The sequence below is a fragment of the Chromohalobacter sp. 48-RD10 genome, assembly GCF_029889785.1.
Taxonomy (GTDB): domain Bacteria; phylum Pseudomonadota; class Gammaproteobacteria; order Pseudomonadales; family Halomonadaceae; genus Chromohalobacter.
Genome location: NZ_JARANX010000012.1, coordinates 1 through 57,499, shown reverse-complemented (window position 1 = coordinate 57,499; position 57,499 = coordinate 1). Strand labels below are relative to the sequence as shown.

Genomic DNA, 57,499 nt, shown 5'->3' with positions numbered 1-57,499 from the left:
AGCTCGCGGCGCTGCGATTCCAGCGTCTCGAGGTGCGCCGTGTCGAGAGTAAAGCCGCGACGGGCCAGTCGTTCGGCGACCAATGCCGGGTCGCTGCGCAACAATTTAGGATCGAGCATGGATCTTATCCGTCGAAAAGAAATAATGAAGCCACGTGAATAGGCCCACATTGTAGGGAAAAGCCACGCCATTCACCACGCTCCCCACCTTCTCGAGCGAACTGGCGGGATGCGTCACGCGGCAGGCTGCAGTAAAGTATCCTCAATATCCCCAGACTGTATCGTCCCGACGACGCCGCACGGCCAGACGGTCGCAGAAACCGTCGCCCGGCGCTGACCGATAGCTTGAGACTTCATGATCGCACCCTTGGATACCCCGAAACGCGCCGCCACGCCCTACCTACGCTTCCTCGATGCGCTCGACCAGGCCGGTTTCAGTGGCGAAATCGCCCCGGACTACGCCAATCGCACGGTGATGGCCACCGACAATTCCATCTATCAGCGCCTGCCGCAGGCCGTGTTGTATCCGCGCGATGCCGAGGATCTCGCCTGTCTGGCACGCCTCGCCGGGCGCGAGGAGTTTCAGGCCATCGTGCTCGCCCCACGCGGCGGCGGCACCGGCACCAACGGTCAGTCGCTTACCGATGGTCTGGTGGTCGACGTATCACGGCACATGAACCAGATCCTCGAGATCGACGTGGAAAACCGCCGCGTGCGCGTCCAGGCCGGCGTGGTCAAGGATCAGCTCAACGCTGCCCTCAAGCCGCATGGCCTGTTCTTCGCCCCGGATCTGTCGACCTCCAACCGCGCGACCATTGGCGGTATGATTGCCACCGATGCCAGCGGCCAGGGCAGCTGCGAATACGGCAAGACCCGCGATCATGTGCTGGCGCTGGACATGCTGCTGCTGGGTGGCGAACGCCTGCATAGCCAGCCGCTGAACGACGAGTCGCTAACGCAGACCTGCGCGCGCGACGACCGCATCGGCGAGGCGCATCGCACCGCCCACGAGATCGCCGACACGCAAGGTGCGTTGATCGCGGCCACGTTTCCGCCGCTCAACCGCTGCCTGACGGGTTACGACCTGGCGCACCTGTATCGTGACAACGGCGACTTCGACCTCAACAGCGTGCTGTGCGGCGCGGAAGGCACACTGGGATTCCTCGCCGAGGCGACACTCAACGTGCTGCCCATCCCGGCGCACTCGACACTAGTCAACGTCCGCTACCGGGGCTTCATGGACGCCCTGCGCGACGCCAAGGCGCTGATGAGCGGCGCCTCTTCATCGACCCAGACGCAGGCGCGTCCAACCTCCATCGAGACGGTCGACGACAAGGTGCTGGCGCTGGCCATGGAGGACTTTGTCTGGAACGGCGTGGCCGAGTTCTTCCCCGCCGAAGGCGAGGATATCCACGGCATTAACCTGATCGAGTTCAACGACGACGACCCCGAACGCCTGGCAGCACGTGTCGAGGCCTTCTGTACGCACCTCGGCACCGATACCCAGGTCGAGCGTCTGGGCTATACCCTGGCCGAGGGCCGCGAGGCGATCGGTCGTGTCTACGCCATGCGCAAGCGCGCGGTGGGCCTGCTCGGTAACGCCAAGGGCGAAAAGCGCCCGATTCCCTTCGTCGAGGATACCGCCGTACCACCCGAGCATCTGGCCGATTACATCGCCGAGTTCCGCGCCCTGCTCGACGCTCACGGACTGGAATACGGCATGTTCGGCCATGTCGATGCAGGCGTGCTGCACGTACGCCCGGCCATCGACATGAAAGACCCGGCGCAGGAAGCCCTGATCCGCGAGATTTCCGACCAGGTCGCCGCTCTGACCCAGCGCTATCACGGCCTGCTGTGGGGCGAGCACGGCAAGGGCGTGCGTTCGGAATACGCGCCCCAGTTCTTCGGTGAGCTGTATCCCAGCCTGCAGCGTCTCAAAGCAGCGTTCGACCCACATAATCAGCTCAATCCGGGAAAGATCGCTACGCCGCTTTTCATCCGATCCGAAGACGCCGGTACAGCTATCCCTCCCGACGACAGCGACCCCATCGTGGCCGATGACAATGCGTCGGAAGCGGGACGTAGCGAAGGTCATTTGCCAGGGAAGGCAAATGTAGCGCCCACGGAAGGGTCCACAGCGCCTTCGCAAGGGGCCGCTTCCGATGAAGCCGTTGCTCCCGAGGCAGAGCCGGTCAAGTGGGTCGATCCCGGTCTGCTGACCATCGACGGCGTGCCGACTCGAGGGCAAAGCGACCGCCAGATCGACGAGCGGGTCTGGCAGCACTATGCCAGTGCAGTCTATTGCAACGGCAACGGCGCCTGCTACAACTACGATCCCGATGACGCCATGTGCCCCTCGTGGAAGGCTACCCGCGAACGCGTGCACTCACCCAAGGGGCGCGCCAGTTTGATGCGCGAATGGCTGCGCTTGCAGGATCAGGCCGGCATCGATGTCATCGAGGAATCACGCCAGAAGCAAGCCGAAGGCCTCTGGGGCGCCACCAAGGCCTTTCCGCGTCGCCTGCGCAATACTCTTCGCAAGCGACGCGGGAAAGAAGATATCTCCCATGAGGTGTATGACGCCATGGCCGGTTGCCTGGCGTGCAAGTCCTGCGCCGGCCAGTGCCCGATCAAGGTCAATGTCCCCGAGTTTCGCTCGCAGTTCCTCGAGCTCTATCACAATCGCTACCTGCGTCCGCCACGCGACTATCTGATCGGCTCGCTGGAATTCTTCGTACCCTATCTCAAGCCAGTGGCACCTGCGTATAACGCGCTGCTGAACACACGCCTGGCAGAGCGCCTGCTCGCCGGGCCGCTGGGCATGGTCGATACCCCGCGTCTGTCTCGGGCGAGTCTCGCCAAGCAACTCAAGGCCTGGGGCATCGCCGAGGCCACGCCCACCGCGCTGGGCCTGTTGACCGAACGCCAGAAGGCGCGCAGCGTAGTCATCGTTCAGGATGCGTTCACCAGCCACTTCGAGGCCAAGCTGGTGATGGATATCGTCGAGCTGCTCTCGCGGCTGGACATTCGCGTTTTCGTGGCGCCCTTTCGCGCCAACGGCAAGCCGCTTCACGTGCAAGGCTTCCTGGGCGCGTTCGAAAAGACCGCCACGGCCCAGGCGAGACGGCTCAAGACGCTCGCCGACTTCGGCGTACCATTGGTGGGCATCGACCCGGCCATGACGCTCGCCTACCGTCAGGAATACGTCAAGGCGCTGGGGCCCGAGGCCGTGCCCGACGTACTGCTGCTGCAGGAGTGGCTGCTGTCCCTGGGACGTACTCTGCCGCCCACGAGCCTGCCGACGATCGAGGATCCTGGCTACAAGTTGCTGACGCACTGCACCGAAAAGACCAACGCGCCGGGCGCTACCCAGGCCTGGCAACAAGTGTTCGCGACGTTCGGACTGAACCTGGAAAGCGTCGCTACCGGGTGTTGCGGCATGTCCGGCACCTACGGACACGAAGCCCGTAACCGCGCAACCTCCGAGGCGATTTACGACCTCTCGTGGCGAGCGCCGGTCGAGGACGACGCCAATGCCGGGCGCCTGTTGGCCACCGGCTACTCATGCCGCAGCCAGGCCAAGCGTCTCTCCGATGCCGACCTGCCGCATCCATTACAGGGCTTGCTGACGGCACTCAAACGCACCCGATCTTGAGGCGTCGACGATGTCCCGATCGCTTATTTTCATCGGCCTGGCCATCGTGGTCATCGGCTTGCTGTGGCCCTGGCTTTCCAAGCTGCCGCTCGGGCATCTACCCGGCGATATCGCCATCAAACGCGAGGGCTTTGCGTTCTATTTTCCGATCACCACCATGATTCTGGTCAGCGTGTTCGTATCGGCCCTGTTGTGGCTATTCAATCGCTGAACCCACGTACACCAATACGGTGCAACGAGATACGCCATAACGGGGCATCCAGTCGCGATGTCGACACATTCATCATTAACGCTTGCCGTGCATTGCAACTAGCGTGAGGCGACGCTAGGCTTCGCGCTTTCGTACACTCCAAGGAGCGCGACCATGGAGCACGCTGCCGTCGACCTGACCTTGATCGGCCTGCTCGCGCTGATCTGCCAATGGCTGGCCTGGCGTCTCAAATTGCCGGCGATCCTGCCGCTTTTGATCGTAGGCATCATCATGGGCCCCATGACCGGTCTGCTCCAGCCCGACGCGCTGCTCGGCGACCTGCTATTTCCGCTCGTCTCACTGGCAGTGGCGGTAATCCTGTTCGAAGGCAGCCTGACGCTCGACTTCGGCGACCTGCGCGGCCATGGCCACATCGTGCGCCGGCTGGTCACCTGGGGCGCACTGGTCACCGGCATCATCGGCATCGTCGCGGCCCGCTATACGCTGGGACTGTCGTGGGAAATGGCCAGCGTCCTGGGGGCCGTGCTGGTCGTGACGGGGCCGACAGTGGTGTTGCCCATGTTGCAGACGCTGCGCGCCCGCGAGCACCTTTCGCAGATCCTGCGCTGGGAAGGCATACTGATCGACCCGGTAGGGGCCATCGGCGCGGTGCTGGTGTACGAATTCGTCGCCTTGGGCGCATCCAACGGGGCCGCCACTTATACCCTTGTATTATTCGCCAAGACGGCACTGATCGGTTTCGGTCTCGGCGGCCTGGGAGGCTATCTGTGGGGCCGCGTACTGCGCCACCACTGGTTACCGCAGCGCCTGCACAGCTTCGGCACGCTGATGGCCATGCTGTCGTTGTTCACGCTTTCCAACATGCTCTTTCACGAATCGGGGCTGTTGACCGTGACGGTGATGGGCGTATGGCTGGCCAATATGCGCGGCGTGCCCACGCAGCAGATCATCGAGTTCAAGGAAACGCTCTCGTTGCTGTTGATCTCGGGGCTTTTCATCCTGCTCGCCGCACGCTTGACCGTCGATCAGTTGGCGCAGCTTTCTTGGCCCGCCTGGGCGTTCCTGCTCATCCTGGTGGGCGTGGCCCGCCCTCTGGCGGTATGGGTCTGCACTCTGGGCACTCGCCTCAATTGGCGAGAAAAAGCGCTGCTGGCATGGCTCTCGCCGCGTGGCATCGTCGCCGCCGCCGTGGCCTCGCTGTTCGCCCTCAAGCTCGAGAACCTGAACATGCCGGGCGCAGAAATGCTGGTGCCGGTGACCTTTCTGGTCATCATCAGCACCGTCGTGGTGCAAAGCCTCCTATCACGCCCCATTGCACTGGCACTGAAGGTCAGCGAGCCGCCGCCCACCGGCTTTTTGATCATCGGTGCCAATCCGGTGGCTCGCACCATCGCCAAGGCGTTGGAAGAGTCAGGTTTCACCGTACGCCTGACCGACAATAGCTGGGACGCCGTGCAGGAAGCGCGCATGGCCGGCTTGCCCGTCTACTACGGCAACCCGCTCTCCGAGCATGCCACGCAGCATCTCGAACTGACCGGTATCGGCCACCTGCTGCCACTGTCGCCCTATCGCGAACTCAACAACCTGGCGATCCTGCATTTCGAGCATGTGCTGGGGCACGGCAAGGTCTTCCGTCTCGCGGCAGGCACCAGCAAGCACGCCCATCGCCATCAAGAACAGGCGCTGGATCACCTCCCCATGGTCTTCGGCGAAGACGTGACCTATGCCCAGCTCTCGAGCGTCATCTACCGTGGCGGTGAGATCCGCAAGGCCAAGCTGAGCGCCCATTTCAGCATCGACAATTATCGCCAGGTGCACCAGAATCGCTTGTTGATCCTATTCTGCATCGGCCCCAACGGCCGCATTCGGATCGCCAACGACAGGACGCCGCTCACCCCTCGTGCCGGGGATACCCTGATCAGTCTGGTCTACCCCGACTCGCCCGAATTCTGAGTGCCCCGCAACGCATCAAAGTCGCAACGCCATCGGGCCGCACGTGGCGGCCCGATGGCAGACGTAGTAAGAAGCTGACGAATGAGCGTCTAGAAGAAAAGGCGGCGCAACGCACTCCCGAAATCCCTCTCGCGCATGAAGGCTTCGCCGACCAGGAAGGCATTCACGTCATGCTCGCGCATGTGCTCGACATCGTCGCGCGTGTGAATGCCCGACTCGGTAACGACCGTGACATGCGGCGGAATTCGCGGCAGCAGCTCGAAGGTCGTCGCAAGCGATGTCTCGAAGGTACGCAGATCCCGATTGTTGATCCCTACCAATGTCAAATCCAGCGCCAGGGCACGCTCCAGTTCATGGACATCATGGACCTCTACCAGCACGTCCATCCCCAGTTCATGGGCTTGTTGGTGCAATGCTTGCAGGCGAGCGTCGTCGAGTGCCGCGACGATCAGCAGGATGCAATCCGCGCCGATGGCCCGCGCTTCGCTGACCTGATAAGAGTCGACGATGAAGTCCTTGCGGATCGCCGGCAATGCACAGGCCTCGCGCACCGCCTGCAAGTCACGCTCGTGGCCCTGAAAGAAGTCGGCATCGGTCAATACCGATAGACAACTGGCACCGGCCTCGGCATACGCCTTGGCGACCTGGTCCGGCTGGAAGTCCTCGCGGATGACGCCCTTGGAGGGTGAAGCCTTCTTGATCTCGGCGATCACCGCCGGGTCACCCGCCGCAATGCAACGCTCGAGCGCGGCGACGAAGCCACGCGGGGCGGCTTGTTGACGTGCCCGTTCAAGAAGCTGTGCCTCGCTGACGCGCGCGCGACGCTCTCGAATCTCGTCGTCCTTGCGTGCCAGAATCCTGGCCAGAATCGTCGGCAGGCCGGTGTCGTGTTCGTGGCTCATCAGCGATCGTCCTTATGGGCCAGAATGCGCGTGAAATCCGCGAGTTCTTTCATCTTTTCCAACGGCAGCTTGGACCCTTGGGCATCCTGCGCCAGGAGCACGCCCTCTTTCAACGTGTCCGCCACCCCGGCAGCATAAAGCGCCGCCCCCGCATTCAGCGCCACGATATCCGCCGCCGGACCTTCGCCCACCAGCGCGGCCCGGACCAGCTTGAGACTATCTTCGGCGGTCACCACTTTCAGCGGCGCCAGCGACTGGCGTTCGATGCCGAAATCCTCCGGCGCGATGGTGTATTCGCGAATCTCGCCATCCTGCAACTCGGCCACGTGCGTCGGCGCGGCCAAGGAAATCTCGTCCAGACCGTCCTCGGCATTGACGACCAGCACATGGTCGCTGCCAAGCCGCTTCAAGGCTTCCGCCATGATCGTCAGTAACGCAGGATCGTAGACGCCCAATAGCTGATTCGGCGTATTGGCGGGATTGGTCAGCGGCCCGAGGATATTGAACACGGTGCGCACGCCCATCTCGCGACGCGGGCCGATGGCATGGCGCATCGCCTGGTGATGCATGGGCGCGAACATGAAACCGACCCCGACTTCCTGGATGCAGCGCGCCACCTCGTTGGAGGGCAAGTCCAGCGAAATACCTGCCACATCGAACAAGTCGGCGCTTCCGGAAGACGACGACACGCTACGATTGCCGTGCTTGGCGACACGCCCGCCCGCTGCGGCGACCACGAAGCTGGAGGCGGTCGAGACGTTGAACAGGTTGGCGCCATCGCCCCCCGTGCCGACGATATCCACCAGGTGGGTGCGGTCGATCTCCACCGGCAGCATCAATTCACGCATCACCTGCGCGGCGGCCGTGATCTCGTCGGCCGTCTCGCCCTTCATCGAAAGGCCGATCAGAAAACCGCCAATCTGGGCGTCGCTGGCCTCACCGGTCATGATCGCTTTCATCACCGTGTGGGTGTCGTCGAAACTCAGGTGGCGATGACGCATCACCGCGCCGATGGCTTCTCGCATCTGCATCTTTCGCTCCTCGTTACGCGCGGCGTTTCAGGAAGTTGGCCAGAAGCTCGTGGCCCTGACGGGTCATGATCGATTCGGGATGGAACTGCACGCCCTCGATATCCAGCGTCTTGTGGCGCATGCCCATGATCAGGCCAGGCGTGACGTCATCGGCCACGACGCGCGCCGAGATCTCGAGGCACTCCGGCAGTCCCTGCTCGGCCACCACCAGCGAGTGATAGCGCGTCACCTCGAGCGGATTGATCAAGCCATCGAACACGCCACGGCCATCGTGCTCGACCCGCGAGGTCTTGCCGTGCATGACCTGCGGTGCCCGCACCACCTCGCCGCCAAAGACTTGGCCAATGGCCTGATGTCCCAGACAGATGCCGAGAATCGGCAGCTTGCCTGCGAAATGGCGCACGGCCTCGAGCGAAATGCCCGCCTCATTGGGGGTGCACGGTCCCGGCGAGATCACCAGATGACTCGGCGCCAGGCGCTCGATCTCCTCGAGAGTGATAGCGTCGTTGCGGTAGGTGACGACCTCTGCCCCCAGCTCCGCCAGATACTGCACGACGTTGTAGGTAAAGCTGTCGTAATTATCGATCATCAGCACGGACATGGCGATAAAATCCTAATTTCTATGGAATTCATTCTTTGTGGGTCAGATCGTTACCCAGAATATTATCCAGGGCGGCTCATAAGGATATGCCAGCCGTGCAGGGAACAGTAGACACAAAAATGCCGCCCTGACGGCGGCATTTTATTCAGTCGCAAGCGTGCCGCCCCTCGCTCAGGAGCACCACCACTTCATGGGACCGAATGTCGGATCTAGTATATTCATGGTTCAATAATGCTCGCGCGCCACGGGCCATGTCAAGCGCGCGCAGCCGTCCTTGGCGTCTGGAAATGCCAGATCGAAGCCACGTCCTACCCACCACATGAACCTCTAACTGTCACGTATGCTTACCGATAGCGCGGAGATGACCGTGCGCGAATGATCTTCCAGCAGGAACATCGCTATAGACCGCTGGTCACAAGGATGCCTCCTACGTGCTACATATGTAGGAGACCGCTCTTTATCTTTACTGACATGGATACGATTGCATGGATACACGTTTTAAAAGCTTCGCTCTCGCCGGCTTTCTCGGCCTCATATCTATTGGGCAGGCACAGGCTTTTTCTCTCGACAGCATGAAAGATGAAGCAACGGACATGATGTCCGGCAGTGGCGGTGGAGGCAATGGAAGCACCAGCCTGTTAAGCACGCTATCCAGCGGTTCCTTCAATCCCGGGAGCCTTACCAATCTCACGGGCGTGATCAGCTATTGCCAAGATAACGGCTACCTCGGCAGTACCGCCGATATCGCGAAGGACCAAGTCATGGATAAGCTGGGCGTAAATTCTGAACCCACCAATGACGATGATTACCAACAAGGCCTGAGCGGCATCCTTCAAGGCGACGATCAAAAATTCAACCTGGCGTCTCTGGGCGACAAGGTCGGCGAGAAAGCCTGTGGGATGGTGAGCGACCAGGCCATGTCACTGGTGGGAGGCTAACGCCTCAAACGGCCTCCCTGTTGGAGCCACTGCGCACAAGGTGTGCCGTGCCGAGCATTGACGGCACGGCCACGACTGGCACTTGATCTCGCCACCGAAAGACGCCATGTCTATACTTAGAGACATGGCTTAGAGACATTCCTCATTCGCAGGGGGCAACGATGAAACGCATGATAGGCGCCGCCATTGCCAACTGGCTCCGGAAGCCCGAGAACCGCGAGAAGGCAAAGCGAACGGCCAAGCAAATGGCCGACAAGTATCAGGACTACCGCAAGAAGTCGTCCAACAACTCGTCTTCTCGCTGAACGTGTCCTACACGGCGCTACGTCATCACGCAGCGCTGTCTTCGTCCTTATTCAACATTCAACCACCTCAACCGAGATTGTCGAGACCACGCTCGGCCATCGACACCGCGCGGAAAAGCGCGCGGCCCTTGTTGAGGGTTTCCTGCCACTCTTGCTCAGGCACCGAGTCGGCGACGATTCCCGCGCCGGCCTGCACGTGTAGTTGACCATCCTTGATGACCGCCGTGCGAATGGCGATGGCGGTATCCATGTTGCCGTGCCAGGAAAGATAGCCGACCGCGCCGCCGTATACCCCGCGCTTGACCGGCTCCAGCTCGTCGAGAATCTGCAAGGCGCGGAATTTTGGAGCCCCGGAAAGCGTGCCCGCCGGGAAGGTGGCGCGCAGCACGTCGAGTGCCGACATACCGGGCTTCAGCTTGCCGGTCACGTGGGAGACGATATGCATGACGTGCGAGTAGCGCTCGATGGCCATGTTGTCGGTGACCTCGATCGAGCCGGTTTCGCTGATGCGTCCTACGTCGTTGCGGCCCAGGTCGATCAGCATCAAATGCTCGGCGATCTCCTTGGGATCGGCAAGCAGCTCGGCCTCCAGCGCCTTGTCTTCCGCCTCGCTTTGCCCCCGCACCCGCGTGCCGGCGATGGGACGCACCGTGACTTCGCCATCTTCCAGACGCGTGAGGATTTCCGGCGACGACCCGACCACGTGATGATCGTCGAGGTTGAAGAAGAACATGTAGGGCGACGGATTGAGACTGCGTAGCGCGCGATACAGATCCAGCGGCGCCGCGCGATACGGGATCGTCATGCGTTGCGAGGGCACGCATTGCATGACATCGCCGGCCAGCACGTATTCCTTGATCTGCTCGACCGCATCCTTGAAGCCCGCCTCGGTAAACCCTGAGGTAAAGTGCCCCTCCTCTACCGCGGGTCCACCAGTGCCGGGATTGACAGTGTTGAGCGTGGCACTGCGCCGCTTCATTTCCAGCGCCTCGAGACGCTCCAGGGCCTGCGGATAGGCGTCCGTCGCATCGGGATCGGCGTGCGTCCACAACGTCAGACGTCCGGAAAGGTTATCGAAAACCACCAGTTCATCGCAGACCATCAGCAGGATATCCGGCACCCCGATGGGATCGGGCTTTTCCACGCCGCGCAGGCGCGGTTCGATATAGCGAATGGTATCGTGGCCGAAGTAACCCACCAGGCCGCCATCGAAACGCGGCTGATCGTCGACCTGCGGCACCTTGAAGCGCGCCTGGAACTGCTCGATCCACGCCAGCGGATCATCGACTTCGGTCACACCGAGCACTTCGCCGTCGGCGATATGACGTACCATCTGGCCGCGCACTTCGATGCGTTCGCGACTCGGCAAGCCGATGATCGAATAACGCCCCCATTTCTCGCCGCCCTGCACGGACTCGAGCAGGAAGGTCCAGGGCGCATCGGCCAACTTGAGATAGGTAGAGAGCGGCGTGTCGAGATCCGCGAGCACCTCGCGGGTCACGGGGATACGGTTATAGCCGGCCTGGGCCAGCTCGGTGAAGCGTTCGGGGGTCATCATGCCCTGCATTCCTTTGGTGAGAGTCTACGTCGTGACGAATTCGCACTTCCGCATGAGGCCGACACTCGGACGCGTCGGCGAGCATCACCATCGCCAGCGTTTGACTGTGCGCATCAACGCATGAGCTCTACGAAATGAGGTAGCATCCAGATCCATGAAACGCTATCCGTTATAGCAGACGATTATCAAAGGCTTAGCGTAATAGACGCCAGCATCGGAAAACACTAGACGAGTTCCCCCAGCGATTCAACCATGACGTCCGGCTGGCTCGCGGCCACCGGCTCGCCGTGATTATACCCATATGGCACCGCCAATGTACGAAAACCCGCCCGCCGACCGGCTTCCACGTCGTGGCGTGAATCCCCCACCATCAGGCAGGCACTCGGCGCGATCTCGAGCCGGTCCGCCAGATGCAACAGCGGCGCCGGGTCGGGTTTCCTGGTCGACAATGCATCGCCGCCCAGGGTCAGCGCAAAGTAACGCTCAAGATCCAGGCATTTTAGAATAGGGGCGATGAACGCCGTTGGCTTGTTGGTGATCAGCCCCAGTGTCACACCGCGTGCGGCAAGCGCTTCGAGTGCCTCGCGAACACCGGGATAGACGTGCGTCAATCGGCATGGCGCCTGCCGATAGTACCGTAAGAAAATCTCATGCGCGGCCTCGAGCTCCATGTCTTGCGCACCGACGGCATACAGCGCTCGCTCGACGAGCCTGCGAGAGCCGTTGCCGACCCAGCCTCTCACCGCCGCTTCACCGACTTCGGGTAATCCCTGCTCGCGGAGCGCGCCGTCGACCGCTGCCGCCAGATCCGGCACGGAGTCGATCAGCGTTCCGTCGAGATCGAAGACCACGAGCCGAATGCCCTCGAGAGCGGAATGTATCTCGCTGGACGGCATGATTGTCTCCTTGAACCAGAAAGCGCCTATCATTATGCATGTAATATTACGCAAAAACCCGGCGTCGCGTATGTTCCACGGTGTTCTTGGTACGCGAACAGCGTTATTCTATATGCAGACGTCGCCGACACCAGGCGCCAGCGCCCACTCGTCACGACGCACAGCTCACCATCGTGCGTTTCGTGCCCTTGCCGTTCCGCTGCGATGCCCGACCCTGGCGACCCATGTTTCAAACCTTTTCAATGTTTTTCTCCAGGAGTCAGTATGTCCACACCCCGCATCGTGGTGGTCGGTGGCGGCGCCGGCGGTCTCGAACTGGTTACTCGCCTGGGGCGCAAGCTCGGCAAGCGCCAACGTGCCGAGATCGTGCTCGTCGACCGTAACTCCACCCATATCTGGAAACCCCTGCTACACGAAGTAGCCACGGGCGCGCTCGACTCCAGCCTCGACGAAGTCTCCTATCAAGGTCATTCCAAAGCGCACGGTTATCGCTTCCAGCGCGGCACGCTGAGCAACCTCGATCGTGACAACCGCACCATTACGCTGGCACCGATCATCGACGACGACGGCGTCGTGATCCTCCCCGCCCGCACCATCGACTACGATTATCTGGTCATGGCGCTGGGCAGTGTTTCCAACGACTTCGGCACCCCCGGCGTTGCCAAGCATAGCCACTTCATCGATAGCCCCGGGCAGGCCGAAAACTTCCGCCAGAACATGCTCAACACCTTTCTGCGTTACAGCGACCCCGAACGCCGTACCCATCCCAAGTTGAGCGTGGGACTGGTCGGCGCCGGCGCCACCGGGGTCGAGCTCGCCGCAGAGTTGATCGGTGCCTCGAAGATGCTGCACAGCTACGGCTTCACCGCCATGGACAGCGGCAAGCTGGAGATCCATCTGATCGAGGCGGCACCACGCATTCTACCGGCGCTCCCCGAACGCATCAGCCAAGCCGTGCACAAGGAACTGGAAAAGCTCGGCGTGCAGATCCACGTCGACACCCGCGTGACCTGCGCCGATGAACACGGTTTCATTACCGCCGACGAAACGCGCATCGCCACCGACCTGAACGTCTGGGCGGCAGGTATTCGCGCACCGGCGTTTCTCTCCGAACTGGGCCTTGCCACCGAGCGCAATCATCAGCTCAAGGTCAACCAGACGCTGCAGAGTCTCGACGACGAACGCATCTTCGCCTTCGGTGATTGCGCCGCCTGCCCCCAGCCAGACGACACGCGCGTACCACCGCGCGCGCAAGCGGCCCATCAGCAAGCTACCCTGCTGTATCGCAACCTACGTGCGGCCATGGATGACAAGCCTCTCAAACCCTTCGTGTTTCGCGACCGTGGCTCGTTAATCTCGCTGGCCCACTTCGAGGCCGTGGGTAGCCTGATGCGAGGCGCCTCGGCACGCAGCCTGTTCATCGAAGGGCGCCTGGCCAAGCTGTTCTACGCCTCGCTCTATCGTATGCACCAGATGGCCATCCATGGCGTGGTCAAAACCGGCATGACCGTCGTCGTCGACGGCCTCAATCGCTACCTGCGTCCACGCATGAAGTTGCACTGATCTAGCCGGGCCACCATGATCGAGACACCGCCCAGCTCGATCATGGAGCCCGCTCATGCAACATTTTTTCAATGACGCCTCACGCGTCGTCGTCGACGTCCTCTATGCCGCCGGCCACCTCGCCCCCTTGCGTATTGCCGAACCTCAAAGCGGCGTACGCATCCTGATTCGTCGCGACTGGGATCGCGATACGCTCGGCCAGCGACAAGTCGCGGTGCTCTCCGGTGGCGGCGCAGGACACGAGCCTGCACATGCCGGCTTCATCGGCGACGGCATGCTGACCGGGGTGATTTCCGGCAGCCTGTTCGCCTCGCCCAGCATGGATGCCGTGCTCGCCGCCATTCGCGAGGTCTGCGGACCGGCCGGCTGCCTGCTGGTCGTCAAGAACTATACCGGAGACCGGCTCAACTTCGGGCTGGCCGCCGAGCATGCACGTCGCGAGGGCCTCAAGGTCGCCATGGTCATCGTCGCCGACGATATTTCTCTGCCCGATACACCGCAACCGCGCGGCCTTGCCGGTACGCTGCTGATTCACAAGATCGCCGGCTATCACGCGCAGCAGCAAGACGCGCTGGAGAATATTCAAGCGCTCGCTCAACATGCATGCGAGCGCATGGCCTCAATGGGCATGGCACTCACGCCAGCCACCCTGCCAGACCAAGCGCGTCCCGATCGAAGCCCGGAACTGGGGCTCGGCATCCACAACGAACCGGGCGCCCGGCATATCGTGCCGGATAGTGCACGCGACGCCATGAGCCACGTCGTCACGCCCCTCGCGACAACCCTCGAGGAGCGCGGTCACACCGACGGCTGGATCGCCCTGCTCAACAACCTCGGGAGTTGTTCGACACAGGAGATGGGGGTGCTGGCCGCCAGCTTGATCGATGAACTCAGCCCGGCACGACTGACCCAGCTCATCGGCCCCGCGCCCTTGATGACCTCGCTGGATATGCACGGCTTCTCGGTGACGCTGATGGCCATCGACGACACCCTGCGCACGGCCTTGCAAGCGCCTACCGATGCGCCCGCCTGGCCCGGCATCCAGAACGTGTGTCAGCCGGACACCTTCACGCCCAACCTCACCGCCCGCAATGGCGCACTGCAAGACGATGCGCCCCAGGCGGAGCACGTCACGGCGGCGCTTACTCAGGTGCTTAGTGTCTTGCGCGATGCACGTGACGATCTCGACGGGCTCGATGCCCAAAGCGGCGATGGCGATGCCGGCAGTAGCCTGGTGGAGGGCGCCGATGCCATCGAGCAGGCGTTGACGGCAGGCCGGTTGAATACCGCACACCCCGAGCGACTCTTCGCAGGCCTTGGACAATGCCTGGCTACCGGCATGGGCGGCTCAAGCGGGGTACTGCTGTCGATCCTGATGACCGCCACGGCAACCGCGCTCGAACAGCGCAACCTGGTCGACAGCCTGTGGCAAGGGGTCGAGCGCATGCAGACCTATGGCGGCGCCCAGCCCGGCGATCGTACCCTGCTGGACGCCTTGATCCCCGCGCTCCAGGCACTCCAGAACGATGGCACACTCGCCGACGCGGCCCAGGCAGCGCGCCAGGGCGCCGCGCATACGGCAACGCTCTCCCGCGCCGGAGCGGGACGTGCCGCCTATGTGCCCGACAGTGCACTGGAAGGTGTCGTCGATCCTGGCGCTGAAGCCGTTGCGCGGGTCTTCGAAACGCTGGCCCGCTGCCTATAACGACGACCTATGACGACGCTCAATGACAGCGACCTATGACGACGATGCCCCATCCCCGCGTGCCGCCAGCCAGGCACGTTTGGCGGCGGGGCTGAGTTTCTTGAGCGCTGCTTCACGACGCAGCGCCTCGCCATGGCTGCCCACGTATTCCGAATGACGCAAGGTCAACGGCCCCTTGCCGCGCAAGGCACGTGCGCCGCGTTTACCATCGCGATGCTCGCGGAAACGACGCGTCACATCGGTGGTCACGCCGGTATACAGTGCCCCCGCCGCCGTTTCGACCAGATAGAGATACCAGGCCTGCGCGCGTGTGGTGTGTTCGTCATCGCTCACGAGGCAGCAAGCTCAACGCTGAGCCAAGGTCTCGCGGAAGGCCCGCATGACACTATCGTAACGGTGCGGGTCCGCCTCGTCGCGGGCCTTGAAGATAGCCGATCCGGCGACGAAGGTATCCGCCCCGGCCCGTGCGATCTCGGCGATATTGTCGACCTTGACGCCACCGTCGACTTCCAGACGAACGTCGCGACCGCTGGCATCGATGCGCTGACGCACCTCGCGCAGCTTATCGAGCGTACCGGGGATGAAGGATTGCCCTCCGAAGCCGGGGTTGACGCTCATCAACAACACCATGTCGAGCTTGTCCATGACGTAGTCGAGATACGAAAGCGGCGTGGCGGGATTGAAGACCAGGCCAGCCTTGCAGCCACCATCGCGGATCAACTGCAGTGAACGGTCGATGTGTTCGCTGGCCTCGGGATGAAAGGTGATATAGCTCGCGCCTGCCTCGATGAAATCCCCGATCAGGCGATCCACCGGCTTGACCATCAAATGCGCGTCGATGGGCGCGGTTATGCCGTGGTCACGCAGCGCCTTGCACACCATCGGACCGATGGTGAGGTTGGGGACGTAATGATTGTCCATGACATCGAAGTGCACGATATCCGCGCCGGAGGCCAATACATCCTCCGTCTCCTGCCCCAGACGGGCGAAATCGGCGGACAGGATCGATGGCGCAATCTTGAAGTCGGGCATAAGCAATAATGGTGCTTTCGGCTTGAAATGGGGGCTTCATTCTAGCGAATGCCGGGCGGAAAAACAGGCACAAGACCCAGCTCGATCACACCCGTCTTGCATGTTCAGGCACAGCATTGGGTATCCGTTCGGAGCGCGGAATACACCTATCCAGCGTGGTTGCAGTGACTACCCCCTCAGGGTAGCGTGAAGACATTGGCTGGTTCTCCAAATGGCTCGCCGTCGTGCGGGATGCGTCTTGGACCGTGGCGGTCCCGGAGGTTCCATGGTTTCGAATCCACCGAGTGGCGATGACCAGGTACCGTTTCTCTCGCGTGCCGTCAACGTCAGTCGCAGCGAATTGCCGGGCCTGCTAAGCGCCGCGGCCTATTTCTTCTTCCTGTTATGTAGCTACTACATCCTGCGGCCGGTGCGCGACGAGATGGGCGTGCGCGGCGGCGTGGAGAACATGCAGTGGCTGTTTACTGCCACGTTTCTAGCCATGCTTCTGGCTGTGCCGGTGTTCGCTACCCTGGCCACGCGCTTCCGTCGTACGCGCCTGATCCCCGCCGTCTACGGCATTTTCATCGCCTGCATTGCACTGTTCTGGCTATGGCTGCGCGTCGACGTGCAGATGGTCTGGGCGGCGCGCAGTTTTTTCGTCTGGCTGTCGGTATTCAACCTGTTCGTCGTATCGGTCTTCTGGAGTTTCCTGACCGATGTGTTCACGAATCGCCAGGCGACGCGCCTGTTCGGTGCCATCGCCGCCGGCGGGAGCGCCGGCGCGATCGGCGGCCCGGCGATCACCGGCATGCTGGCCCAGCAACTCGAGCCGGCAAGCCTGTTGCCCATCGCCGCCGTGATTCTCGCCTGCACCCTGCCGTGCATGTGGGTGCTGGAACGCTTCTCCGGCCGCAGTAGCGAGCACGGCACCACGAATCAGCCGCTCGGCGGTACGCTTTTCGAGGGGGTCAAGGCGGTCCTGCAGTCGCGTTACCTACTCGGCATCTGCCTATTCATCTGGCTGTACACGACGCTGGCCACGTTCCTGTATTTCATCCAGGCCGATATCATCAGCAATGCCCTCGATGACAGTGGCGATCGCACCGCGATGTTCGCGGCCATCGACCTGCTCACCAACACCCTCACCGTGGGTATCCAGCTGTTTCTCACCGCCCGGGTCGTGCAGTACTTTGGCCTCGGCCGTGCGTTGTCATTCGTGCCACTGCTCGTCGCCGCGGGCTTTGTGGTGCTGGTCGCGGCCCCCATGCTACTCAGTATCGCCGCGGTTCAGGTGATCCGGCGTGCCGGCAACTACGCACTGGCCAAACCGGGCCGGGAGATGCTGTTCACGGTCGTGCCCCGATTCGAGAAGTACAAGTCGAAGAATTTCATCGATACCGTGGTCTATCGCGGGAGTGACGCCATCGCGGGCTGGGCCTATACCGGATTGACGGGGCTCGGATTGGGTATCAGCGGCATCTCGGTCGTCGCTATTCCACTGGCGGTGCTGTGGGCGGTTATCGGCTATCGCCTCGGCGTATCGCGGCAGGCGCGGGCCACCGACACTGCAACGCCCGTCTCGACGGCGGCAAGGAGAATCCCATGACCGGCGACAACGATTTTCCCGACAAGCACGGCGCCATATCGCGCCGCACCTTCCTTCAGTTGTCCGCAGGCGCCGGGGTGTTGGCCGCCCTTGCCCCGACGGCGCTGAGCGCCGCGCCGGAAGCGCTGAACATGCGTGAAATTCCGGCGTCCGGACAGCGCATTCCAGTCGTCGGCCTCGGCACCGCGCGGACCTTCGATGTCGACCCCGATCACGCCGCAGCGATGCAGCCGCTGGAAAAGGTACTGCAGAACTTCTACAACGGCGGCGGTCGGCTCGTCGACAGTTCACCGATGTACGGCCGAGCTGAAACCGTTGTCGGCCGGCTCGCGGAGCGACTCGGTATCGTCGACGACCTATTCATGGCGACCAAGGTGTGGACACGCGGCGAGGAAGCCGGCATCGAGGAGATGGAGACTTCCCGTGAGCGCATGGGCGGCGGTCACCTCGATCTGATCCAGGTGCACAATCTGGTCGATCTCCAGACCCAGCTCGACACCCTCAAGGCCTGGCGAGACGAGGGCCGGGTCCGCTATATCGGCGTCACCCACTACACCGTGTCGGGTCACGAACGCCTGGCCCAAATCATCGAGCGCGAGCCGATCGATTTCGTCCAGTTCAACTACAATATCGCGACGCGCAATGCCGAAAAACGTCTGCTCCCGGCCGCAGCCGACAACGGTGTCGCGACCCTGATCAACGAGCCGTTCGAGAGAGGATCGCTGTTCGGTCGGGTCAAAGGCGAGTCATTGCCTAAATGGACTCGGGAACTCGGCATCGAGAGTTGGGCGCAACTGTTTCTCAAGTTCATCGTCAGTCACCCGGCGGTGACCTGCGCCATACCGGCGACGAGCGATCCGGAGCACGCGGCAGACAATATCGCGGCTGCCAATGGTCCGCTCCCGAATGCGGATCAACGCGAGCGTATGGTGTCACTGGTGCGCTCATTATGAACCGACATCGGGTTGCATGGCATTTACGACCACTGTAACTGTACGTGCTCGGCACTTCGCCTCGAGAGGGGACACGCACTCCTTGCATATTCAGGCGACGCCTTCGATAGTAAAAGCAATACCTCATAAAAACGCGGCGCCGCATTGCCGCACCACTCGCGAGAGGCCCGGGATGATTCGACTTACCTTGCGCCATGGACGACGTCTGGCACTGTGCGCGTTACTCGCCACCCTGTCGCTTCCCGCCAGCGCTCAGCAGGCGATTCTCGAAGGCGAGCGCTTCCATCCTCAGGAAGGCCAACACGGCATGGCGGCCACCAGCCACTACCTGGCCTCGAAGATCGCGCGCGACGTCATGCAAGACGGCGGCAACGCGGTCGACGCGGCGGTCACCGCAGGATTCGCACTGGCCGTCACCCAGCCGCGCTCCGGCAACATCGGCGGCGGCGGTTTCATGCTGATCTCCGATGAAAAAAGCGACGAGGTCATTGCCATCGATTATCGCGAAAAGGCGCCTGGAGCGGCCTATGAAACGATGTTCCAGAACGATCAAGGTGAGGCTGTGTCCGAGCTGTCCCGTTTTACCCACAACGCCTCCGGCGTTCCGGGAACCGTGGCCGGGCTGGCGCTGGCCCTTGACGAGTACGGCACGCTAAGTCTCGCCGAGGCCCTGGCACCCGCCATTCGACTCGCCGAAGAAGGCTTCGAGATACCGCCGCGTTTCGCAAATGGCTTGCGCGACGCACGCGAACGCCTGGGCCAATGGGATGCCTCGCGAGCGGTGTTCTACAAAAAGGATGGTAGCCTCTACACCGCCGGTGAAACGTTCCGCCAGCCGGATCTCGCGGCAACGCTCAAGCGCATTGCTGCCAATGGCCCGCGCGAGTTCTATGAGGGCAAGACTGCCGAACTCATCGCCCAGGAAATGGAAAAACACGACGGGCTCATGACCGCCGAGGACCTGGCTGCCTACCAGCCCACGCTTCGCGAACCCGTGCATGGAACCTATCGCGGCTACGACGTCTACGCCATGAGTCCGCCGTCCAGCGGCGGCGCGCATATCGTACAGATGCTCAACATCCTCGAGGGCTATGACATCGGTGAGATGGGCTTCAATTCGGCTCGCACCATCCACGTCATGTCCGAGGCAATGAAGCGCGCCTATGCCGACCGCGCCGAGTACCTGGGCGATACCGACTTCGTCGATGTACCACTCGATGGCATCACCTCCAAGGAATACGCCGACGAGCTGCGTGAGCAGATCGACCTGGGGCGTGCCACACCCAGCGATGCCATCGCGGCGGGGGACCCGCTGCCTTATGAGTCCAACGAAACCACGCACTTCTCGATCGCCGACGACAACGGCCTGGCCGTGTCCAACACTTATACTCTCAACTTCAGTTACGGCTCGGGTATCGTCGTCGATGGCGCGGGCTTCTTGCTCAACAATGAAATGGATGACTTTTCCGCCAAGCCGGGTACACCCAATGCTTATGGCTTGATCGGCGGAGAAGCCAATAAGATCGAGCCCAATAAGCGCATGCTGTCATCGATGACGCCCACCATCGTCAAAAAGGATGGCAAGAACTTCCTGATCACCGGCAGCCCCGGTGGATCTCGGATCATCACCACGACGCTGCAGGTGGTCATGAACGTCATCGATCACGACATGAACGTGCAAAGCGCCGTGAGCGTGCCGCGTATCCATCATCAGTGGTTGCCCGATGAGATCCGCATCGAGGAAGGCATCAGCCCAGACACCATCGGCCTACTCGAATCCATGGGGCACCATGTTTCTCAGCAAGCTGCCATGGGGGCCGCACAATCGGTGCTGATCGAGGATGGGCATTTCTTCGGCGGTGCCGATCCACGTCGTTCGACGTCTTCCGCACTGGGCCTTTAAGTGCGGGATGAAGTCGAGCGTCCCGTCATGCCCATCATCTGGATCGCCCTGGCCGAGCTGTTCGGTACCGCCTTGTGGTTCACTCCCAATGCGGTGATCGGCGATCTGGAACGTGAATGGGCACTCGCTGCCCATGATCTGGGTTGGCTGACCGGCGCCGTCCAAGTCGGCTTTCTTCTGGGCACGTTGATGATCGGCCTGAGCGGCATTGCCGACCGACGCGATGCCAGCCGCCTCTTCGCCACCTGTTGCCTGGTCGGCGCCCTCAGCAATGGCCTGCTCCCCTGGGCCGGTGGCCTGTGGCCAGCCGTGGCGTTACGCCTCGTCACCGGCATGGCACTGGCCGGCATCTATCCGGTGGGCATGAAACTCATGGTGGGCTGGGCACCACAACGTACAGGGCTCGGGCTGGCGTGGCTGGTGGGCATGCTGGTCATCGGAACCGCGACTCCGCATCTGCTGGCCGGGCTATCTCTGGAAGGAGGTTGGCGCAGCGCCTTGTGGTGCGCCTCGCTGCTGGCGCTCATCGCGGGCACCATGATCTGGCGTCTCGGCGAAGCGCCCCACTTGCGCAAGATGGCCGGCAAGACATCGCGCTGGGCGGGCCTCGGCGCGTTCCGAATCGAAGAATTTCGACACGCCGCCAGCGCCTACTTCGGACACATGTGGGAGCTTTATACGCTGTGGGCGCTGATCCCTCTTCTACTGGCCACGGCACTACCGACCCTGACGACCGCACAACTGGCGCTCGGTAGTTTCGTGCTGATCGCCATCGGTGGGCCGGGATGCTGGCTGGGTGGCTGGCTGAGTTTGCGCTGGGGCAGTCGTCGCATTGCTCAATTGGGGTTGAGTGGCTCGGCCGTCTGCTGTCTCTTATACCCTTGGCTCAGTAGCATGTCGGGGCTCTGGGCCGCACTATTTCTGGCGCTTTGGAGCCTACTCGCGGTCATCGACTCACCGCATTTCTCGGCGCTATCGGCACGCGCTTGTCCGGCGTCGTTGGTCGGCAGCGCCCTGACCCTGCAAAATGCCATCGGATATGCGATCTCGGCGGCCTCCCTGGCATGGCTGCTTCCCGCCTGGACGGCGCTCGGTCCTTGGGTCGCTTGGCTGATGCTGCCTGGCCCGATGATCGGCCTGTGGGTACTGCGATCACGCCAAAAGGGCTTCGCGCACTCTTGAGCTGCCGCTATACTCGCCCCAGGGTGTAACTAACTTTTTCCTTTTCATTTCAGGACACACGATGCGCATGCGCCGGCTAATTCCCATCAGAACACGTTCCGCGTTCGCCCTCGTCGCGCTACTCATGGCGCCACTGCTCATGAACGGCTGCGCTCAGAGCCCCCAGATTCTTCAGGTCAAACCCGATATCGGGACGGATCTTCCTCACACGGGGAACGGGCAGGCAATCGTTCTCGACGTCGTGGACGGTCGCCGCAGCGACGTGCTGGGCACGCGCTCTGGCTCACCCGCAGCAACATCGACGATCCGCGTTCCTGCGCATGACGTCATTCCCAAGCTACAGACGCAGGCGGAACAGGCCTTGCACCGCATGGGCTTTTCACTCGCCGAGGACAGTAACGCCAACGCGACGTTAACGTTGACGCTCGCCGATCTCAGTTACGCCCCCGGCGAGGCTGATGCGCCGCTACTCGACGCCGCGCAGCTACAGGCGGTGCTGCGTGCCCAGGTCGCCAACGATGGCGGCACCTATACCGGCACCTACACGGCCAAGCGCAAACAGAGCTTCGCCATCAAACCCGACTGGGACGCCAACAACCGCATGGTCAGCGACCTGCTGAGCAACGCCTTGCAGCGCGCCTTCAGCGACCCCGAACTTTCCCGCCAGCTCAAGAACTGACTCACGCCCGAGCCGCGACAGGCGGTCATGCCAGTCGCGGCCCACGCCGTATCAGCGACCACACGCTTTCCTGCTTGCCAACGTCATCCGGTGGCCGCGTTTCCAGGTGTGTCAGTTCGAAATTCGCCGCGAACAAACGCTCGACTTCGTCATCGGCCACCGAATACGGCGGGCCACTTTCGGGCGAGTGCATGTCCATCAAGCTGATCAGCAAGCCCCGCGCACCGGGTAACAATAATTGCGCCAAATGAAAGGCATAGCGTTGCCGGGTGGCCTCGGGCAACGCGATCAGCGCCGCGCGATCATAGAATGCCGACAACTCCTCGGCCTGCGCGGTATGGAAATGAAAGAAATCGCCACACCAGAGTTCGATACTACCCTGACGACAGCACGAGAAAGCATCTTGCGTGTAGCGTGATATCGGCGCCTCGCTTTCGGCCATGAACTGCTCGATGGCCAGCGACGAGAGTTCCAGACCGAGCACGGGATGCCCCTGCTCGGCCAGCCAGCGCATATCCAGGCTCTTGCCACACAGGGGCACCAGCACCTTGCCACCGGGCTGCGCCCCGAGTGATGACCAGTGGCGCTTCAAGGCGTCATGCGGCGTCGGCCGGTGGAACCCGATCCTGCCTTCTTCCCAGCGCTCCAGCCACTCATCCGTCGCCATACGTCGTTAATGCCTCTCTTTCTATCTTCCATCGTTCAAACGGCTGCGACATGCGACACATCATCAAAACCAGCCACTGCGACGCTTACGCCGACGCGGGAGGTGCGGCACGATCAACCCCACCAGCAAACCGGCTCCGGCCACGGCGGCACCGTAGATGAAATAACGCATCAACAGATCCTGTTCCTGCGTATCGAGTCGCGCCTTTAGCTCGCGCGTGGTTTCCTGGGCATCGCTGTACGCCGTATTCAATTCGTCATTGCGCGCTTCCAGATCTTCGATACGTTGCGCCCGCTCGTTGAGCGTGGCTTTCATATCATTGACACGCTGTTCCCACTCTTCATTGATACCGTCGAGTTTCGAGGTCAACTCATCCACACGCGTTTGCAACTCGGGCAAGCGCGAGCTGGCACTCGGCGAGTCTTGCAGGTAGCGGCTGGGAATCCAGACGGCATCTCCATCGTCACCACGGACGTGGCTATAGTCGCCCTGACGCCCAAGCAGCGTCACGGGATCGCCGCTCTCGAGCGTACCGACGATACGATAGTCCTCGGTGGGACCGCTACGTACGTAGGTCGGCAACGTGTCCGAGACCCAGTACTGCCCATCGTCTTGTGCATGAGCGTTAAAAGCGCAGGCCCCGAGGACCAAGCTCAGCATCAGAGGTTTGATTCTAGACATAACGTGGCTTCTTCATGAATGACAAACGGCTCACGAGCACGTACTGCTCCACGCATTGCATCGCCCAACCGAGAAGACCTCCTGTCGCGACTCGGTAGGCGACCATCCACACATTCTGTGGATAAGTCTTGGGAAAACCTGACCTTGACGGCGGCGAGACCACCGCAATGTCTGTCATAGCGACAAATCGTGCAATTTTTGACCACTTTTCGTCGCGTGATAACCGACTCATCGGACACGACAATTTCGCAATCCGAAGTCGATCTTGACTGTCCGCAGCGTACCTCCACGAGGCACTTCACGCGAGATACGCTAGCGTATCATAGCCTCGGTATCATCGCGGACGATTCGACACAGGCGCAAGACTGGCCCACGGTGTCGTCAATCCGTATAATATTACGTCTTATCCTGGACAAGCGGCTGGGCCATGCTTAAAGGCCACGCTTTTACTTACTCCCAATCACGGACATATGTCGGGCGTTCGACGCACCGACCGGATCGGTATGGCGAAGAAACTCTTCATCAAGACCCACGGCTGCCAGATGAACGAGTATGACTCCGCACGCATGGCGGATCTACTCGGCGAATCGCATGCACTCGAGCTGACCGACGACGAGCGGGAGGCCGATGTCATCCTGCTCAACACCTGTTCGATCCGTGAGAAGGCTCAGGAGAAGGTCTTCCACCAGCTCGGGCGCTGGAAGAAGCTCAAGGCCGACAATCCCGATCTCGTGATCGGTGTCGGGGGCTGCGTGGCCAGTCAGGAAGGCGGCAACATTCAGAAGCGCGCTCCCCACGTGGACATGGTCTTCGGGCCGCAGACCATGCATCGGCTGCCGACCATGGTCGACTCGAGCAAAGGGGCAGAGACCATCTCGATGGTCGATGTCACGTTCCCCGAGATCGAAAAGTTCGACCACCTTCCCAAGCCCACGGCGGACGGTGCCACCGCATTCGTCTCGATCATGGAAGGCTGTTCGAAGTACTGCACCTTCTGCGTGGTGCCCTATACTCGTGGCGAAGAAGTCTCGCGGCCCTTCGAGCCGGTAATGGAGGAGGTCATCCATCTCGCCGATCAAGGCGTGCGCGAGATCAACCTGCTGGGTCAGAACGTCAACGCCTATCGCGGCGAGAACCAGTTGGGCGATGAGATCGACCTCGCCGAGCTGATCGGCTGTGTCGCCGCCGTGGAAGGCATCGACCGCATCCGCTTTACGACCTCGCACCCGGTGGAGTTCTCCGACAGCCTGATCGAGGCCTACGGCGAGATCCCGGAACTGGTCAGCCACCTGCACCTACCCGTGCAGGCCGGTTCGGATCGTGTCCTGGCGGCCATGAAGCGCGGTCATACCGTCGAAGAATACGTCGACAAGCTGGAGCGTATTCGCGCGCTGCGCCCGGACATCAGCTTCTCCTCGGATTTCATCATCGGCTTCCCCGGCGAGACCGAAGAAGACTTCATGAACACCATGGATCTGATCCAGCGCATCGGGTACGACGCCTCGTTCAGCTTCGTCTATTCCCCGCGCCCGGGCACCCCGGCCGCGAATCTGGAAGACGAAACGCCGGAAGCGACCAAGAAGCAGCGTCTGGCGATCCTGCAGGAACGTCTCAATCAGCAGACCATGCAGATTTCACGGCGCATGGTCGGCCAGACCGAGCGCATCCTGGTCACCGGGTTCTCACCCAAGGATCCCGGCCAGCTCTCCGGTCGTACCGAGAACAACCGGGTCGTCAACTTCCGCGCACCCAACCCGACCGAGCTCATCGGTTACTTCGTCGATGTCGAGATCACCGAGGCGCTACCCAACTCCCTGCGTGGCGATCTGGCCTCTCCGGCACGCTATTGAGGCGCTGCCAACGGTCTTTGTCTGCTATCGCGACGAATCCTTGCGCAAGATCATTGCCCCGGCATTGTCCGGGGCGCTAAGCTGAATCCACACTTCCAACCCATGGACCTCCTCGAGTTGAGCCAGAACACTTCGCAGGCACATCGCATCCTCACGCTGACACTCGAACCCAACGACCCCATGCGTCTGGCAAGCCTATGCGGACAGCAGGACGAACACCTCAAGCTCGTCGAGTCGCGTCTGGGCGTGACGTTGCGAAATCGCGGCAACACCTTTCAGCTCGCAGGCCCTGGCCCGCACGTCAAGGCGGCCGCCAATGTCGTCGAACATCTCTACCGTGAGACGGAAGACAATGAGCTGACACCGGACACCGTGCACCTTTTCCTGCAGGAATCCGACCTCGAGTCACTGGAAGAAGATGAGGAAACGCTCGACGAGGGCGGTGTGCTCATCCGCACGCCACGTACCTTGATCAAGCCACGCGGTCACAACCAGCAGACCTACGTCGCCAGCATTCACGATCACGACATCAATTTCGGGGTCGGCCCGGCGGGCACCGGTAAGACCTATCTGGCGGTCGCGGCGGCGGTCGAGGCGCTCAACCAGCAACAAGTACGGCGCATCCTCCTGGTGCGCCCGGCGGTGGAAGCCGGCGAGCGCCTGGGCTTCCTCCCCGGCGATCTGGCACAGAAGATCGACCCCTACCTGCGCCCGCTCTACGACGCGCTCTACGAGATGCTGGGCTTCGAGCAGGTCGGCAAGCTGATCGAGCGACAAGTGATCGAGATCGCACCGCTGGCTTACATGCGCGGGCGCACGCTCAACAATGCCTTCATCATTCTCGATGAGAGCCAGAACACCACGCGCGAACAGATGAAGATGTTCCTGACGCGTATCGGCTTCGGCTCAACGGCCGTGATCACCGGCGACATCACCCAGGTCGACCTGCCGCGCGGCAATCAATCGGGGCTGATCCAAGTCCTCGATGTGCTCAAGGACACCGCGGGGATCGGGGTCACGCACTTCGCTGCCAAGGACGTGGTCCGCCACCCCCTCGTCCAGCGTATCATCGAAGCCTACGATGCCTTCGAGAGCGACGAGGAAGAGCAGGAACGCGCCCGCCAAGAACGGCTTGTACAGGCCAAGCACGAGAAAAACGACACACGCCGCGATAACGATGAGCCGGCAAACGCATGATCCCCGACATCGACCGTCAGGTCGCCATTGATACGGCAACCTCGCTTCCCACCCAGGCCGATCTCGAGGCCTGGGTGGGCGCCGTTTTCGCCCGCCACCCCGATGAGGCGCGCACGGAAATGACCGTGCGTTTCGTCTCTCCTGAAGAAAGCCAGACGCTCAATCGCGACTATCGCGGCAAGGACAAGTCCACCAACGTGCTTTCCTTCCCGTTTGATGCGCCGCCCGGCATGTCCTTGCCATTGCTTGGCGACCTGGCGATCTGCCACGACGTCGTCGTCTCAGAGGCCACCGCACAGGATAAGCGCCTGGCCCATCACTACACCCATATGGTGATCCACGGCACCTTGCATTTACTCGGCTACGATCATATAGATGAGCGTGAAGCCGAAGAGATGGAAGCATTGGAGCGCGAGCTACTGGCAGGTTTCATGATCGGTGATCCCTATGCCGAGTGACCCCCCGCCTGGCACCCATCTCGACGCCCCGCGATGCTCGGCCCATGGCCGTGCACGCCCTTTATCATCCCCGCGTTATCGTCCATGAGGAACGAGAGACCTATCGCATGAGCGAAGACCGATCGAGCAGCCAGGGTGGCAAATCCTGGCTGGATAAACTGCTGAACGCTTTTTCCAACGACTCCGATGAACCGAGTTCACGAGACGAATTGCTCACCTTCCTGCGTGAGGCCGGCACACGACTGCGCCTCGACCAGGATGCGCTGACCATCATCGAAGGCGCGTTCCAGATCAGCGATCAACAAACGCGCGAGGTGATGATCCCGCGTTCCCAGGTAACCGCCCTGCATGTCGACCAGCGCCCCGAGGACTGCCTACCCATCATCCTCGAGACCGCGCACTCTCGTTATCCGATCATCGACGAGAACCTCGACGAGGTACTGGGCATCGTACTGGTCAAGGATCTCCTGCCGTTGCTCAAGCTCAGCGACGCCGAGCGCCAACGCTTCCAGCTACGCGATATCCTGCGCCCTGCGATGTTCATTCCCGAGTCGAAACGCCTCAACAGCCTGCTCAAGGAATTTCGCGACACCCATAACCATATGGCGGTGGTGGTCGATGAATACGGTGGCACCGCAGGCATCGTGACCATCGAAGACATCCTCGAGCAGATCGTCGGCGACATCGAGGACGAACACGACATAGATGAAGAAGACGATATTCGCGACCTGGGCGACGGCACCTATGCGATTCGCGCCCTGACGCCCATCGAGGACTTCAACGAACGCTTCGACACGGTCTTTCCCGACGAGGAATTCGATACCGTCGGCGGTCTGGTCATGCAGCGCTTCGGGCATCTGCCGCGACGCAACGAATACGCCGACCTGGGCACCTGGCGCTTCACCGTACTCAATGCCGACAACCGTCGTATCCGCCTCTTGCAGGTCGCGCCCTGCCCCGAAGACGATGCCGAAGACCCAGGGGACGGCGACAAGCATTAAACCGACGCCGGCGAGAGTGCGGCATGGCCCACAGCGCCGTGCTCTGTTATAAGAGGCCCCTTCGACAAGGAGTGCCTCATGCTGTCTAACCGCACCTATCGCCCCTGGATGGGATACCTCGTCGCGCTGCTCGCCGGCGCGCTCACCACGCTTACCTTCACCCCCTTCGAATGGTGGTGGCTCGGTCCCGTCGCCGTTGCCCTGGTATTCTACGGTCTTCACGATCTGACGCCCGGCCAGGCGGCATTGCGCGGCTGGAGCTACGGCGTGGGGCTCTTCGGTACAGGCACGTCGTGGATCTATGTCTCGATCCATGACTACGGCTACACCGGCGTCCCGCTAGCGGTCTTCCTCACCGCGCTATTCGTGGTCACCCTGGCGCTGTTTTATGGCGTGGTGTTCGGTGTCTATCGGCGTTTCACGAGCGCACGATGGTCCGTGATCACCTTCGCGGGCGTCTGGGTCCTCGGCGAGGCATTGCGTACCTGGGCGTTCTCGGGCTTTCCCTGGCTGCTGCTCGGCAGTGCTCATGTCGAATCGCCGCTGGCGCCGTGGGCGCCCATCGGTGGCGTCTACCTGCTGTCGTTGATCGTCGCTCTCAGCGGCACCTTGCTGGTCGCGCTATTGCAGCGTCGCCTGTGGGCGCTGGTGCCGCTCGTCGCGATGTGGTGCCTACCGCTGGTGATGCCCACCCAGTGGACATCACCGCAAGGCGACCCCAAGCAAGTCGCCCTGCTGCAAGGCAACCTCCCCCAGCTCTCGAAATGGAGTCCCGAGGGCCAACGCCAGGCCGCTAACACCTATGCCGAACTGACGCGCGACCAGGACGACGACACCGACCTGATCGTGTGGCCGGAGACCGCCCTGCCGATGTTCGCCTCCCAGGCTCGCCCCGTGCTCGAACGTGTCCAAGCGACGCTTCCCGCCGATACCGCCCTGCTGACCGGTATCGTTCAGCGCGACGACCAAGGCGATTACTACAATGCGGTCATCGGGATGGGCAACAGCCAAGGCAACTATCGCAAGGAGCACCTGGTACCGTTCGGGGAGTATTTACCGTTGGAGGGCTTGCTGCGCGGCATCATCGCCTTCTTCGATCTGCCCATGTCGAGCTTCACCGCTGGAGACTCCGATCAGGCACCGATCCAGGCCGCCGGTATGCGCCTGGGCAGCGCGATCTGCTACGAAATCATCTATGCCGACCTGGTCGCCCAACGTGCGCGCAATGCCGACGTGCTGCTCACCGTCTCCAACGACACCTGGTTCGGGAACTCCATTGGCCCGCTCCAGCACTTGCAGATGGCCCAATTGCGCGCGCTCGAGAATGGCCGCTACGTACTGCGCGCGACCAGCAACGGTGTCACCGCCATCATCGACGCTCAGGGGCATGTCACTCAGCGCGCCCCGCGCTTCGAGACCGCCAGCATCAGCGGCGAGGTTCAGCCCATGCAAGGGCTGACCTTGTTCACGCGCACCGGCAGTTGGCCGACGTGGCTGCTGGCCTTGTTGCTGCTCATCCCCGGGCTGCGTTGGCGGCGCCGCCAGTAGCAGGCGTCGCGGTCAACGCCCTATCGCGACATGACGCGTGGTGAAATCCACGCGTCATGCCGGAATGGGCCTAGTCGGCCGGTGACACTTCCTCGGTGGCCGGCAGTGCCGCCTCGGCCTTGCGATGCCCACTGGTGAGGACATGATGCAGGCTGCCGCACTCCACCAGCGGGTCGTTGCAGTTGATGACGATGTCCGAGCGCGCCAGCACATGGGCTTTCCCGGTGATGGTGTTCTCGGCCACCTGATGGTCCCCTTCCTGCCGGGAGCCGGTGAACTCGCCGATGAAGCCCGTACCACGCAGCGAAATGGTCTCCAGCTTGTCCCCCGGCTGTAGGGAACCTTCGTAGTGCATCAGGGCCAAGCGTGCGGAAGTGCCGGTACCGGTCGTGCTGCGACAGATCACCCCCGGATGCACATAGGTCGTCGACCGCGAGCGGAAAAAACCGTCCGCGACCTGCTCGACCGGTCCCATGAAATGCAGGAACGGCAACGGCCCCACATCGCCCAGGGTGTAGTGCGAGAAGCCTCGCTCTGCCTGGATCGCCTCGACGATGGCATGGGCGCACTCCGCCAACCGTTCCTCCTCGTCCCGGTTCAACGAGAAGCCCAGCTCGGCGGCATCCACCATCGCGTAGAAGCCTCCACTGTAGGCGACGCTGTAGGTCACGTCCCCGACCGCAGGCACATGGATGCTGGCTCGATAGGTATCGATATAGCTGGGCAAGCCTTCGCAGGTGATGCCCTCCACCACACCGTTTTCCACCCGCGCCTCGATATGCACCAGGCCGGCCGCGGACTCCAGGATGAAGCGCTGGTATCCCTCGCGCTTGGGCACTAGGCCACTTTCCAGCACGGCCGTGGCGGTGCAGATGGTGTTGGAGCCGGAATAGATGGGATAGCCCATCACCTCCATGATGATGTAGCCCACCTCGGCCTCCGGATCGCTGGCGGGAACCAGCAGATCCACCGACATCTCGGGAATGCCATAGGGCTCGCTGAGCAACAACCGACGCAGGCCATCGGCATCCTCGCGCAGGTACTCCATCTTCTCGCGCACCGTATTGCCCGGCAGCGGATCGATACCCCCGGTCACGATACGGCTGACGTCGCCGCCGGCATGCAGGTCGATCAGTTGCAGTGTCAGTTCTTCGCTCATTTTTCTTCCTTCAGCGCGTAGGGCGCGCCATGTTCTTGCCACTGCGAATCCGGGACAACCACGATCTTGCCCAGGTAGTTGCTGTTGCGACTGACGAAATAGCGCTCGGCATCGTGCAGCTCGGAGAGTTTGAAGGCCGCGTGCAAGACAGGCTTCAACTGGCCCGCGCGAATCCAGGCCACCAGTTGTTCGGCCTCGTCGCGTGTACCGTGCGAAACGCCGAATATCTGCACCTGATACAAATAAATCCGCGTCCACATGATCTCGCTGATATTACCGCCACTCGCCCCAGCGATGCTCAAGCGTGGGTTGGTGGTGCGACGTTTCATGTCGAAGATCATGGTGTCGATGAAGCGGTCGGTCATCTCGCCCCCGACCAAGTCCATGACCGCGTCAATGGGCTGATCCTGCGTCAGTTCTCGCACCTTCTCGGTGAAATCCTGCATGTCCGAGCGGTCCAGCACGGCTTCCGCACCCAGCGCTAGAAGTGCCTCTGCCTTGTCCGGTTGGCTCAGTGCGTAAGGCGTCGCGCCCATGATACGACAGAGCCGAATCAGTGCCGTGCCCACTCCGCCGCTGGCGCCCGTCACCAGTACGCGCTCCCCGGCTTTGACGTTGGCCGCGTTCAACATGTGCAGTGCGGTCTGATAGGAACACATACCCATCGCCGCGAGTTCGGCATCGGCCAGCTCAGGATTGTCCACTGTGTGGAACTGCGCCGACGGCACGGCAATGTACTCGGCAAAGCCACCATCGGCGCCATGCCCGTAATAGTCGGGTGTCAGATTGATATCGGAGCGGTCATCGGCATAGATATTGAAGTCCAGCAGCCCACGTTGACCAATACGCTCGGCGCTCACATCCTCGCCGACAGCGACCACGTGCCCGGCCACGTCGGCACCCTGAATCCGCGGAAAGGTCAGTGTCGGGGAACCGCCGATCTGAAACGAGGTCGTATCCCCCTTGTCCTTGGTCGGATACAGCCCTTCTCGCGCCTTGCGGTCGGTATTGTTCTTCGCTGTCGCTGTCACCTGCACCAGGACCTCGCCTTTGGCGGGCCTCGGCACGGACACATCCTGCCGATAGACCAGCTTGTCGATGTCCCCATGCCCGGTCAGCAACATCGCCGCCATCGCATCGGGCAGCTCCTCGTCGTGCATACCTATCTCCTCGTCATGGTCGCTGCTTCGAGGTGTGACGATATCAAACTTTTCCCGTGCCCAAGGAGGCCGAACGATCAATCGCGCCTCCTTGCCATTGCCTGACACCTGCCTGGCACAGGGACACTGGCACTGGGAGAAACCATCCTGCATGCATGAAAAACGCCCGTACCGGACTGGCACAGGCGTTCATGTTGCTTGCCGACTTGGCTCAGACGATGTGATTCGCCATCGTCTTACTCACCGCGCGGATAACGCTGGGCTTCCTCGACCTCGTTCAGGTCCATGTGGTTACGCATGTAACGCTCGGAAGCATCCTGCAACGGCTGATAGTCCCAAGGATAGTAATGACCGTTACGCAGTGCTTCGTAGACAAGCAGACGTTGTGCCTGGGAGGCGCGCACATCGGCATCGAACTTGGCCATGTCCCAGCGTTCGTGCACCTTGGCCTGATATTCGGCCAGCTTCTCAGCGTAGTCGGGATTCTCCGCCAGGTTGTGCTGTTCCAGCGGATCGGCTTCCATATCGAACAGCTGCGGCGGGTCGATCTCGCAGTGATTGAATTTCCACTTACCCTCGCGGATCGTCACGATCGGCGAATAGCTGCCCTCGGCGGCGTATTCCATGTATACCGGTGCATCACGCTTCTCGCCCTTGGCCAGAGGCAGCAACGACTGACCATCGGTATAGGGCGCGATCGAGGACAGATCGATCCCGACGAAGTCGGCAATGGTGGTGTTGATGTCGACGATCGACACAGGGTCGTCGACATTGCGCGGCTCGATCCCCGGTGCGGAAAGCATCAGTGGTACACGCGAAGAACCTTCATAGGGGCTCATCTTGAACCATAGGCCCTTCTCGCCAAGCATGTCGCCGTGGTCAGCGCAGACCACGATGATCGTGTTGTCGAGCATGCGCGTGCGTTCGAGCACATCCAGAATGCCGCCGATCTTATCGTCGACATAGGAAATGTTGGCAAAATAGCCTTGGCGCGCGTTGCGCACATCCTGAGGCTGGATATCGAACTTAGTATAATCGTTGGCCTCGAAAACACGCTGGGAGTGCGGGTCCAGTTCCTTGAACGGTACTGGGCCTTGCTGCGGCTCGAGATAGGCGCAGTCGTTATACAGATCCCAATACTTGCGACGTGCTACATAAGGATCGTGCGGGTGGGTGAAGCTGACGCAGAGTGCCCAGGGACGCTCGTCGTGACCGCGCGAAAGATCGTACAGCTTCTGCTCAGCATGGAAGGCGACCTCATCGTCGTATTCCATCTGATTGGATATCTCGGCAACGCCTGCTCCGGTCACCGAGCCCAGATTGTGGTACCACCAGTCGATACGCTCGCCCGGCTTGGTGTAGTCCGGTGTCCAGCCGAAATCGGCGGGATAGACATCGGTGGTCAGGCGCGTCTCGAAGCCGTGGAGCTGATCGGGGCCGACGAAGTGCATTTTGCCCGACAGGCAGGTCGAATAGCCGGCACGGCGCAGATGATGCGCCCAGGTGGGCACGCTGGAGGGAAATTCTGCAGCGTTATCATATACCCCGGTGCGGCTCGGCAACTGGCTCGACATGAAAGCAGCCCGCCCCGGTGCGCACAAATAACTCGGCGTATAGGCATTGTTGAAGTTGACCGAGCGTTTGGCCAGCTTCTTGAGATTGGGGGCATGCAGGAAATCGGCAGGACCGTTCTCGAACAACGTGCCGTTGAGTTGGTCGGCCATCAGGACCAGTACGTTGGGTTGCGTCATGGGAAACCTCCCCGGCGAGTATTGTTAGCGTCGAAGCAGCGTACAAGGCCACTTCCAACTCCCTACAGTGACGTTCCTGGAATCGACAGACCAGAGATTTATTTGACCCCTAAGACCCAACTCACATTGCCCTCCCAACGAACTGACCAGGAAGTCTCGTAACAGGCCACCGCAGCGCATTCGTTACGCTTGGGCTGGGAGCCACTAAGCGTAACCGGAATGTGTTTCATGCCGCGTAGGCATGGGACGCACCGTCGGCTTACGCGCATATAAGCGCGTCGCTTCCAGCTATATAGCAGTCGCTTACATTACCTTTATAGGCAAAGACTCAGGCTATCGTCGACGGGGTTATAGGCCTTTAGTCGTACTCCAAAGGCACGGGCTCTAACAACAATCTCGCCTTTCATCTCGAATGGAGTGCCATCATGTCCACACCTCCGTCTTCAAATTCTCAGGACATCGGCGATGTCGATATCGCCACACTAAAAAAAGTCATTGCTGCTTCAGCCATCGGCAACTTCGTCGAGTGGTTCGACTTTGCGATATATGGGTTTCTCGCGGTCATCATTTCCCAGCATTTTTTCCCACCTGGCAACCCAACTCTTGCATTACTACAAACCTTCGCAGTATTTGCCGTCTCTTTTGCTCTCAGGCCTCTTGGAGGGCTTTTCTTCGGCATGCTCGGGGATAAGATAGGCCGCAAGCGAGTACTTTCAATAACCGTCATCATGATGGCAGGCTCCACGACAGTGATCGGACTACTGCCTACATATGCCAGCATCGGTCTACTCGCGCCGTTGTTATTAGCCCTGGCACGTTGCCTGCAGGGATTTTCAGCAGGCGGCGAATATGCAGGTGCTTGCGCGTTTGTGATGGAACACGCTCCTCAAGAAAAGAAAGCACGCTACGGCAGCTTTGTTCCTGTCTCAACGTTCGTGGCCTTTGCCACAGCTGCCGGGCTTGCGTATTGCATCGACCTTGTCATGTCAGAGGCGACATTACAGAACTGGGGATGGCGGCTCCCCTTCCTAATCGCAGCGCCATTGGGACTCATTGGTCTTTATATGCGCTTACGGCTGGATGAGTCGCCCATCTTTCAGATGCTGAAATCCCAGCCAGTGACTCACCACGCCCCCTTGCGGGAAACTATCCGTGAACATGGCCGCACCTTGCTTTGCCTGGGCGCTTTCATCTCGGCCACGGCTTTATCGTTTTATATGTTCACGACATATTTTACGACTTACATGAAGGTGGAAGGTGACGCTACGCGCACGGCTTCTCTATTGGCTAGTCTGGGAGCCTTGATCTTTGCCGCTTTTCTATGTCCGATTATTGGACGCTATTCAGACTGGGTGGGCCGCCGCAGAACGATACTCACTGCGGGGTTGAGTCTCATGATTGCGGTATTCCCTGCTTACTTATTGGCCGGTAGCGGAGAATTGTGGAGCGCCATGCTGGGCGCCATCATGATGGCCATAGGGGCTGTCGTCTGTAACGTCGTCACCGCCGTACTGCTCTCCGAACAATTCCCCACCCGCGTACGCTATACGGCTTCTGCCCTGTGCTATAACGTGGCGTATACCGTGTTTGGCGGCACGGCCCCGCTCATTGCGACCTGGTTAATCGATGTGACAGACAATTCTCTTTCACCCGCGTTTTACTTACTTGTCATATCACTGCTGGCGTTGTGGGGTGGCCTGAAATTGCCAGAATCATCCAGGCGCTCACTGCATGAAGACGACGATTGGGAAGAGCGTTCGGAGTCACTCTCCATGCGCATGAACTGACCCGATAGCGACGCCGTATTTTCCAAGGCTTGCGCATGCAGCGCACCTTTCCAATACGGCGTCTTTTGCATTCCGCGCTTATTTAGCTACTGGTCCGCGCGAAGTAACGATGCCCGCACTGATGGCAGGGCTCGAGGCGGGTGATCGATTCAAGCACGACTTCCGCGTCACAGTGTACGCAACGCATACGGCCGGGCACGGCCATCTCACCTTCGACATAATCCGCGCGCGCCGCTTCGAGATCGTCCTCGAAGCGGGCTCGGTCGACGGCGGTACGGTCAGCGATGGAAAACAGCGCCTCGGTGACTCGCCGCGAAATGGTACTCAGATCGATGCCCAGCCAGGTAGCAATGCCCTCGCCGCCTCGCGCCAGGAACCCCCGCAAGTCACGCATATCGCGCTCGACCCAGGCACGCAGCAAGGCCAATTCATCCTTGGTGTAGGTCTCGAGTTCCGCCTCGAACTCGATGGCGTCGTCCATTTCGCGCTGCAACGACTCCCAGGACAGATCGCCAGCACCTTTTTCGAGACGCCCGAGAACCCGCTCATAGGCGCGGCTCAGACGATGCTCTTGATCGTGACGTTCGCTCATAACGCTTCTCCTGATCTGTCGTCGACGCCATGCCCCTACCTGTAGGCGCATGACTGGGGTATCCTGACGGCCTGTCGTAACATACGGACAACGTCCCGCCCAGCTCCGTTCTACCATATCGCGAGGCCGGGCGTTATCCGCTTCAAGCCAAGCCTAACGCAAGGTGCCAGATCAAACCGATGGACGCACAGTACACGCCGCACGCAACCGAATCCGCCGCCCAGACCTTCTGGGAAACCAACCAGTGCTTCAAGGCCGTCGAGGACGCGACCCGGGAGAAGTTCTACTGCCTGTCGATGTTCCCCTATCCCAGCGGCAAATTGCACATGGGGCACGTGCGCAACTACACCATCGGCGATGTGGTCTCGCGTTTTCAACGCATGCAAGGCAAGAACGTCCTCCAGCCCATGGGCTGGGATGCCTTCGGCATGCCTGCCGAAAACGCCGCGATCAAGAACCAGGTCCCGCCCGGGGCCTGGACCTACGACAACATCGACGCCATGCGCCGTCAGCTCAAGGCGCTGGGATTCGCCTACGACTGGAACCGCGAATTCGCCACCTGTGACGTCGACTACTACCGCTGGGAACAGTGGTTTTTCACCAAGCTGGTCGAACAAGGCCTGGTGTACAAGAAGATGTCGACCGTCAACTGGGACCCCGTCGATCAGACGGTGCTTGCCAACGAGCAGGTGATCGAAGGGCGCGGCTGGCGCAGCGGCGCGCTGGTCGAGCGCAAGGAAATCCCCCTGTGGTTCCTCAAGATCACCGATTACGCCGACGAGCTGCTCGCCGATCTGGACGAGGTCGACTGGCCCGAACAGGTCAAGACCATGCAGCGCAACTGGATCGGCAAGTCCACCGGCGTTGAATTGACCTTCGATGTCGCCGGTCAGGCCGACCCGCTCGTGGTCTACACCACGCGTCCCGATACGCTCTATGGCGCCACCTACATGGCGCTGGCCGCCGGCCATCCGTTGGCCAAGCAGGCGGCCGCCGACAATCCGGCATTGGCCGATTTCCTGGTGGAGTGCCAGCACGCCGGCAGTTCCGAAGCCGAGCTTGCGACCATGGAAAAGAAAGGCATGGACACCGGCCACAAGGCGCTTCATCCGCTGACGGGTCGCGAAGTGCCGATCTTCGTGGCCAACTTCGTGCTCATGGAATACGGCACCGGCGCGGTCATGGCCGTGCCCGCCCATGACCAGCGCGACTGGGAATTCGCCACCAAGTACGACATCGCCATCGAACCGGTGATTGCCGATGCCGAGGGGAACGTGCCGGATTTGTCCCAGGGCGCACATGCCGAGCACGGCAAGTTGATCAACTCCGGCGAGTACGACGGGCTCGACTTCGAAGCGGCCTTCGACGCTATTGCCGCCAAGCTAGAAGCCAACGGACAAGGCACGCGGAAGACCAATTTCCGTCTGCGCGACTGGGGCGTAGCGCGTCAGCGTTACTGGGGTGCGCCGATTCCGGTCAAATACGGGCCCGAGGGCCAGACCGTGCCACTCACCGATGACGAACTGCCGGTCGCCTTGCCGATGGAAGTCGAGGTCGACGCCTCCGGCTCACCGCTCAAGAAGATGCCGGACTTCTATGATCTCGGCGAGGGCTGGACGCGCGAGACCGACACCTTCGACACCTTTATGGAATCCTCCTGGTACTACGCGCGCTTCGCCAGTGCCGACAACATGGAAGCGATGCTCGACGAACGCGCCAACTACTGGCTGCCGGTGGATCTCTACATCGGCGGCATCGAGCATGCGATTCTGCATCTGCTCTACGCGCGCTTCTTTCACAAGCTGATGCGCGATTTCGGCCTGGTCGAGAGTGACGAGCCCTTCCAGCGCCTGCTCACCCAGGGCATGGTCATCGCCGAGACCTTCTATCGTCACAACGCCGACGGCAACAAGGACTGGTTCAATCCTGCCGATGTCGACGTCAAGCGTGACGACAAGAGCCGCCCCGTCAGCGCCGTGCTACGCGAGGATGGCCAGCCGGTAGAAATGGGCGGCATCGAGAAGATGTCCAAATCCAAGAACAACGGCGTCGATCCGCAGGCGATGATCGACCGTTTCGGCGCCGACACCGTGCGCTTGTTCATGATGTTCGCAGCGCCGCCGGAGCAATCGCTGGAATGGTCGGACTCCGGCGTCGAGGGCGCGCACCGCTTCTTGAAGCGACTCTGGAAACTCGTCGCCGATCATCTCGACGCCGGCACGCCCGCCACGCTAGATGTCGACGCGCTCAACGACGAACAGAAGACGTTGCGCCGCAAGACCCACGAGACCATCGCCAAGGCCAGCGACGACATCGGCCGCCGGACCACCTTCAACACCGCCATCGCTGCGGTCATGGAACTGGTCAACGCCATCGGCCGCTTCGAGGACACTTCGCCACAAGGCCTGGCGGTGCTGCGCGAGGCACTGGAAACCAGCGTGCTGATCCTGGCGCCGATCGTGCCGCACGCCTGCCATGCGCTATGGGAAGCCCTGGGGCATGAGACCCCGGTCATCGACGCCGACTGGCCAGTCGCAGACGAAGCAGCGATGGTCAAGGACAGCGTCGAGCTCGCCGTGCAGGTCAACGGCAAGTTACGGGCTCGTCTCGAGGTCCCGGCGGCGGCCGACAAAGCAGCTGTCGAGGCCCAGGCGCTCGAGGCGGAGAACGTACGTCGCCATACCGAGGGCAAGACCGTGCGTAAAGTCATCGTCGTGCCCGGCAAGCTGGTCAATATCGTCGCCAACTGACTCGGCCCATACGCCCGCTCCCCATAGGGGCGGGCCCAAGCCCTCAAGGAGGCCTGCGTGAAGCGCCGTTCGCTCATCATCCGATCTCTGCTCCTGCTGACCCTGACGACATTGCTCGCCGGGTGCGGTTTTCAACTGCGCGGGCTCGACGCTGCCGCGCTCGACATTCCCGCGCTGACGCTGTCCTCCCCCGACGGACGCTTCGAAGACGCCGTGGAACAAGCGCTGAAAGGCACCGGCACCACGCTCGAGGACAACGCCCCGCTACGCGTCAACCTGAGCGAGGAGCAGGTCCGTGAGACACGCCTGACTCAGGGAGTCAGCGGGAATCAGGAACGCCGCCTGACCCTCAGCGTGCCGTTCTCGGTACAGCGCAGCGAAGACAACGCCTACCTGCTCGACCAGCAGACTCTCGAGGCCAGCACCACGCTGAGCGTCGACAACAACAATCTGCTGTCGCAGGACGAACTGCACGACGAAGCGCTCGATTCATTGCGTCGGGAGGCGGCTCGTCAACTCGTCGACCGTCTGCGCGCGCTCGAGACGCCATGAAAGTTTTTCCCGACAAGCTCGACGAGGCGCTCGGCAAGCGCCTCCAGCCAGTCTACATCGTCGCCGGCGACGAGCCGTTGATCCACATGGAAGCGTGCGACGCTATCCGCGCCGCGGCACGCCAGCGTGGTGTCGAGGAACGCGAGGTACTCCACGTGGAAAATGGCTTTCAATGGGGACGGCTCACGGAGTCGGCAGCGAGCATGTCGTTGTTTGCCTCGAGCAAGCTCATCGAGTTGCGCCTGGGCAGCCAGTCACCAGGGCAAGAAGGTTCCAAGGCACTTGACGCCTACGCCCGACAGGCCAAGGACAGCGACGACATCCTCCTGATCAGCAGCGCGCGCCTCGACCGACGCGCGCAGTCCAGCGCCTGGTTCAAGGCGCTGGACAAGATCGGCGTGTTCGTTCCGGTCTGGCCGGTGGATCACCAACGCCTGCACTTCTGGGTGCGAGATCGCGCGAGCCGTCATGGGCTGTCGATGGACATGGACGCAGCACGTCTGCTCGGCGAACGTACCGAAGGCAACCTGCTGGCCGCCGACCAGGAGCTGCAGAAGCTGGCGCTACTCAATCCGCCCAATGCCCGGCTCGATACCCAGGCCATTGCCGGCGGCGTGGAGGACAACGCACGCTACGATGTCTTCACGCTGATCGACGCCTGCTTGCGCGGCGACCGCGTGCGCGTCTCGCGCATCGTCAGCGGATTGCGCGGCGAAGGCATCGAAGCGCCGGTGGTACTCTGGGCATTGACGCGCGAGTTGCGCATCTTCCTTTCGCTGGCGCAACATCTCGATCAAGGGCAAAGCCTCGATCACGCCTGCAAGTCACAGCGTCCGCCGATCCCCGACAAGCGGCGTCCGCTTTACCAGCAGGCCTTGAAGCGGATGCCGCTCAAGCGGCTACACAAGCTGTTATTGTTCGCACAGCGCCTGGACCTGGCCATCAAGGGCGCCGCGGCGTTACCCGTCTGGGAGGGGCTTCACGACTTGTCGCTCACCTTGGCCGGTGGGCGTGGTCCTCTGGCCGAAATGGTCTATTCCTATCGTATCACCTAGGTCGACATTTCCATCTGGCAAAGGGCACGTATCAAGCGAAGGAGCGCTGGGATGTCGTATACGATCGCACTCAAACGTATCTATCAGGCCGCCGAGGAAAACGATGGTGCCCGTGTTCTCGTCGATCGCCTATGGCCACGCGGCAAGCGCCGTGAATCGCTGCACCTCACCGACTGGTACCGCGACGCCTCACCCTCCAACGGCTTGCGCCGCTCCTGGCACCAAGGAGAGCTCAACGACACCGTGTTCAGCCATCGCTATCGTTGGGAAGTCGAAGACGATCCCGACGTCTTGCTGCCGCTCATGCGCTGGACCCGCGAAGGCACGCTCACCTTGCTGACCGCCTCCCGAGAACCGGAGCATTCACACCTCCCTCTGCTACGCGACATGCTGCTCAAGGCATTAGCAGACGAAGACCGCGAGGCCGGCGATCACACACCCGCGTCTTCGCCGTGCTATGCCGATCAGGTCACCCCGCCCAACGTCGACGGCACGTCTTCGACGGATACTTCTTCCCCCAGCCACTGATCGTTATCCGATCATGGCGCATACCTTGTCATCTGTTTGCGTTCAAAATCGCAGGCATCATGGATTCTCATCAATCCCGGCAGCGGGGTGCGTTATTGTGGATGGCGATGGAAATCGCATCTGATAACACTCTATAACAGCGGAGGTATGTCGCTGCCATGCAACACCCCCTCAAGATACTACTTACAACCTTGGGACTGAGTCTTTCCGTCGTCGCCACTACGGCACATGCGCAAGACGACCCCATCGTGGTTGGCGGGCTCAACTACACCGAACATCTAATTCTTACTTCGGCTACCGTCCAACTGCTCAAAGCCAACGATTACTCTGTCGAGAAACGCGACGGACTTGGCACCTCGGTACTACGCCAGGCGCAGAAAAACGGCCAGGTCGATCTCTACTGGGAATACACCGGCAATTCGGTGATCCTGTTCCATGACCAGCCGCAACCCGACAACGCCGCCGAGACTTATGCCACCGCCAAGCGCCTGGACGCCGAGAAAGGGCTGGTCTGGCTGGATCCCTCGGACACCAACAATACCTATGCGCTCGCCATGCGCGAGGCGGATGCCGACAAACGTGACATCCACACCCTCTCGGACCTGGCCGAGGCCATGAACGACGGCGCCGACCTGACACTTGCTTCCAATGCCGAGTTCTATGCCCGCGACGATGGCCTGCGTCCGCTTCAGAAAGCCTACGACTTCCGGTTTCCACGCTCGAACGTCAAGCGCATGGATTCAGGGCTGACCTACAACGCACTGCGTGACGGCGAAGTCGACGTGGCACTGGTCTTTGCTACCGATGGCCGCAATGGCGCTTTCGACTTCGAGGTGCTCGACGACGACAAGCAATTCTTCCCGGTCTATCAGCTAGCACCGGTAGTTCGCGAGGAAACGCTCGACGCACATCCCGATCTACGATCCGTGCTCAACGAAATGTCCGCCACCTTGAACGACTCGACGCTGATCGATCTCAACCGTCGTGTAGACGTCGACGATCAGAACATCGAAAAGGTCGCGCATGACTTCCTGACCGAAAACGACCTGCTCTAACGCCTCGCCCACTGCTTTTCCAGGGGGCGATGCCGTAATCGCCCCCTACCGACGACAGGACAAACCATGTTTCCGAGTGGAAGCCAACCCGATGCTCGGGAAGTGCATGACTTCCCGTACCCGATCGTCGAGGAACCGGCACTGTTCATTCCGCTGCCCGACGGCAGCCGACTCGCGGCACGGATGTGGCGACCGGCGGACGCCGAGCCCCATCCCGTGCCCGCGATCATCGAGTGCATTCCCTACCGCAAGCGGGATGCCACCAGTGCCGACGACGAACGCATGCACCCCTACTTCGCCGGCCACGGCTATGCCGCGCTGCGTATCGACCTGCGCGGCAGCGGTGACTCGGACGGCGTGCTCGCGGACGAATACCTGGCCAGCGAGCAGGACGACATCGTCGCCGTGATCGCCTGGCTCGCCGAGCAGCCCTGGTGCAGCGGCCGCGTCGGCATGCTGGGCATTTCCTGGGGCGGATTCAATTCCCTGCAGGTGGCCTCGCGCCAGCCGCCGGCGCTCGGCGCGATCATCGCCGTCGGCGCCACCGTCGACCGCTATCACGACGACGTCCACTACAAAGGCGGCTGCGTGCTCAACGAGAACTTCGGCTGGGCGGCCTCGTCGCTTTCCTTCATGTCGCGACCGCCGGACCCCGCCTTGCGCGACGACTGGCGCGAACTCTGGCAGCACCGACTCGCCCATCAACCCTTCGTCGCCGAGAACTGGTTCGATCACCAGACGCGCGATGCATACTGGCGCCACGGCTCGGTATGCGAGGATTATTCGCGTCTGAAGACGCCGACTCTGGCCGTCACTGGCTGGGCCGACGCCTACGTCAACTTCGTCTCCGAGATTCTCGAGCACGCGCCCTGCCCCCGGCGCGGTATCGTCGGCCCCTGGCCGCACGCCTATCCGCACCTGGCGATGCCAGGGCCGACCATCGGCTTTCTCCAGGAAGCCCTTCGCTGGTGGGATTACTGGCTGAAGGACCGTGACACCGGCATCATGGAGGAGCCGCTATACCGCGTGTTCTGCCCGTCCTTTTCCGAAGCCGATCCGCAACGCCTCGACGTGCCCGGCGAATGGCTCGCCGAGACCCAGTGGCCGAGCCCGCACATCGCCTCCAGGCCCCTGGCGCTGGGCAACGGCGAGCTTCATGACCCGAAAGACGGCACCGCCCGTCCCAGAGTGGCCAGGCTGCGCGCGCCCGCCGACAACGGCCTGCAATGCGGCGAGTACATCCCCCACAGCAGCGGCCCCGAGATCGCCGGCGACCAGCGTGGCGACGATGCCCACTCGCTCACCTACGACACCGATCCGCTGGATGCCGACACGGTGATCCTGGGGCGCCCCACGCTCTCGCTGCGGGTCAGCGTCGACCAGCCACGCGCCAACCTGATCGTACGCTTGTGCGACGTCTCGCCCGAGGGCGTCTCGCAACGCATCTCCTACGGCGTGCTCAATCTCTGCCACCGCGACAGCCATGCCACGCCCTCCGACGTACCGTGCGATACGCCACTCGACGTGACCGTGTCACTGAACCAGACCTGCTATCGCTTCATCGCCGGGCATCGGCTACGCGTCTCGGTGACCACCGCCTACTGGCCGCTGATCTGGCCGAGTCCTTATCCGGTGACGCTGACACTGCACGAGGCCGACTCGCGGCTCACGCTGCCCCAGCGTACCTCGCACGAGGCGCCGCCGGTGACATTCGAACCCGCAGTCTTTTCCGGGCCCATGCAACACCAGGTCGTACGCGCGGGCGAACAGTCCCGGGATGTCTCCCACTCGCTGACCGACGGCTGGACCCGGCATGCCATCATCGACGACTTCGGCGAGATTGCCTACGACCACGGCCTGACCAACATCGCCTCGGCGGACGAGCGCTACGCCATCCACCCCGAGGCCCCGGCCACCGCGACCATGAGCAAGAGCTGGCGACAGGCCTTTCAGCGCGACGACTGGCAGGTACACACCGAGACCTGGGCAGAGCTGAGCTGCGATGCCGAATGGTTCTACCTGGAAGCGCGCCTGCAGGCCTTCGAGGACGGCGAACGCTTCATCGACCGACACTGGAAAACGCGCCGCCGCCGGCGCTGGGTGTAGGCCACGGCCTCAGCCGCGACGCTCCCGCTCTAGCCGCTGCGCCATCAGCGAAGTCACCAGCGGGGTATCGGCGTCGCGGTGGGTCGGCATCGCGAAACGTGCGGCGTCGATCGCGTCGGTGTCGATATCGGCGCTGACGAGGGTCTCGCCATCCTCGGCCCGTGCCAGCACCCGGCCGTCGACGCCGACGATGCAACTGCCACCCCAGAACCAGGCGTCGCCCTCGGCCCCGTAGCGATGCGCCATGACCATCGGCGTGGCGTACATCATGGCGTAGAACTTCAGACAGATCAGCCAGTTGCCTTCGTCGTCGAAATCGCCGTCGACCATTCCCGTCGCCGCGTTGACCGGCGCCAGCATCACGTCAGGCCGCTCCAGCATGGCCGCGTGGGCCAGGCCCGGATTCCAGAGATCGGCGCAGATCATCACCCCGCAGTCGAGACCGTCAGTGTCAGCGACGGTGAGTGCCTGCCCTTTGCCGAAATGCTTGCCCTCCTCGTGCCCACCGTAAGTACAGAGGTTAAGCTTTCGGTGCACAGCGACGACGCGACCATCGCACAGGCACGCCATGGCGTTGACGTATTCGCCGCGGCCGCAACGCTCAACGAAGCCCACCACGGTCAGCATGTCGCCGGCAGCCTCCGCCAGCTGGAGCAAACACGGGTCATCGCGGTCCATCGCGACCTCAGGGACACGCGTTCCCAGGTCGTAACCGGTCAACGAAAGCTCGGGGAACACCAAGACATCGACGTCCCGGTGGCGCGCCGACTCGATGACGCGACGATGCGTCTCGAGGTTGCGCGCGACATCGGCCAGGACGCAGTTCATCTGGGCGGCGGCGAGTCGATAATTCGTCCGGCGAGTACTCAAGGGGCTAGCCTCCTGCAAGAAAATCAGAACACGGCATTATCGCCAACGAGCATACGGCGAAGTCGATGCGTTGCCTATCGAACGTTCATTACCACTGAAAATGAATAACATTGCACATCCTAATGCCCAAAACAGAGGGCACTCGGGAAGAGCGTGTTATGCTCTTCACATAATACGAACTTATAAAAGTCCTTTCATATAAGAAATTTCTAAGTGCTCAAGCAAAACACTCGTTCGCGAGTGCGAGGTCCGTGCCCATGGAATTACTGCAATACTTTCTCGATAATCTCGAGTTGCTGGGAACTCTTACCCTGGAACACATCAGCCTAGTGAGTGTCGCGGTAGGGATCGCCACCCTGACCGGCGTTCCCATCGGCATCGCCATCACCAAGCACGAGCGTGCCGCCAAGGTCGTGCTGTATATCGCCTCGATCATCGTGACGATTCCGTCCATCGCCTTGTTCGGGATCATGATCCCGATCCTTTCGCTCATCGGCCAGGGCATCGGTTACTTGCCGGCGGTCATCGCGGTGCTGCTGTACTCGCAGTTGCCGATCATCCGCAACACCTACACGGCCATCAACAACGTCGATCCGGCCCTTCGCGAAGCCGCGCGTGGCGTCGGCATGAGTCAAAACCAGCGCCTGCGCATGGTCGAGATCCCCCTTGCCGTGCCGGTCATCATGGCCGGTGTGCGCACCGCCGTGGTGCTCAACATCGGCGTCATGGCGATCGCCGCCTATATAGGCGCCGGTGGGCTTGGAACACTCATCAGCCGCGGTATTTCTCAATCCGATCCACGCCAGCTAATTCTTGGCGCGGTGGCCGTCAGCATACTGGCGATCATCGTTGATTATGCGCTACTGGCACTCCAGAAGCGACTGACGCCCAAGGGCATGGAGCGTGCCGCCGCCACCGCCTGACCGTCATCCGCCTACTCTCTGTCGACCCCCACTCTCTGTCGACCTGAATAAGGCTGCCGACCCGACAAGGACCGCTTAATGATTCGACTCGATAACTTGACCAAGGTCTTCGACACGCCCAAGGGCGCGGTGACCGCCGCCGACCATATCAGCATGGAGGTACCGAGCGGCGAGATCTGCATCCTGCTCGGCCCCTCGGGCTGCGGCAAGACCACCACCCTGAAGATGACCAACCGCATCGTCCGGCCGACCTCGGGCAAGGTGTTCATCAACGGTGAGGACACTTCCAGCCTCGATACCCAGGATCTACGCCGCAACATCGGCTACGTGATCCAGCAGATCGGGCTGTTTCCCAACATGACCATCGAGGAAAACATCACCGTAGTGCCCAAGCTGCTGGGCTGGGACAAAGCCAAGTACCGGGAACGCGCCCGCGAGATGCTGGATATGATCGCACTGGAGCCGGACGCCTTCCTCAAGCGTTATCCCAGCGAGCTCTCAGGCGGGCAACAACAGCGCATTGGCGTGGCTCGGGCACTGGCCGCCGACCCGCCCGTGATGCTGATGGACGAACCTTTCGGCGCCATCGACCCGATCAACCGGGCGGTGATCCAGGACGAGTTCCTGAAGATGCAGCAAGAACTGAACAAGACGATCATGTTCGTCAGTCACGACATCGACGAAGCGATCAAGATGGGCGATCGCATCGCTATCTTCCGTGATGGCAAGCTGGTCCAGTATTCGGAACCCGATGAGTTGCTCGCCGCACCCAAGAACGACTTCATCGAGTCTTTCCTCGGCGAGGACCGCGCGCTGAAGCGTCTCAACCTGGTCAAGGTTCGCGACCTCGCCAGCGAGGAAATCGGCCTGGTGCGCCCGGACGATACCCTCGCCACCGCCCTGCAGCGCATCGAGTCCTACGGGTATCTGAACAGCATCGTGATGGTCAACGACAAGCGTCAGCCGGTAGGCATCATCAACGCTTCCGTGGCTCGCACCACCCAAGGGCATTGCCGCGACCATTACCAGAGCGTGCCAGTGGTCATCAGCCTCGACGACGACCTGCGCAAGGTCGCCTCACTGATGTTCGCCAACGACATGACATGGGTTCCCTGCGTCGACGACGATGGTCGTATCGTCGGCCAGATCACCCAGCGCGCGATCACCCATCATCTGGGCTCACGCTATCGCGCTCATTCCAAGGGCGACAGCAGTGCTAAAGCCGCCGAGGCATCACCGTCACCGGCCTCCAAGGAGTAAGTCATGCCGACGCTGAACCTCGCTGGCGCCGGGCGTTTCCTGGTGCTGGTGGTCGTCTTTCTGGCCGGTATCTGGAGTCAGTCCAGTGGCTTGATCGACGACTTCATCTTCTACCTACCCGATATCCAGTTCCTGGCCGTGCAGCATCTGTGGCTGACCGCCATGTCCGGAGGCCTGGCGATCCTCGTCGCCATTCCGTTAGGTATCTTGCTATCACGCCCCAGCATGGCACGGGTCGCCGAGTCCATGATGCAGGTACTCAACGTGGGCACCACCATCCCCACGCTTGCCGTGCTGGCGCTGTCGATGAGCTTTCTCGGCATCGGCACCGTCCCGGCGGTGTTCGGGCTTTTCGTGGCCACGCTACTGCCTATTGCCCGTAACACCTACACGGGCCTCAAGGGCGTCGATCCGGCATTGATGGAAGCCGCGGCGGGCATCGGCATGTCGCCCACCCAGCGGCTGCTGCGGGTCGAGCTACCCAATGCCCTGTATGTCATCTTCGCCGGCATCCGTACCGCGTTAGCCATCAACATCGGCACGGTACCGCTGGCTTTCCTGATCGGTGCCGGCGGCCTGGGCGAGTTGATTTTTACCGGCATCGACCTCTACGAACCGGTGATGATGCTCTCTGGCGCCATCCCCACCGCCCTATTAGCGGTCGCGGTCGACATACTCATCGCCATCATCGCTTTCCTGCTGGTGCCGCGCGGAGTCAACCCATCCCGTGCCTGACACCGCAGTAACATGCAGAGCACACGATAAGACGTACCCTTTCACAACAAATCAGGAGTGACTTCATGAAAACCTTGATGACCCTACTCACCGGCGCGGCACTGGCCGGCACCCTGGCCACCGCTCAGGCCGACGAGATCGTCGTCGGCGGCAAGAACTTCACCGAACAACAAATTCTCTCCAGCATGACCACGCAGTACCTGGAAGGACTCGGCTATGACGTTGAAAAACGTGCGGGCATGGGCTCTGCGGTACTGCGCCAGGCCCAAGAAAACGGCCAGATCGACCTCTACTGGGAATACACCGGGACCGCGCTGATCAACTACAACGACGAATCCGCCCAAGGGTTGACCATCGACGAGACCTACCAAAAGGTCAAGAAGCTCGACGCCGAGAAGGGCCTGGTATGGCTCGAGCCCTCCGACGCCAATAACACCTACGCGCTGGCCATGCGCGAAGAAAGCGTCGAGAAAACCGGCATCACCTCGCTCAGCGACCTGGCCGAGGCGGTCAACGACGACCAGGGAGTGACCTTCGCCATGAACGCCGAATTCTACGCTCGCGAAGACGGCTGGCGCCCGCTGCAGAAGACCTATGATTTCCGCGCCGGGCGTAGCGACGTCAAGCGCATGGATTCCGGCCTCGTCTACCAGGCACTGCGCGACGAGCAGGTCGACGTGGGGCTGGTGTTCGCCACCGATGGCCGCATCCCCGCCTTCAACTTCCAGGTGCTCAAGGATAACAAGAACTTCTTCCCCGCCTACGCGCTGACACCGGTCGTACGCAAGGAAACACTGAAAGCCAACCCCAAGCTGGCTGAGCATATGAACACGCTCTCCGGCCTGCTCGACAACGACACCATGTCCACCCTCAATGCCAAGGTCGACGTCGACAAGACGCCCATCGAACGGGTCGCCGAGAACTTCCTCAAGAAAAACGATCTGCTGTAACCGGCTCGGAGCGGCGCCAGGCGCCGCATCCGGTCACGACTCAGGCCGTCTCAAGACGGTCTGCTTCATTCGTCACGCGTTTTTTGCCAGCACCCGAGGCCAACTACCATGCACGACGACGCCCCTCTCGACTGGATGCATCGTTTCGATCCATCGACCCTCGACGACAAGGCGCTTCATCAGGCCAAACGCTGCCTGCTCGATTTGCTGGGCGTGGCAGCCGGCGCCACTCGCACGCCGCTGGCTGACAAGGCCGCGCGTTTCGCGATCTCCCAACACGGCGGCGAACGTCCGCTGCTGTTCACCGCCGGCCAGGCCTCGCCCACCGGCGTCGCCCTGCATGGGGCCTGGCTGATCGACGCGCTCGACGCCCACGACGGCCAGGTGCTGACCAAGGGACATGCCGGCGTGGCCCTGCTGCCGGGCTTAATGGCGCTGCCCGAGGTGGCCGATCTCTCCGGGCGCGACTTCCTCGCCCTGCTCGCCTACGGCTACGAGATCGCCACTCGCGCGGGGATCGCCCTGCACGCCACCAGCCCGGACTACCACACCTCCGGCGCCTGGAACGCCCTGGGCGTCGCCGCCGTGGCCGCGCGCCTGCGTGGGGCCGATGTCGAAACCCTGCATCATGCCCTCGGCATCGCCGAGTTCTACGGCCCGCGCAGCCAGATGATGCGCTGCATCGACCATCCCACGATGCTCAAGGACGGCTCCGGCTGGGGCGCGATGACCGGCATCTCCGCCGCCCTACTGGCCGAAGACGGCTTCACCGGCGCCCCGGCGCTGACCGTCACCGCGCCGGAAGTGGCCAGTATCTGGCAGGACCTGGGCCAGCGCTGGTATCTCCACGAGCAGTACTTCAAGGCCTACCCGGTCTGCCGCTGGGCCCAGCCCGCAGTGGAAGCCATGTTGTCACTGCCCGCCGAGCAACGCGACCCCGCCGCCATCGAACGCATCGAGATCGTCACCTTCCACGAGGGCAAGCGCCTACACGTGACGCACCCGACCACCACCGAGCAGGCTCAATACAGCCTGCCCTGGTCCGTCGCCTGCGCCCTGGGCCGAGGCACCGTGGATGTCGCGGGCGTCAGCGACGAACTCGACGCACCGGATCTCAAGGCCCTGGCCAGCAAGGTGGAAATCCAAGAGGATGATACCTTCAACTCGCGCTTCCCCGCCGAGCGCTGGGCGCGCGCCCGGCTGCATCTGGAAAGCGGCGAGGTCATCGAAAGTGCCGACTTCGAGGCGCGCGGGAATCCGGATCAGCCCCTCTCCGACGCTGAGATATTCGCCAAGTACCAGGCACTGGCCGAACCCGTATTGGGCGAACGGACAGCCCGGCTGCAGGACGTGGTGATGAGCCTCGAGACACGCCCGGCCAGCGACCTGCTCGCCCTACTCGGCGCACCCACGTTTTCCAGACAATAGCGAGTCGCCACCATGCACTATCAGGATCATCTTCGCGTCGGCGCCGCGCAGATCAATGCCAGCCTTGGCGATGTCGACGCCAACCTCGAGCGCCACCGCGAACGGATCGCCGAGGCTCACCAACGCGGGATCGAACTGCTGGTCTTCCCCGAGCTTTCGCTGACCGGCTACGGCCTGGGCAACCGGGTGATCGACGTGGCCTGCCCGGCTCATGATCCGCGCCTGGCCGACCTCGCCCAGGCAGCCGGCGAGATGCAGGTGGTAGTCGGCTTCGTCGAGGAAGCCAGCCCCGGCGAGTACTACAACGCCATGGCGATTCTCCAGCACGGCAAGCTCCAGGCCGTGCACCGCAAGCTCAACCTGCCCACCTACGGCGGCCTGGAAGAAGGCAAGCTGTTCACCCACGGCAGCGAGCTCACGCATCTTCCGGTGCGCCCCGGCTGGTCGGCAACCTCGCTGATCTGCGCCGACCTGTGGAACCCGGGGCTGGTGCACGCCGCCCTGCTGGCCCGCCCCACCGTGCTGTGCGCACCGATCAACTCGGCCTCGGGTATCGTCAGCGACGACTTTTCCAACGAGCAGAACTGGGCCGTCAACCTGCAGTTCTACGCCATGACCTACGGCACCCCCGTGATCATGGCCAACCGCTACGGCCCCGAAGGCGACAGACACTTCTGGGGCGGCTCGCGCATCCTCAGCCCGCGCGGCGACACCCTCGCCCTGGCCGAGGACGGCGAAACGCTGATCCAAGCCCAGCTCTCGCGCACCGCCATCGCCCGCTCCCGCTTCGAGCTCCCCACCCACCGCGACGCCGACACGCCACTGGTACGCGAGTTGATGGAAGGCTACCGCTGAACCAGGCCCAAAACGACACTCGGCGCCTCCCAAGGGAAGGCGCCGAGTGCGTGTGAAGCGGGGTCTAAACCGTCAAAGACGAATCAATCACGGCGATACGTCCCCACCAACCGACTCATGCCCAGAATATGCGGCTCAAGCTCGTTGAGCAGCTCCGGCTGCGTCAGCCCCTCGGGCAACTCAGTGAGGGTATCCAGCGCCAGTACCCAGAAATAATACTGGTGCGGCCCATGGCCCTCCGGCGGCATGGCACCGCCATAACCGATGGCGCCGCCATCATTGATACCGGCAGTGCCTGTCTTCGTGCCCTCTTCCAACGAGGTGACATCCGCCGGCAGGTTGTAGAGCAGCCAATGCACGTAACCGTAGCTACCATCCTTCACCAGCGGCGCATCCGGATCGTGGCAGATCACCGCGAAGCCCTTGGTCCCCGCCGGCGCATCCTTCCAGCTCAGGGCCGGCGAGACATCATCACCCTCCGCCGAATGCCGCGTGGGAATCGCGCCATTCGGCGTAAAGGCGGGGCTTTCGACGTGCATGCTGGACGGTGCAAAAGGCATGGTGGCCTCCCTGAAAGCGAGATGGATCAAAAAACGGACCGGCGCCGTAACGACGCCGCCTACCTACAAGGTGATGGCGTCAGTGGAGGATTCAACCCGTTGGGCGACCGATTGCCAAGGCATTACGCCTGAGACTCACCCAAATGAAATCTGCTATTAGCCACTGCCAGCTTGGCTATCCGCTCGACCGATGGAGAGAAAGCGGGAGATAGATAGGTAGCGACAAAAGGCAGGGATGCAAATGCTGGCTGAACTTCCAATGCCTGTAACTGACTGTCGCCAGAAAACAAATCAGAAGGTAGCAATGCAACACCGGCGCCCTCGCATACTAACCTCGCCGTGACACTCATCGTATTGCAGTAGGTCAGACGGTCTGGACGAATGCTCTGCATATCAAGCCAGCGAAATTGGTCGGCATACAAGCGCGATCCGGGTGACAGGCTCAGGATGGATCGCCGAATTAAATTCATGGTGTCCAATGTCGACATTCGTTGCACCAATTCGGAAGAGCCCATCCAGGCAATAGACGCATGGCCAAGGCTGTGCCTGATAACCCGTTCTTGAAGCTGATCATCAGGGACCAAAGCAAGATCTATTGTGCCGTTGCACAACTTATCCCAAGTTTTTTCTGTAATGTCGACGTCGATATCAAGCTCGACATTCGGCATGGCGCGCTGCACATCTAACGTAAAATCAGCGAGCCACCAGAGCGCTATAGTCTCGGTACATCCTACTCGAATTCGGCCGGTGGCCTCTTCCCCGTTTTCGAAAAATAATGACAGTTCATCGCGCAAAGCGAGAATTCGCTCCGCGTATCCGATCAGTTCGCGACCAGCAGCAGTAAGAGTAACCGGTCGCTTTCCGCGCTGGAACACAACGCTGCCAATACGTTCCTCCATGTCGGCTATACGCATGGAAATATTGGGCTGTGTCGTATTAAGCCTTTCCGCAGCTGCACCGTAAGAACCGAGCCTATAGATCCAATAGGCCGTCTCAAGATGTCGGAATTCGAGTCGCATCATTATCACTTATCTCCGGGTATCAAAACATCTGATTTCCATATACACCAACGAGAGCATACAATTATCTGTAATTAATACAATGATAGCAATATACAGATCTCAGTCAAAGCAGATGCTATAATCGTAGCAACTGGATTCGAGCGACTTGAGAGCGGTATTTACTCGCACAAATTATCCAGACTTTTGAAAGAACTCGGGGATAATATAGAACATGATCACGATGAGAGCTTACACCTTGCTCCCGACTACAGCCTTGGCAGTATTGATGAATCAGGGCATCGGCTTCCCTTGTTTATGACTAGCTTCTCGCTCCGAGTCATGGTGTAGGTGATGCAGGTACTTTCCCACTACTCGCCCACCGCTCCGTAGCGATCATTTCGAGCTTGATAGACCAACTAAAAGACCAACGAGGAATAAATAATGAATCATCGTAAACTGCTAGCGAGATCAATTTCTCGCTTGATTGGTCGTGGGACTGGCTTCATCTTCGCAGGAGTTATCATCGGAGGTGGACTATCCTGGCCACTCATGAAAATAGCCCTTGAAAACACCTCCCCTCAAGTGTTTCTGATATGGCGTCTCGTCTTTGCCACTATCAGTGCTTTCGTATTGGTAATAATGACTCGTCAGCTTCGTATCCCCGGTTGCGAGGTCTGGTTTCCAATCATTTCGGTGGCCTGCCTGCAAATGGGGGCATTCCTCTGGTTGATCACGGTCGGTGTCACCATGGTCCCGGCCGGACGCGCAGCACTGCTGGCGTATACTAGTCCAATCTGGATGATACCTCTGGCTGTGTTATGGCTGGATGAAAAACTCGATCGTTCCGTCATTGCAAGTCTAGTTTTCGGGCTTGCCGGTTTGGCGTTTCTTTTTCTCCCGTCCACTCATATTTTATCTAATACACAAGCCCTAGTTGGTAACGGCCTACTGTTTCTAGCGGCCGTTGTCTGGGCCTTTCAAATAGCCCTTCTACGACGCTACCCTTCCGGGTGGTCGACATTACAGCTTCTACCATGGCAACTCTTGGTTGCGACCCTTGGGCTGTCATCACTGACAATCGTTTTCAGTGACGTCTCTTTGCTTCAAGGTCTAGATATTCGAAGCGTGTTGGTGACGACCTATGTCGGTATTGTTTCCACGACCTTTGTCTTTTGGGGTATGTTGCATATTGCCCGAACCATGCCCGCAATTTCTAGTACAGTCAGCTTTCTCGGGATACCGGTGGTTGGCCTATTAAGTTCCGTTTTGCTATTGCCAGAGAGGCTGGATGTCGGGCTTGTGGTCGGATTTGTACTGATTGCCATTGCCGTTGTCATTCAGTCTAAGAGTTCGCGACTGTGATTCCTTTTACGAACTTATAGCGCCGGCGTCGGCACTGAACTGACCCTCCAGAGCTGCACAGGCTATAGTGCAGTCATCAGAAGGACAGGATGATCTTCAACAGAATGGCCGGATCATACGCTAGACGACCGGGCGCGTCGTTGCGGTACTTGGGGTGGAAAATCGACAGGTCCAGCTTGTGCTCAATCAGGGAATGCACGGCGTGCTCAAAGGTGCCGGGTTGGAGCTGATCTTAGTAGTTGATCACCACCATCGCGCTATGATAGTGATGATTGCGGGCATCGGTTTTCTCCTCCGTGAGAGTTATCGATGCGTGCCCACTAAACCGGGGGAAGTCCACAGTCGGTTGCAGCGAACTGTTATGCAACATTTACCATTTTATCAATTCGGGTACGGATTATCTGGCGAGTCACCTTGACCGGACAGTATGTGCCAACACCGCCTCGTGTGCGGGCTTTGATTAAGCCTTGGACAAGGCGGGAGTGACTTCTTCTACTGATTCGAATATTCATATCCGCAATCGGCGCACTCATAAGTTCCAGCGGAAACGTCACTGCCATATGGAACGCAGCGCTTTTGTCGACTCTCCGTGATTTTCTTGTATGTCTTCATTTATCTCTCCTTTCGCATAACGCCCGGCTCTGCGGCAGGCAAAATCGGAGGCCATTTTCTGGCCGGAGCTTTTGCCTGTCCGACAGCAGCCGTTTGTTAACAGTTTATTGCCATTAAATTTTGAGGTCTTTGTGTGATTGTGCGCAGTCGCGCAGATAGAGATTAATGAGGCTCTGATACGGAAGGTTTTTTCTCGGCTAGATTCTTGAAATACCCGACGGTATCTTCATCCAGCCGGATCGTAACCTGCTTCTTAAGCTTCTTGGCGTATGGGTTCTTAACGGACTCTTAAAAAGCGTAATGATCACGCATGTCTGTACCCTTCATAGGTCTTTCGTTCTCGCTTGTCCGCCTTTAGCGCAGAAATGATTCGAATGATCTCACGTATTGTCAAGGTGCCGTGCCAGATACTTTTAACGTCTTGCAGAGGGCTTTTTTTCGAGTGAAGCGCGAAGCGCGTAACGGAAAAAACGACCCTCTCCATGCAATTGTTGGGCAGTATGACGATAAAAGGCATTGTTGACACGAAAATGATAACGCCAATTACGACGAGCTATGGAAACGACGATGCAACTTGTGCACCTGTTCGATAAGACTAGGAACTGGCCCCTCTACCGTTAGGTTGGGAACAACTTCGTGGATTGGTAGGCTCCGTACGGGAGGTGCCGGAACTCCGAGGGCGCTAAGCCATGTTGCCAATTGGTCTGATGAACTGATATACACGATGCGGTCGAGACCGACCCAACCGTGCGCTGCTGCACACATTGGGCAATGTTCACCGGAGGTATAGACGGTTGCCGCTGCTCTAGCTTCTAGCGTCATATTTGCCGCAGCCCACCGCGCAATCTCGAACTCTGGATGGCGGGTTCGGTCGCCGGAGGCCACTCGGTTGCGATCCTCGAAAAGCACTTCTCCGTTTCCGGAGACAAGCAAAGAGCCGAATGGCTCGTCACCCGACTCTAAAGCCTCACTTGCAAGTTCTACGCAGCGGCGTAAGTGCTGTATCTCTGAATCATTCACTATAATGGGCTCCCTGCATTTTCGTATCAGCACTGGGGGTGGATGCCGCCCAACGCTAAAGCTCAGTTGCCGCTGTGGAGCGGAGCAGCAGTCAACTGCAGCGATTTGTTAGCTTTGTTTGGCGAGAAATTTCTTGGCGTGTCGACCAACAAAACTACGCCCCGGGTTTGACCCATTAATCCATTCCTCTACAGAGAACAATTCAAACAATCCCACTTTGATCAGTGTGGGAATTGCAGCTTCCAATTGTTCTTCTACCTCGCCGCGTTCGCCTGAATTGTATAAAGCAACGTTACGCAGCATTGTTGCCACAGTGCCTGTCTGCACCTTGCTCCCGTCCTTGAGATGAACCGTGGGCAGTTCCTCCCCGTCTGCCACGACCTTTTTATTGATCGAACCAAGCTGTTCCGTATTTTTTGGCGAACCTTCAGACATCTCTGCCTCCTTCAATAACTCCGTAATAGCTAACAGGTATTAGACAGCGCGCTCGTTTTCCCACTTGAACGAGCAGACGTATTCAATCATCTTACCTAGCCCACTTTCTATACCTAAATCATTGATTTTAAAGAACACCCAGAATAATCCAGCTCGTTATACTGAATTCGCGTCTCTGCTATCTTTGCCGGTTCTATTACCCTGGAACCAACCCCGTACTCTACCCCGCTACCGCTCCCCCACGCTACCGCCAAGTGAAGCACTGAACGCTCCACTACGGTTCATTAGGTTGTATCGGTAACTCCAAACAATACTTAACCTAGCTTAATTTAACGTCGTTCAACATAGCGCTACACGAAAGGCGTAGACACGAAACGCCCGCGCCGGTGTGAGCGGCGTAGGCGTGGGGTTCAGCCGTGCGGGTGGTTCAGGAGGGGAAGCTGAACTGGGCGGTTTCCTGATCGCTGCGCTTCGGCAAGCGTTGGGAGATGGCTTTGCGGCGGGTGTAGAAGCGCACGGCGTCGGGGCCGTAGGCGTGCAGGTCGCCGAACAGGGAGTCTTTCCAACCGCCGAGGCTGTGGCAGGCGGCTGTCGACCACCAACGCGGCGCCCTTTTCCTTTATTCCATCGCTTAGCTTCCATACCTTGACCTGTGACCAGGTAGGCATGTCGATTTGACGATTCCTGTCTTTCTGTTTACTTTGTTCAAAATGTTCAATACACACAAAATTTCTGAGCATGCCATGCAGAAAACTGACACACAGCGCCTGGAAGAAGCGCGCGATGTAATGATCAGCGCCCTCGCCCAGAGCATGGTGGCCTACGGTGTCACACCCTCAGTGGGACGGATCTACGCCGTGCTCTATTTCTCTGCATCACCGCTGACGCTGGACGACATAAAGGACGAGGTCGCCATGAGCAAGGCGAGCGTCAGTAC

At 60.8% G+C, this 57,499-nt stretch carries 52 protein-coding genes and 2 pseudogenes (1 of these 54 cut by a window edge); 32 read left to right on the top strand and 22 right to left on the bottom strand.

Features of this window, described 5'->3' with window-relative positions:
• On the bottom strand, window positions 1–119 hold the 5' portion of the coding sequence (serS, locus tag OP496_RS12655) for a serine--tRNA ligase (protein WP_280564007.1). The gene continues 1,159 nt to the left of window position 1, outside the view; 119 of the gene's 1,278 nt are visible here — the first part of the coding sequence; the start codon lies at window positions 117–119; the stop codon falls past the left edge of the window.
• A 235-nt stretch (window positions 120–354) separates the two neighbouring features.
• Here serS and OP496_RS12650 point away from each other — a divergent pair, with 235 nt between their 5' ends.
• The 3 genes from OP496_RS12650 to OP496_RS12640 all read left to right on the top strand — a co-directional run bounded on the left by OP496_RS12650 (window position 355) and on the right by OP496_RS12640 (window position 5,818).
• Window positions 355–3,654, top strand: a complete 3,300-nt coding sequence (locus OP496_RS12650; protein WP_280564006.1) for an FAD-binding and (Fe-S)-binding domain-containing protein — start codon at window positions 355–357, stop codon at window positions 3,652–3,654.
• A gap of 10 nt (window positions 3,655–3,664) precedes the next feature.
• Window positions 3,665–3,865, top strand: a complete 201-nt coding sequence (locus OP496_RS12645; protein WP_280564005.1) for a DUF2905 domain-containing protein — start codon at window positions 3,665–3,667, stop codon at window positions 3,863–3,865.
• A gap of 153 nt (window positions 3,866–4,018) precedes the next feature.
• Window positions 4,019–5,818: a sodium:proton antiporter gene (locus OP496_RS12640; protein WP_280564004.1), complete on the top strand. Its 1,800-nt coding sequence runs from the start codon at window positions 4,019–4,021 to the stop codon at window positions 5,816–5,818.
• Between the two features lie 89 nt (window positions 5,819–5,907).
• On the opposite strand, the gene trpC is transcribed toward OP496_RS12640, so the two are convergent.
• Genes trpC through OP496_RS12625 form a run of 3 tightly spaced genes read right to left on the bottom strand, consistent with a single transcriptional unit; the run spans window position 5,908 to window position 8,352 of the window.
• A complete protein-coding gene (gene trpC / locus OP496_RS12635) occupies window positions 5,908–6,720 on the bottom strand; it encodes an indole-3-glycerol phosphate synthase TrpC (RefSeq protein ID WP_280564003.1) in 813 nt (270 codons plus the stop codon).
• Window positions 6,720–7,751: an anthranilate phosphoribosyltransferase gene (trpD, locus tag OP496_RS12630; RefSeq protein ID WP_280564002.1), complete on the bottom strand. Its 1,032-nt coding sequence runs from the start codon at window positions 7,749–7,751 to the stop codon at window positions 6,720–6,722. The genes trpC and trpD overlap by 1 nt, the downstream gene beginning before the upstream one ends.
• Window positions 7,752–7,764: 13 nt before the next feature.
• Window positions 7,765–8,352 (bottom strand): aminodeoxychorismate/anthranilate synthase component II, encoded by a 588-nt coding sequence (locus OP496_RS12625; RefSeq protein ID WP_280564001.1) that lies wholly within the window; start codon window positions 8,350–8,352, stop codon window positions 7,765–7,767.
• 485 nt (window positions 8,353–8,837) lie between these two features.
• Between OP496_RS12625 and OP496_RS12620 the strand changes: the two genes are divergently transcribed.
• Window positions 8,838–9,290: a DUF2501 domain-containing protein gene (locus OP496_RS12620; protein ID WP_280564000.1), complete on the top strand. Its 453-nt coding sequence runs from the start codon at window positions 8,838–8,840 to the stop codon at window positions 9,288–9,290.
• A gap of 161 nt (window positions 9,291–9,451) precedes the next feature.
• Complete coding sequence (locus tag OP496_RS12615) at window positions 9,452–9,595, top strand: hypothetical protein (protein WP_280563999.1); 144 nt, start codon at window positions 9,452–9,454, stop codon at window positions 9,593–9,595.
• A 67-nt stretch (window positions 9,596–9,662) separates the two neighbouring features.
• Here the strand turns inward: OP496_RS12615 and trpE are convergent, their stop codons facing one another.
• A complete protein-coding gene (trpE, locus tag OP496_RS12610) occupies window positions 9,663–11,150 on the bottom strand; it encodes an anthranilate synthase component I (protein ID WP_280564028.1) in 1,488 nt (495 codons plus the stop codon).
• A 227-nt stretch (window positions 11,151–11,377) separates the two neighbouring features.
• Window positions 11,378–12,049: a phosphoglycolate phosphatase gene (locus OP496_RS12605; protein WP_280563998.1), complete on the bottom strand. Its 672-nt coding sequence runs from the start codon at window positions 12,047–12,049 to the stop codon at window positions 11,378–11,380.
• 264 nt (window positions 12,050–12,313) lie between these two features.
• Here OP496_RS12605 and OP496_RS12600 point away from each other — a divergent pair, with 264 nt between their 5' ends.
• The gene (locus OP496_RS12600; RefSeq protein WP_280563997.1) at window positions 12,314–13,612 is read left to right on the top strand and encodes an NAD(P)/FAD-dependent oxidoreductase; all 1,299 of its coding nucleotides are present in this window, start codon (window positions 12,314–12,316) and stop codon (window positions 13,610–13,612) included.
• Between the two features lie 55 nt (window positions 13,613–13,667).
• The gene (locus tag OP496_RS12595; RefSeq protein ID WP_280563996.1) at window positions 13,668–15,317 is read left to right on the top strand and encodes a dihydroxyacetone kinase subunit DhaK; all 1,650 of its coding nucleotides are present in this window, start codon (window positions 13,668–13,670) and stop codon (window positions 15,315–15,317) included.
• 33 nt (window positions 15,318–15,350) lie between these two features.
• Here OP496_RS12595 and OP496_RS12590 read toward each other — a convergent pair whose 3' ends face one another.
• Together OP496_RS12590 and rpe are read right to left on the bottom strand one after the other, a co-directional pair.
• A complete protein-coding gene (locus OP496_RS12590) occupies window positions 15,351–15,650 on the bottom strand; it encodes a GIY-YIG nuclease family protein (protein WP_280563995.1) in 300 nt (99 codons plus the stop codon).
• A gap of 12 nt (window positions 15,651–15,662) precedes the next feature.
• Complete coding sequence (gene rpe, locus OP496_RS12585; RefSeq protein ID WP_280563994.1) at window positions 15,663–16,349, bottom strand: ribulose-phosphate 3-epimerase; 687 nt, start codon at window positions 16,347–16,349, stop codon at window positions 15,663–15,665.
• 265 nt (window positions 16,350–16,614) lie between these two features.
• Here rpe and OP496_RS12580 point away from each other — a divergent pair, with 265 nt between their 5' ends.
• The 5 genes from OP496_RS12580 to OP496_RS12560 all read left to right on the top strand — a co-directional run bounded on the left by OP496_RS12580 (window position 16,615) and on the right by OP496_RS12560 (window position 22,654).
• Entirely contained in the window at window positions 16,615–17,937 is a 1,323-nt protein-coding gene (locus OP496_RS12580) for an MFS transporter (RefSeq protein ID WP_280563993.1), read from the top strand.
• Entirely contained in the window at window positions 17,934–18,890 is a 957-nt protein-coding gene (locus OP496_RS12575) for an aldo/keto reductase (RefSeq protein ID WP_280563992.1), read from the top strand. The genes OP496_RS12580 and OP496_RS12575 overlap by 4 nt, the downstream gene beginning before the upstream one ends.
• A 172-nt stretch (window positions 18,891–19,062) precedes the next feature.
• Window positions 19,063–20,793, top strand: coding sequence for a gamma-glutamyltransferase (ggt, locus tag OP496_RS12570; protein WP_280563991.1), 1,731 nt, complete (start codon window positions 19,063–19,065; stop codon window positions 20,791–20,793).
• 27 nt (window positions 20,794–20,820) lie between these two features.
• Window positions 20,821–21,975, top strand: a complete 1,155-nt coding sequence (locus OP496_RS12565; RefSeq protein ID WP_280563990.1) for an MFS transporter — start codon at window positions 20,821–20,823, stop codon at window positions 21,973–21,975.
• 67 nt (window positions 21,976–22,042) lie between these two features.
• Complete coding sequence (locus tag OP496_RS12560; RefSeq protein WP_280563989.1) at window positions 22,043–22,654, top strand: YajG family lipoprotein; 612 nt, start codon at window positions 22,043–22,045, stop codon at window positions 22,652–22,654.
• A 25-nt stretch (window positions 22,655–22,679) separates the two neighbouring features.
• Here OP496_RS12560 and tmpT read toward each other — a convergent pair whose 3' ends face one another.
• Window positions 22,680–23,321 (bottom strand): thiopurine S-methyltransferase, encoded by a 642-nt coding sequence (gene tmpT / locus OP496_RS12555; RefSeq protein ID WP_280563988.1) that lies wholly within the window; start codon window positions 23,319–23,321, stop codon window positions 22,680–22,682.
• Between the two features lie 63 nt (window positions 23,322–23,384).
• Window positions 23,385–24,002, bottom strand: a complete 618-nt coding sequence (locus OP496_RS12550) for a TIGR04211 family SH3 domain-containing protein (RefSeq protein ID WP_280563987.1) — start codon at window positions 24,000–24,002, stop codon at window positions 23,385–23,387.
• A gap of 503 nt (window positions 24,003–24,505) precedes the next feature.
• Here OP496_RS12550 and miaB point away from each other — a divergent pair.
• From miaB to lnt, 5 genes are all read left to right on the top strand, one after another.
• The gene (miaB, locus tag OP496_RS12545; RefSeq protein ID WP_280563986.1) at window positions 24,506–25,852 is read left to right on the top strand and encodes a tRNA (N6-isopentenyl adenosine(37)-C2)-methylthiotransferase MiaB; all 1,347 of its coding nucleotides are present in this window, start codon (window positions 24,506–24,508) and stop codon (window positions 25,850–25,852) included.
• A gap of 117 nt (window positions 25,853–25,969) precedes the next feature.
• Window positions 25,970–27,049: a PhoH family protein gene (locus OP496_RS12540; protein ID WP_280563985.1), complete on the top strand. Its 1,080-nt coding sequence runs from the start codon at window positions 25,970–25,972 to the stop codon at window positions 27,047–27,049.
• On the top strand, window positions 27,046–27,507 hold the full coding sequence (gene ybeY, locus OP496_RS12535; RefSeq protein WP_280563984.1) for an rRNA maturation RNase YbeY: 462 nt from the start codon (window positions 27,046–27,048) through the stop codon (window positions 27,505–27,507). Before OP496_RS12540 ends, ybeY begins: the two co-directional genes overlap by 4 nt.
• 107 nt (window positions 27,508–27,614) lie before the next feature.
• Window positions 27,615–28,508, top strand: a complete 894-nt coding sequence (locus OP496_RS12530; RefSeq protein ID WP_280563983.1) for a transporter associated domain-containing protein — start codon at window positions 27,615–27,617, stop codon at window positions 28,506–28,508.
• Window positions 28,509–28,586: 78 nt separating this feature from the next.
• A complete protein-coding gene (gene lnt / locus OP496_RS12525) occupies window positions 28,587–30,056 on the top strand; it encodes an apolipoprotein N-acyltransferase (RefSeq protein WP_280563982.1) in 1,470 nt (489 codons plus the stop codon).
• A 70-nt stretch (window positions 30,057–30,126) separates the two neighbouring features.
• Here lnt and OP496_RS12520 read toward each other — a convergent pair whose 3' ends face one another.
• The 3 genes from OP496_RS12520 to betC form a co-directional block, all read right to left on the bottom strand.
• Window positions 30,127–31,215 carry a proline racemase family protein gene (locus OP496_RS12520; protein ID WP_280563981.1) on the bottom strand — a complete coding sequence of 363 codons (1,089 nt, stop codon included), beginning with the start codon at window positions 31,213–31,215 and terminating at the stop codon, window positions 30,127–30,129.
• The gene (locus tag OP496_RS12515) at window positions 31,212–32,375 is read right to left on the bottom strand and encodes a zinc-binding dehydrogenase (RefSeq protein WP_280563980.1); all 1,164 of its coding nucleotides are present in this window, start codon (window positions 32,373–32,375) and stop codon (window positions 31,212–31,214) included. The genes OP496_RS12520 and OP496_RS12515 overlap by 4 nt, the downstream gene beginning before the upstream one ends.
• Window positions 32,376–32,611: 236 nt before the next feature.
• Window positions 32,612–34,126 carry a choline-sulfatase gene (gene betC / locus OP496_RS12510; protein WP_280563979.1) on the bottom strand — a complete coding sequence of 505 codons (1,515 nt, stop codon included), beginning with the start codon at window positions 34,124–34,126 and terminating at the stop codon, window positions 32,612–32,614.
• A 425-nt stretch (window positions 34,127–34,551) separates the two neighbouring features.
• Between betC and OP496_RS12505 the strand changes: the two genes are divergently transcribed.
• On the top strand, window positions 34,552–35,913 hold the full coding sequence (locus OP496_RS12505; RefSeq protein WP_280563978.1) for an MFS transporter: 1,362 nt from the start codon (window positions 34,552–34,554) through the stop codon (window positions 35,911–35,913).
• A gap of 82 nt (window positions 35,914–35,995) precedes the next feature.
• Here the strand turns inward: OP496_RS12505 and OP496_RS12500 are convergent, their stop codons facing one another.
• On the bottom strand, window positions 35,996–36,505 hold the full coding sequence (locus OP496_RS12500) for a zinc ribbon-containing protein (RefSeq protein WP_280563977.1): 510 nt from the start codon (window positions 36,503–36,505) through the stop codon (window positions 35,996–35,998).
• A gap of 179 nt (window positions 36,506–36,684) precedes the next feature.
• Here OP496_RS12500 and leuS point away from each other — a divergent pair, with 179 nt between their 5' ends.
• The 6 genes from leuS (at window position 36,685) to OP496_RS12470 (ending at window position 44,551) form a co-directional block, all read left to right on the top strand.
• A complete protein-coding gene (leuS, locus tag OP496_RS12495) occupies window positions 36,685–39,255 on the top strand; it encodes a leucine--tRNA ligase (RefSeq protein ID WP_280563976.1) in 2,571 nt (856 codons plus the stop codon).
• A 57-nt stretch (window positions 39,256–39,312) separates the two neighbouring features.
• Complete coding sequence (gene lptE / locus OP496_RS12490; RefSeq protein ID WP_280563975.1) at window positions 39,313–39,807, top strand: LPS assembly lipoprotein LptE; 495 nt, start codon at window positions 39,313–39,315, stop codon at window positions 39,805–39,807.
• Window positions 39,804–40,862: a DNA polymerase III subunit delta gene (gene holA, locus OP496_RS12485; protein WP_280563974.1), complete on the top strand. Its 1,059-nt coding sequence runs from the start codon at window positions 39,804–39,806 to the stop codon at window positions 40,860–40,862. The genes lptE and holA overlap by 4 nt, the downstream gene beginning before the upstream one ends.
• Window positions 40,863–40,913: 51 nt before the next feature.
• Window positions 40,914–41,390: a DUF488 family protein gene (locus OP496_RS12480; protein WP_280563973.1), complete on the top strand. Its 477-nt coding sequence runs from the start codon at window positions 40,914–40,916 to the stop codon at window positions 41,388–41,390.
• 158 nt (window positions 41,391–41,548) lie between these two features.
• Window positions 41,549–42,445, top strand: a complete 897-nt coding sequence (locus OP496_RS12475) for a glycine betaine ABC transporter substrate-binding protein (protein WP_280563972.1) — start codon at window positions 41,549–41,551, stop codon at window positions 42,443–42,445.
• A 66-nt stretch (window positions 42,446–42,511) separates the two neighbouring features.
• Window positions 42,512–44,551 carry a CocE/NonD family hydrolase gene (locus OP496_RS12470; RefSeq protein WP_280563970.1) on the top strand — a complete coding sequence of 680 codons (2,040 nt, stop codon included), beginning with the start codon at window positions 42,512–42,514 and terminating at the stop codon, window positions 44,549–44,551.
• 9 nt (window positions 44,552–44,560) lie between these two features.
• On the opposite strand, the gene OP496_RS12465 is transcribed toward OP496_RS12470, so the two are convergent.
• Window positions 44,561–45,421 (bottom strand): nitrilase-related carbon-nitrogen hydrolase, encoded by an 861-nt coding sequence (locus OP496_RS12465; protein ID WP_280563969.1) that lies wholly within the window; start codon window positions 45,419–45,421, stop codon window positions 44,561–44,563.
• A 257-nt stretch (window positions 45,422–45,678) separates the two neighbouring features.
• Here OP496_RS12465 and OP496_RS12460 point away from each other — a divergent pair, with 257 nt between their 5' ends.
• From OP496_RS12460 to OP496_RS12435, 6 genes are all read left to right on the top strand, one after another.
• Entirely contained in the window at window positions 45,679–46,344 is a 666-nt protein-coding gene (locus OP496_RS12460; protein WP_280563968.1) for an ABC transporter permease, read from the top strand.
• A 78-nt stretch (window positions 46,345–46,422) separates the two neighbouring features.
• Complete coding sequence (locus tag OP496_RS12455) at window positions 46,423–47,604, top strand: ABC transporter ATP-binding protein (protein ID WP_280563967.1); 1,182 nt, start codon at window positions 46,423–46,425, stop codon at window positions 47,602–47,604.
• A gap of 3 nt (window positions 47,605–47,607) precedes the next feature.
• Window positions 47,608–48,339 (top strand): ABC transporter permease, encoded by a 732-nt coding sequence (locus OP496_RS12450; RefSeq protein ID WP_280563966.1) that lies wholly within the window; start codon window positions 47,608–47,610, stop codon window positions 48,337–48,339.
• A gap of 65 nt (window positions 48,340–48,404) precedes the next feature.
• Window positions 48,405–49,289, top strand: coding sequence for a glycine betaine ABC transporter substrate-binding protein (locus OP496_RS12445; RefSeq protein ID WP_280563965.1), 885 nt, complete (start codon window positions 48,405–48,407; stop codon window positions 49,287–49,289).
• 108 nt (window positions 49,290–49,397) lie between these two features.
• Window positions 49,398–50,717 carry an MmgE/PrpD family protein gene (locus OP496_RS12440; protein WP_280563964.1) on the top strand — a complete coding sequence of 440 codons (1,320 nt, stop codon included), beginning with the start codon at window positions 49,398–49,400 and terminating at the stop codon, window positions 50,715–50,717.
• A gap of 12 nt (window positions 50,718–50,729) precedes the next feature.
• Window positions 50,730–51,572, top strand: a complete 843-nt coding sequence (locus tag OP496_RS12435; RefSeq protein WP_280563963.1) for a nitrilase-related carbon-nitrogen hydrolase — start codon at window positions 50,730–50,732, stop codon at window positions 51,570–51,572.
• An 83-nt stretch (window positions 51,573–51,655) separates the two neighbouring features.
• On the opposite strand, the gene OP496_RS12430 is transcribed toward OP496_RS12435, so the two are convergent.
• Both OP496_RS12430 and OP496_RS12425 read right to left on the bottom strand, forming a co-directional pair.
• Window positions 51,656–52,132, bottom strand: a complete 477-nt coding sequence (locus OP496_RS12430) for a YbhB/YbcL family Raf kinase inhibitor-like protein (protein ID WP_280563962.1) — start codon at window positions 52,130–52,132, stop codon at window positions 51,656–51,658.
• Between the two features lie 122 nt (window positions 52,133–52,254).
• On the bottom strand, window positions 52,255–53,154 hold the full coding sequence (locus tag OP496_RS12425) for a LysR family transcriptional regulator (RefSeq protein ID WP_280563961.1): 900 nt from the start codon (window positions 53,152–53,154) through the stop codon (window positions 52,255–52,257).
• Between the two features lie 420 nt (window positions 53,155–53,574).
• On the opposite strand from OP496_RS12425, the gene OP496_RS12420 reads away from it, so the two are divergent.
• Complete coding sequence (locus OP496_RS12420; protein ID WP_280563960.1) at window positions 53,575–54,495, top strand: DMT family transporter; 921 nt, start codon at window positions 53,575–53,577, stop codon at window positions 54,493–54,495.
• Window positions 54,496–54,571: 76 nt separating this feature from the next.
• Here OP496_RS12420 and OP496_RS12415 read toward each other — a convergent pair whose 3' ends face one another.
• From OP496_RS12415 to OP496_RS12400, 5 genes and pseudogenes are all read right to left on the bottom strand, one after another.
• On the bottom strand, window positions 54,572–54,694 hold the full coding sequence (locus OP496_RS12415) for a hypothetical protein (RefSeq protein WP_280563959.1): 123 nt from the start codon (window positions 54,692–54,694) through the stop codon (window positions 54,572–54,574).
• Window positions 54,695–55,269: 575 nt separating this feature from the next.
• Complete coding sequence (locus tag OP496_RS18370) at window positions 55,270–55,347, bottom strand: hypothetical protein (RefSeq protein ID WP_348521308.1); 78 nt, start codon at window positions 55,345–55,347, stop codon at window positions 55,270–55,272.
• A 303-nt stretch (window positions 55,348–55,650) separates the two neighbouring features.
• The gene (locus tag OP496_RS12410) at window positions 55,651–56,127 is read right to left on the bottom strand and encodes a nucleoside deaminase (RefSeq protein ID WP_280563958.1); all 477 of its coding nucleotides are present in this window, start codon (window positions 56,125–56,127) and stop codon (window positions 55,651–55,653) included.
• A 108-nt stretch (window positions 56,128–56,235) separates the two neighbouring features.
• Window positions 56,236–56,562 (bottom strand): hypothetical protein, encoded by a 327-nt coding sequence (locus tag OP496_RS12405; RefSeq protein ID WP_280563956.1) that lies wholly within the window; start codon window positions 56,560–56,562, stop codon window positions 56,236–56,238.
• A 427-nt stretch (window positions 56,563–56,989) separates the two neighbouring features.
• Window positions 56,990–57,142: pseudogene (locus OP496_RS12400) on the bottom strand (methylmalonate-semialdehyde dehydrogenase (CoA acylating)); the annotation flags it as partial.
• 163 nt (window positions 57,143–57,305) lie between these two features.
• Between OP496_RS12400 and OP496_RS12395 the strand changes: the two are divergent.
• A pseudogene (locus tag OP496_RS12395) lies at window positions 57,306–57,499 on the top strand (transcriptional regulator); the annotation flags it as partial.

Excerpts from the sequence above, each read along its gene's own strand:
- OP496_RS12560 (WP_280563989.1), top strand. The coding sequence starts at position 22,043 with ATGCGCCGGCTAATTCCCATCAGAACACGTTCCGCGTTCGCCCTCGTC.
- OP496_RS12650 (WP_280564006.1), top strand. The coding sequence starts at position 355 with ATGATCGCACCCTTGGATACCCCGAAACGCGCCGCCACGCCCTACCTA.
- OP496_RS12435 (WP_280563963.1), top strand. The coding sequence starts at position 50,730 with ATGCACTATCAGGATCATCTTCGCGTCGGCGCCGCGCAGATCAATGCC.
- OP496_RS12530 (WP_280563983.1), top strand. The coding sequence starts at position 27,615 with ATGAGCGAAGACCGATCGAGCAGCCAGGGTGGCAAATCCTGGCTGGAT.
- OP496_RS12480 (WP_280563973.1), top strand. The coding sequence starts at position 40,914 with ATGTCGTATACGATCGCACTCAAACGTATCTATCAGGCCGCCGAGGAA.
- OP496_RS12475 (WP_280563972.1), top strand. The coding sequence starts at position 41,549 with ATGCAACACCCCCTCAAGATACTACTTACAACCTTGGGACTGAGTCTT.
- trpD (WP_280564002.1), bottom strand. The coding sequence starts at position 7,751 with ATGCAGATGCGAGAAGCCATCGGCGCGGTGATGCGTCATCGCCACCTG.
- OP496_RS12550 (WP_280563987.1), bottom strand. The coding sequence starts at position 24,002 with ATGTCTAGAATCAAACCTCTGATGCTGAGCTTGGTCCTCGGGGCCTGC.
- rpe (WP_280563994.1), bottom strand. The coding sequence starts at position 16,349 with ATGCCCGACTTCAAGATTGCGCCATCGATCCTGTCCGCCGATTTCGCC.
- ybeY (WP_280563984.1), top strand. The coding sequence starts at position 27,046 with ATGATCCCCGACATCGACCGTCAGGTCGCCATTGATACGGCAACCTCG.
- OP496_RS12440 (WP_280563964.1), top strand. The coding sequence starts at position 49,398 with ATGCACGACGACGCCCCTCTCGACTGGATGCATCGTTTCGATCCATCG.
- OP496_RS12640 (WP_280564004.1), top strand. The coding sequence starts at position 4,019 with ATGGAGCACGCTGCCGTCGACCTGACCTTGATCGGCCTGCTCGCGCTG.
- OP496_RS12445 (WP_280563965.1), top strand. The coding sequence starts at position 48,405 with ATGAAAACCTTGATGACCCTACTCACCGGCGCGGCACTGGCCGGCACC.
- trpC (WP_280564003.1), bottom strand. The coding sequence starts at position 6,720 with ATGAGCCACGAACACGACACCGGCCTGCCGACGATTCTGGCCAGGATT.
- OP496_RS12645 (WP_280564005.1), top strand. The coding sequence starts at position 3,665 with ATGTCCCGATCGCTTATTTTCATCGGCCTGGCCATCGTGGTCATCGGC.
- OP496_RS12615 (WP_280563999.1), top strand. The coding sequence starts at position 9,452 with ATGAAACGCATGATAGGCGCCGCCATTGCCAACTGGCTCCGGAAGCCC.
- trpE (WP_280564028.1), bottom strand. The coding sequence starts at position 11,150 with ATGACCCCCGAACGCTTCACCGAGCTGGCCCAGGCCGGCTATAACCGT.
- OP496_RS12450 (WP_280563966.1), top strand. The coding sequence starts at position 47,608 with ATGCCGACGCTGAACCTCGCTGGCGCCGGGCGTTTCCTGGTGCTGGTG.
- OP496_RS12455 (WP_280563967.1), top strand. The coding sequence starts at position 46,423 with ATGATTCGACTCGATAACTTGACCAAGGTCTTCGACACGCCCAAGGGC.
- OP496_RS12520 (WP_280563981.1), bottom strand. The coding sequence starts at position 31,215 with ATGAGCGAAGAACTGACACTGCAACTGATCGACCTGCATGCCGGCGGC.
- OP496_RS12595 (WP_280563996.1), top strand. The coding sequence starts at position 13,668 with ATGCAACATTTTTTCAATGACGCCTCACGCGTCGTCGTCGACGTCCTC.
- OP496_RS12625 (WP_280564001.1), bottom strand. The coding sequence starts at position 8,352 with ATGTCCGTGCTGATGATCGATAATTACGACAGCTTTACCTACAACGTC.
- OP496_RS12425 (WP_280563961.1), bottom strand. The coding sequence starts at position 53,154 with ATGATGCGACTCGAATTCCGACATCTTGAGACGGCCTATTGGATCTAT.
- betC (WP_280563979.1), bottom strand. The coding sequence starts at position 34,126 with ATGACGCAACCCAACGTACTGGTCCTGATGGCCGACCAACTCAACGGC.
- holA (WP_280563974.1), top strand. The coding sequence starts at position 39,804 with ATGAAAGTTTTTCCCGACAAGCTCGACGAGGCGCTCGGCAAGCGCCTC.
- tmpT (WP_280563988.1), bottom strand. The coding sequence starts at position 23,321 with ATGGCGACGGATGAGTGGCTGGAGCGCTGGGAAGAAGGCAGGATCGGG.
- OP496_RS12500 (WP_280563977.1), bottom strand. The coding sequence starts at position 36,505 with ATGAGCGAACGTCACGATCAAGAGCATCGTCTGAGCCGCGCCTATGAG.
- OP496_RS12575 (WP_280563992.1), top strand. The coding sequence starts at position 17,934 with ATGACCGGCGACAACGATTTTCCCGACAAGCACGGCGCCATATCGCGC.
- OP496_RS12600 (WP_280563997.1), top strand. The coding sequence starts at position 12,314 with ATGTCCACACCCCGCATCGTGGTGGTCGGTGGCGGCGCCGGCGGTCTC.
- lnt (WP_280563982.1), top strand. The coding sequence starts at position 28,587 with ATGCTGTCTAACCGCACCTATCGCCCCTGGATGGGATACCTCGTCGCG.
- OP496_RS12405 (WP_280563956.1), bottom strand. The coding sequence starts at position 56,562 with ATGTCTGAAGGTTCGCCAAAAAATACGGAACAGCTTGGTTCGATCAAT.
- OP496_RS12430 (WP_280563962.1), bottom strand. The coding sequence starts at position 52,132 with ATGCCTTTTGCACCGTCCAGCATGCACGTCGAAAGCCCCGCCTTTACG.
- OP496_RS12505 (WP_280563978.1), top strand. The coding sequence starts at position 34,552 with ATGTCCACACCTCCGTCTTCAAATTCTCAGGACATCGGCGATGTCGAT.
- ggt (WP_280563991.1), top strand. The coding sequence starts at position 19,063 with ATGATTCGACTTACCTTGCGCCATGGACGACGTCTGGCACTGTGCGCG.
- OP496_RS12460 (WP_280563968.1), top strand. The coding sequence starts at position 45,679 with ATGGAATTACTGCAATACTTTCTCGATAATCTCGAGTTGCTGGGAACT.
- miaB (WP_280563986.1), top strand. The coding sequence starts at position 24,506 with ATGGCGAAGAAACTCTTCATCAAGACCCACGGCTGCCAGATGAACGAG.
- OP496_RS12580 (WP_280563993.1), top strand. The coding sequence starts at position 16,615 with ATGGTTTCGAATCCACCGAGTGGCGATGACCAGGTACCGTTTCTCTCG.
- OP496_RS12470 (WP_280563970.1), top strand. The coding sequence starts at position 42,512 with ATGTTTCCGAGTGGAAGCCAACCCGATGCTCGGGAAGTGCATGACTTC.
- leuS (WP_280563976.1), top strand. The coding sequence starts at position 36,685 with ATGGACGCACAGTACACGCCGCACGCAACCGAATCCGCCGCCCAGACC.
- OP496_RS12420 (WP_280563960.1), top strand. The coding sequence starts at position 53,575 with ATGAATCATCGTAAACTGCTAGCGAGATCAATTTCTCGCTTGATTGGT.
- OP496_RS12515 (WP_280563980.1), bottom strand. The coding sequence starts at position 32,375 with ATGCACGACGAGGAGCTGCCCGATGCGATGGCGGCGATGTTGCTGACC.
- OP496_RS12620 (WP_280564000.1), top strand. The coding sequence starts at position 8,838 with ATGGATACACGTTTTAAAAGCTTCGCTCTCGCCGGCTTTCTCGGCCTC.
- OP496_RS12605 (WP_280563998.1), bottom strand. The coding sequence starts at position 12,049 with ATGCCGTCCAGCGAGATACATTCCGCTCTCGAGGGCATTCGGCTCGTG.
- OP496_RS12565 (WP_280563990.1), top strand. The coding sequence starts at position 20,821 with ATGCCCATCATCTGGATCGCCCTGGCCGAGCTGTTCGGTACCGCCTTG.